This window comes from Cellvibrio mixtus subsp. mixtus J3-8 (assembly GCF_000766945.1).
Lineage (GTDB): Bacteria > Pseudomonadota > Gammaproteobacteria > Pseudomonadales > Cellvibrionaceae > Cellvibrio > Cellvibrio mixtus_A.
In genome coordinates this window covers 535,615-589,176 of the sequence record NZ_KN266208.1, presented here as the reverse complement: position 1 = coordinate 589,176, position 53,562 = coordinate 535,615, and the positions used below count along the sequence as shown (strand labels likewise).

46 protein-coding genes and 1 tRNA gene are annotated in these 53,562 nt (G+C 47.4%); 38 read left to right on the top strand and 9 right to left on the bottom strand.

The features are described 5' to 3' along the window. From A596_RS13025 to A596_RS13010, 4 genes are all read left to right on the top strand, one after another. Nucleotides 1–1,983 (top strand): type IV pilus secretin PilQ (locus A596_RS13025; RefSeq protein ID WP_039915313.1); only part of this gene is annotated, 1,983 nt, incomplete at its 5' end. Further along, nucleotides 1,983–2,498: a shikimate kinase AroK gene (gene aroK / locus A596_RS13020; protein WP_039915311.1), complete on the top strand. Its 516-nt coding sequence runs from the start codon at nt 1,983–1,985 to the stop codon at nt 2,496–2,498. The genes A596_RS13025 and aroK, both read left to right, overlap by 1 nt. Nucleotides 2,499–2,613: 115 nt before the next feature. Then, nucleotides 2,614–3,696, top strand: a complete 1,083-nt coding sequence (aroB, locus tag A596_RS13015) for a 3-dehydroquinate synthase (RefSeq protein ID WP_039915309.1) — start codon at nt 2,614–2,616, stop codon at nt 3,694–3,696. A 23-nt stretch (nt 3,697–3,719) separates the two neighbouring features. Beyond that, nucleotides 3,720–5,501 carry an AAA family ATPase gene (locus tag A596_RS13010; protein ID WP_235425720.1) on the top strand — a complete coding sequence of 594 codons (1,782 nt, stop codon included), beginning with the start codon at nt 3,720–3,722 and terminating at the stop codon, nt 5,499–5,501. A gap of 95 nt (nt 5,502–5,596) precedes the next feature. Here the strand turns inward: A596_RS13010 and gcvH are convergent, their stop codons facing one another. The 5 genes from gcvH to A596_RS12985 all read right to left on the bottom strand — a co-directional run bounded on the left by gcvH (nt 5,597) and on the right by A596_RS12985 (nt 10,595). Beyond that, the gene (gcvH, locus tag A596_RS13005; protein WP_039915306.1) at nt 5,597–5,989 is read right to left on the bottom strand and encodes a glycine cleavage system protein GcvH; all 393 of its coding nucleotides are present in this window, start codon (nt 5,987–5,989) and stop codon (nt 5,597–5,599) included. Between the two features lie 83 nt (nt 5,990–6,072). Then, the gene (gene gcvT / locus A596_RS13000; protein ID WP_039915304.1) at nt 6,073–7,161 is read right to left on the bottom strand and encodes a glycine cleavage system aminomethyltransferase GcvT; all 1,089 of its coding nucleotides are present in this window, start codon (nt 7,159–7,161) and stop codon (nt 6,073–6,075) included. A gap of 123 nt (nt 7,162–7,284) precedes the next feature. After that, complete coding sequence (locus A596_RS12995; protein WP_039915302.1) at nt 7,285–8,352, bottom strand: FHA domain-containing protein; 1,068 nt, start codon at nt 8,350–8,352, stop codon at nt 7,285–7,287. Next, complete coding sequence (locus tag A596_RS12990; protein WP_084128297.1) at nt 8,349–9,773, bottom strand: S1 family peptidase; 1,425 nt, start codon at nt 9,771–9,773, stop codon at nt 8,349–8,351. The genes A596_RS12995 and A596_RS12990 overlap by 4 nt, the downstream gene beginning before the upstream one ends. Before the next feature lie 120 nt (nt 9,774–9,893). Beyond that, nucleotides 9,894–10,595, bottom strand: coding sequence for a ComF family protein (locus tag A596_RS12985; protein ID WP_235425719.1), 702 nt, complete (start codon nt 10,593–10,595; stop codon nt 9,894–9,896). A gap of 167 nt (nt 10,596–10,762) precedes the next feature. On the opposite strand from A596_RS12985, the gene bioB reads away from it, so the two are divergent. The 15 genes from bioB to pnp all read left to right on the top strand — a co-directional run bounded on the left by bioB (nt 10,763) and on the right by pnp (nt 27,222). Then, nucleotides 10,763–11,839 (top strand): biotin synthase BioB, encoded by a 1,077-nt coding sequence (gene bioB, locus A596_RS12980; protein WP_084128295.1) that lies wholly within the window; start codon nt 10,763–10,765, stop codon nt 11,837–11,839. Between the two features lie 61 nt (nt 11,840–11,900). Then, nucleotides 11,901–13,082, top strand: a complete 1,182-nt coding sequence (bioF, locus tag A596_RS12975) for an 8-amino-7-oxononanoate synthase (RefSeq protein ID WP_039915665.1) — start codon at nt 11,901–11,903, stop codon at nt 13,080–13,082. Further along, entirely contained in the window at nt 13,075–14,616 is a 1,542-nt protein-coding gene (gene bioC / locus A596_RS12970) for a malonyl-ACP O-methyltransferase BioC (protein ID WP_235425718.1), read from the top strand. Before bioF ends, bioC begins: the two co-directional genes overlap by 8 nt. 19 nt (nt 14,617–14,635) lie before the next feature. Beyond that, nucleotides 14,636–15,334 carry a dethiobiotin synthase gene (bioD, locus tag A596_RS12965; protein WP_039915300.1) on the top strand — a complete coding sequence of 233 codons (699 nt, stop codon included), beginning with the start codon at nt 14,636–14,638 and terminating at the stop codon, nt 15,332–15,334. Further along, a complete protein-coding gene (locus A596_RS12960) occupies nt 15,331–16,008 on the top strand; it encodes a DUF2459 domain-containing protein (RefSeq protein ID WP_235425717.1) in 678 nt (225 codons plus the stop codon). The genes bioD and A596_RS12960 overlap by 4 nt, the downstream gene beginning before the upstream one ends. Nucleotides 16,009–16,201: 193 nt before the next feature. Beyond that, entirely contained in the window at nt 16,202–16,459 is a 258-nt protein-coding gene (locus tag A596_RS12955) for a hypothetical protein (protein WP_039915298.1), read from the top strand. A 20-nt stretch (nt 16,460–16,479) separates the two neighbouring features. Then, a complete protein-coding gene (locus A596_RS12950) occupies nt 16,480–17,391 on the top strand; it encodes a putative metalloprotease CJM1_0395 family protein (RefSeq protein ID WP_039915296.1) in 912 nt (303 codons plus the stop codon). Nucleotides 17,392–17,540: 149 nt separating this feature from the next. Next, nucleotides 17,541–17,617, top strand: a tRNA-Met gene (locus A596_RS12945). Nucleotides 17,618–17,923: 306 nt separating this feature from the next. Next, on the top strand, nt 17,924–18,421 hold the full coding sequence (gene rimP / locus A596_RS12940) for a ribosome maturation factor RimP (protein WP_039915294.1): 498 nt from the start codon (nt 17,924–17,926) through the stop codon (nt 18,419–18,421). Between the two features lie 125 nt (nt 18,422–18,546). Further along, on the top strand, nt 18,547–20,028 hold the full coding sequence (gene nusA, locus A596_RS12935) for a transcription termination factor NusA (protein WP_039915293.1): 1,482 nt from the start codon (nt 18,547–18,549) through the stop codon (nt 20,026–20,028). A 54-nt stretch (nt 20,029–20,082) separates the two neighbouring features. Beyond that, on the top strand, nt 20,083–22,887 hold the full coding sequence (gene infB, locus A596_RS12930) for a translation initiation factor IF-2 (RefSeq protein WP_039915290.1): 2,805 nt from the start codon (nt 20,083–20,085) through the stop codon (nt 22,885–22,887). Nucleotides 22,888–22,960: 73 nt separating this feature from the next. Next, nucleotides 22,961–23,380 carry a 30S ribosome-binding factor RbfA gene (gene rbfA / locus A596_RS12925; protein WP_039915288.1) on the top strand — a complete coding sequence of 140 codons (420 nt, stop codon included), beginning with the start codon at nt 22,961–22,963 and terminating at the stop codon, nt 23,378–23,380. Next, nucleotides 23,380–24,369, top strand: coding sequence for a tRNA pseudouridine(55) synthase TruB (gene truB, locus A596_RS12920; RefSeq protein ID WP_039915287.1), 990 nt, complete (start codon nt 23,380–23,382; stop codon nt 24,367–24,369). Before rbfA ends, truB begins: the two co-directional genes overlap by 1 nt. Before the next feature lie 149 nt (nt 24,370–24,518). Then, nucleotides 24,519–24,788 (top strand): 30S ribosomal protein S15, encoded by a 270-nt coding sequence (gene rpsO / locus A596_RS12915; RefSeq protein WP_039915285.1) that lies wholly within the window; start codon nt 24,519–24,521, stop codon nt 24,786–24,788. A 298-nt stretch (nt 24,789–25,086) separates the two neighbouring features. Continuing rightward, nucleotides 25,087–27,222, top strand: coding sequence for a polyribonucleotide nucleotidyltransferase (gene pnp / locus A596_RS12910; RefSeq protein ID WP_039915283.1), 2,136 nt, complete (start codon nt 25,087–25,089; stop codon nt 27,220–27,222). Between the two features lie 155 nt (nt 27,223–27,377). Here pnp and A596_RS22140 read toward each other — a convergent pair whose 3' ends face one another. Beyond that, complete coding sequence (locus A596_RS22140; protein ID WP_052417479.1) at nt 27,378–28,655, bottom strand: CAP domain-containing protein; 1,278 nt, start codon at nt 28,653–28,655, stop codon at nt 27,378–27,380. Between the two features lie 346 nt (nt 28,656–29,001). Here A596_RS22140 and A596_RS12900 point away from each other — a divergent pair, with 346 nt between their 5' ends. From A596_RS12900 to A596_RS12860, 9 genes are all read left to right on the top strand, one after another. Further along, nucleotides 29,002–29,880 (top strand): TraB/GumN family protein, encoded by an 879-nt coding sequence (locus A596_RS12900; RefSeq protein ID WP_039915282.1) that lies wholly within the window; start codon nt 29,002–29,004, stop codon nt 29,878–29,880. Nucleotides 29,881–29,951: 71 nt separating this feature from the next. Continuing rightward, nucleotides 29,952–30,827 carry an ABC transporter ATP-binding protein gene (locus tag A596_RS12895; RefSeq protein WP_039915280.1) on the top strand — a complete coding sequence of 292 codons (876 nt, stop codon included), beginning with the start codon at nt 29,952–29,954 and terminating at the stop codon, nt 30,825–30,827. Nucleotides 30,828–30,907: 80 nt separating this feature from the next. Continuing rightward, nucleotides 30,908–32,302 (top strand): hypothetical protein, encoded by a 1,395-nt coding sequence (locus tag A596_RS12890; RefSeq protein ID WP_235425716.1) that lies wholly within the window; start codon nt 30,908–30,910, stop codon nt 32,300–32,302. After that, complete coding sequence (locus A596_RS12885; protein WP_039915275.1) at nt 32,299–33,699, top strand: hypothetical protein; 1,401 nt, start codon at nt 32,299–32,301, stop codon at nt 33,697–33,699. Before A596_RS12890 ends, A596_RS12885 begins: the two co-directional genes overlap by 4 nt. 72 nt (nt 33,700–33,771) lie before the next feature. Further along, a complete protein-coding gene (locus A596_RS12880; protein WP_039915274.1) occupies nt 33,772–34,146 on the top strand; it encodes a GntR family transcriptional regulator in 375 nt (124 codons plus the stop codon). A gap of 31 nt (nt 34,147–34,177) precedes the next feature. Then, nucleotides 34,178–35,719: an alpha/beta hydrolase gene (locus tag A596_RS12875; RefSeq protein WP_152600172.1), complete on the top strand. Its 1,542-nt coding sequence runs from the start codon at nt 34,178–34,180 to the stop codon at nt 35,717–35,719. Then, entirely contained in the window at nt 35,716–36,564 is an 849-nt protein-coding gene (locus tag A596_RS12870; RefSeq protein ID WP_052417478.1) for an ABC transporter ATP-binding protein, read from the top strand. The genes A596_RS12875 and A596_RS12870 overlap by 4 nt, the downstream gene beginning before the upstream one ends. Beyond that, nucleotides 36,557–37,741 (top strand): ABC transporter permease, encoded by a 1,185-nt coding sequence (locus A596_RS12865; protein ID WP_039915273.1) that lies wholly within the window; start codon nt 36,557–36,559, stop codon nt 37,739–37,741. Before A596_RS12870 ends, A596_RS12865 begins: the two co-directional genes overlap by 8 nt. A gap of 42 nt (nt 37,742–37,783) precedes the next feature. Next, the gene (locus tag A596_RS12860; protein WP_039915271.1) at nt 37,784–38,500 is read left to right on the top strand and encodes a hypothetical protein; all 717 of its coding nucleotides are present in this window, start codon (nt 37,784–37,786) and stop codon (nt 38,498–38,500) included. Between the two features lie 69 nt (nt 38,501–38,569). On the opposite strand, the gene A596_RS12855 is transcribed toward A596_RS12860, so the two are convergent. Together A596_RS12855 and A596_RS12850 are read right to left on the bottom strand one after the other, a co-directional pair. Next, nucleotides 38,570–39,130: a glutathione S-transferase family protein gene (locus tag A596_RS12855; RefSeq protein ID WP_039915270.1), complete on the bottom strand. Its 561-nt coding sequence runs from the start codon at nt 39,128–39,130 to the stop codon at nt 38,570–38,572. Between the two features lie 15 nt (nt 39,131–39,145). Next, nucleotides 39,146–39,610, bottom strand: a complete 465-nt coding sequence (locus A596_RS12850; RefSeq protein WP_039915268.1) for a nuclear transport factor 2 family protein — start codon at nt 39,608–39,610, stop codon at nt 39,146–39,148. Nucleotides 39,611–39,876: 266 nt separating this feature from the next. Here A596_RS12850 and A596_RS12845 point away from each other — a divergent pair, with 266 nt between their 5' ends. The 4 genes from A596_RS12845 to A596_RS12830 all read left to right on the top strand — a co-directional run bounded on the left by A596_RS12845 (nt 39,877) and on the right by A596_RS12830 (nt 42,335). Further along, nucleotides 39,877–40,197 (top strand): hypothetical protein, encoded by a 321-nt coding sequence (locus tag A596_RS12845; protein WP_052417477.1) that lies wholly within the window; start codon nt 39,877–39,879, stop codon nt 40,195–40,197. An 81-nt stretch (nt 40,198–40,278) separates the two neighbouring features. Further along, the gene (locus A596_RS12840) at nt 40,279–40,803 is read left to right on the top strand and encodes a hypothetical protein (RefSeq protein ID WP_052417476.1); all 525 of its coding nucleotides are present in this window, start codon (nt 40,279–40,281) and stop codon (nt 40,801–40,803) included. A 120-nt stretch (nt 40,804–40,923) separates the two neighbouring features. Next, nucleotides 40,924–41,688, top strand: coding sequence for a sulfite exporter TauE/SafE family protein (locus A596_RS12835; protein WP_039915267.1), 765 nt, complete (start codon nt 40,924–40,926; stop codon nt 41,686–41,688). 119 nt (nt 41,689–41,807) lie between these two features. Continuing rightward, entirely contained in the window at nt 41,808–42,335 is a 528-nt protein-coding gene (locus A596_RS12830; RefSeq protein WP_039915264.1) for a porin family protein, read from the top strand. Between the two features lie 196 nt (nt 42,336–42,531). Here the strand turns inward: A596_RS12830 and A596_RS12825 are convergent, their stop codons facing one another. Then, nucleotides 42,532–44,877: a Tex family protein gene (locus A596_RS12825; RefSeq protein WP_039915261.1), complete on the bottom strand. Its 2,346-nt coding sequence runs from the start codon at nt 44,875–44,877 to the stop codon at nt 42,532–42,534. A 236-nt stretch (nt 44,878–45,113) separates the two neighbouring features. Here A596_RS12825 and A596_RS12820 point away from each other — a divergent pair, with 236 nt between their 5' ends. From A596_RS12820 to A596_RS12795, 6 genes are all read left to right on the top strand, one after another. After that, nucleotides 45,114–45,905, top strand: a complete 792-nt coding sequence (locus tag A596_RS12820) for a DUF2884 family protein (protein ID WP_039915259.1) — start codon at nt 45,114–45,116, stop codon at nt 45,903–45,905. A gap of 25 nt (nt 45,906–45,930) precedes the next feature. Further along, complete coding sequence (locus tag A596_RS12815) at nt 45,931–46,710, top strand: GIN domain-containing protein (RefSeq protein ID WP_160280136.1); 780 nt, start codon at nt 45,931–45,933, stop codon at nt 46,708–46,710. A 95-nt stretch (nt 46,711–46,805) separates the two neighbouring features. Next, nucleotides 46,806–47,612 carry a hypothetical protein gene (locus A596_RS12810; protein ID WP_039915255.1) on the top strand — a complete coding sequence of 269 codons (807 nt, stop codon included), beginning with the start codon at nt 46,806–46,808 and terminating at the stop codon, nt 47,610–47,612. 184 nt (nt 47,613–47,796) lie between these two features. After that, a complete protein-coding gene (locus tag A596_RS12805) occupies nt 47,797–50,655 on the top strand; it encodes an insulinase family protein (RefSeq protein WP_039915251.1) in 2,859 nt (952 codons plus the stop codon). A gap of 90 nt (nt 50,656–50,745) precedes the next feature. Beyond that, entirely contained in the window at nt 50,746–51,066 is a 321-nt protein-coding gene (locus tag A596_RS12800; RefSeq protein ID WP_039915250.1) for a DUF3144 domain-containing protein, read from the top strand. Nucleotides 51,067–51,232: 166 nt separating this feature from the next. Then, on the top strand, nt 51,233–53,260 hold the full coding sequence (locus tag A596_RS12795; RefSeq protein ID WP_200882918.1) for a sialate O-acetylesterase: 2,028 nt from the start codon (nt 51,233–51,235) through the stop codon (nt 53,258–53,260). The last annotated feature ends 302 nt before the right edge of the window (nt 53,261–53,562 follow it).

The window sequence follows — 53,562 nt, the reverse complement described above, 5'->3', positions numbered from 1 at the left end:
CCTGCTCGTATCGTTTTTGACTTTCCCGACGTTGTTAGTGGTTTGAAAGAGCGCCGTTTTCCATTGGCAGTTGATAATGGTCAAAGTGCGATGGTGCTTACCAGTGAAGGCCGCACCCGCTTGATTTTGAATCTTAATGATTTGGCCTCTTACACTACTCGCGTCGATGGGAATAATTTTGTCGTTGAGGTTGGTGCAGTGAAAGGCGGGGAGAAGGCCCAGGTTGCTCGTCCGTCTGTTGATGTGGCGACAACCGGATCATTAAAAGAAAAAGATGCCCTCGGTAATCAGACTCGTATCACTAATATTGACTTCAGGAGAGGAGCTGTTGGAGAGGGTCGTATTATTGTGACTTTATCTAATCCCAAAGTCAGTGCTGATATGGTTGGTACAGGCGCTGGCGTGAGGCTTTCATTTAAGGATGTATGGCTGCCGCCAGAATTGCGTCGTCGCCTGGATGTAGTGGATTTTGCAACGCCGGTCTCTTTGGTTGCCTCTACGCAAGAGGGGGAATCTTCTGTACTGAATATTAGTGCGGGTGGTGATTTTGATTACCTGGCTTATCAAACTGACAATGAATATGTAGTTAGTATCAAGCCTTTAACTGAGCAAGAGAAACAAGAAAAGAAAAAGGATTTTGAATATACCGGTGAAAAGCTCTCTCTGGATTTCCAGGATATTGAGGTGCGTGCGGTATTGCAGATCATTGCTGATTTTACCGAGTTGAATCTGGTGGCTAGCGATACTGTACAAGGGCGTATCACCTTACGTTTGCAAAATGTACCCTGGGATCAGGCTCTTGAAATGGTCCTGAAAAATAAGGGGCTGGATAAACGTCAGGTTGGAAATGTGTTGATGGTTGCTCCTGCTGCAGAAATTGCAGAGCGTGAGCGTCAGGAAATTACCACCAAGAAGCAACTTGAAGAACTGGCACCTTTGCGCACTGAATACATTCGTGTCCGTTATGCTAACGCGAAGGAAATGTTTGAGCTCTTCCGTGGGGATAATAACGGGGGTGGATCAAGAGGTGGTAGTGGTCAGGGTGGTAATCGTGCGACAGGTAGCGTTCTTTCCGAACGTGGACAGGGTGTAGTCGATGAACGTACTAACTCTATCATTATTACCGATACCGCTGAGCGTATAGAAGCATTCAAGCGTTTGGTTGATCAAATCGATATCCCTATACGTCAAGTGATGATTGAGGCTCGCATAGTTATTGCGAATACCGATTTCCAGCGTGAGTTAGGCGTGCGTTGGGGGGGGATTGGCTATAACGAAAATAAAAACCGTATTATTGATTTTGCTGGATCCCGCGAAGGTTTGGATGATACGGGTGGCACAAGCCCGCGCGATTGGTTTGTATCTGATTCGGCAGATGGAAAATCATTTGATATGAATGAAGCTGATGCTGTTAATCTGGCTGTTACTAATCCTTATGCAAGTGCAGCTATCGGTGTGCTAACCGATAATACGTATTTGGATTTGGAATTGAGTGCTCTTGAAAACTCCGGCTTTGCAGAAATCGTTTCTCAACCCAAGGTAATTACCAGCGATAAGCAACTGGCCATTATCAAGTCAGGTAAAGAGATTGGCTTCCTGGAAACAGCGCCTAGCGGTGGTACTACTACCGGTTTTAGAGAAGCTGTATTAAAACTGGAAGTAACTCCACAAATAACCCCTGATAACCGAATCATAATGGATTTAAATGTATGGAAAGATTCGGTTGCCAGCGTAGAAGTATCCGGTAGACCCACTTTGGATATTACCCGCTTGCAAACAAAGGTATTGGTTAACAATGCTCAAACCGTAGTGCTTGGTGGTGTGTTCTCTGTTGAAGGTAATAAAACGGAGAATAAGGTTCCTGTATTAGGCGACATTCCTTATTTAGGGCGTCTGTTCAAGAAAACCATTGATAATCAATTCAAAACTGAATTGCTGATTTTTGTAACTCCCAAGCTGATATCGGAAAATTTGTCAAACTAATGCGTAAGTCCCTTATCTTTCTTGTCGGCCCCATGGGGGCCGGCAAATCTACCATAGGCCGTTTATTGGCTAGCGAATTAGGTTTTAATTTCCGCGATAGTGATCGGGTGATAGAAGAGCGCACGGGTGCTGATATTCCCTGGATATTTGATATGGAAGGGGAAGAGGGGTTTCGTGAGCGTGAAACTGCAGTATTGCAGGAGCTGGCTACAGACCATGATACGGTCGTAGCTACTGGTGGTGGAATTGTTTTGCGAGAGCAAAATCGTTTACTGATGAAGTCCGCTGGTTTTGTCTGTTATCTGACGGCATCAATTGATCAGTTGGTTGAGCGTACTGCTCGCGATAAAAAGCGCCCGTTATTACAAGTCGAGAATCCGCGCCAGAAAATTATTGATTTGTTAGCATTGCGCGATCCTCTCTACCAGAATGCAGCTGATTTCATTGTTAATACTGATCGGCGCTCACCCAAAACCGTTGCCCAGGAAATTGCATCTTTGGTTCTTAATACCTGATTAATCCTTTAGTTCATTGGCATAAGTACTTCACTCTTGTTCCTCTTTTCTAAAATCCCGGTGCACTTTGTGATAAAGTGCCCGCTGATTTCCTGTCTCCAAAAGGTTTCTCGCTATGCAGGTTTTAACCGTTAATCTGGATGATCGTAGTTATCCAATCTATATCGGTGAGCAACTCTTAACCCATCCTGACCTGATTACTCGCCATATAACGGGTAAACAGGTGTGCATTGTTACTAACGAAACCATCGCGCCTCTATACCTGGATGAGCTGACACGGCGTTTAGCTGGTCTTCAAGTTGATGCGGTGATTTTACCTGACGGTGAGAGTTATAAAACGCTTGAGGTTTGGGCAACGATTTTTGATAAATTGCTCAGCGCGCGCCATAACCGCACTACAACATTAATTGCATTAGGTGGTGGTGTTGTTGGTGACATGACAGGTTTTGCAGCGGCGTGTTATCAACGCGGTGTCGATTTTATCCAGATTCCTACCACGTTGTTGTCGATGGTGGATTCTTCTGTCGGTGGTAAAACCGGGGTTAATCATCCGCTGGGTAAAAACATGGTTGGCGCTTTTTATCAGCCGCAGTGTGTGTTGGCTGATATTTCATTGTTGGCCAGTTTACCGCCGCGTGAATTGTCAGCGGGTATTGCTGAAATTATTAAATACGGTTTGATTTCCGATTACGATTTTTTTGTCTGGCTGGAAAATAATATTGCTGCGCTGATGTCGGGTGATAAAGAGGCATTGGCATACGCTGTAAAACGTTCTTGTGAAAATAAAGCAAATGTTGTTGCACAGGATGAGCGGGAAGGTGGCTTGCGCGCAATATTAAACCTTGGTCATACCTTCGGCCACGCTATTGAAACTGCCCAGGGTTATGGTAATTGGTTACATGGTGAAGCAGTTGCTGCAGGTATGGTAATGGCGGCAGATTTGTCCTGGCGTCGCGGTGCTATTAGTGAACAAGATTTAATTCGCATTGTTAATTTGCTTGAGCATGCCAATTTACCCACTAAAGCGCCGGCAGATATGTCCCCGGATACATTCAAATCCTTAATGGGTGTTGATAAAAAAGTATTGGATGGCCGCTTGCGGCTCGTACTTTTGGAATCCATGGGAAAAGCCATTATCACCAGTGACATAGATGCTAATTTATTGCAGCAAACATTTGATGCTTGTAAAGCCGATTAATCTGCTTGTAAGAGATTGAGATAATGACGGACGAATCACCACTGCGCGCCCAGCCGGATAACCGAATTCTGGATCAGGATTCACAACAAGGTTATTTATTTGATGAATTGGATGAGCAAAAAGAAGATCAATTGCTTGCCGATTATCGTCAGCGTTATGGGCTGTCTGAAGATCCTTTTGCGCACGATTATTCCTTTCCATTATTTACCGGCGCCGGGCGTCGCCAGTTACTGGATCAACTGCTCCATTTGTGTCAATTCAGTAATAGTGTTTTGGTGGTGCTGGGTGAGAGTGGTGTAGGTAAAACACGTGTTGCCCATGCATTTATGGATTCATTGTCAGACCAGGATCAGATCTGTTTTATTGCGGTGCGCAACTCTCATTCGCTTGAGCAAATACTGCTTTCAATTAATCAAGCGTTCGGTATTCATACTGGTGATATTCCTTCGACGGAAACGTTACTCAGTGCATTGGAAGCATTTATTGCTGAAGAAGCTGTGTCGGAAGACGATGGTTTAGCGGTAGTGGTGCTAGACAACGCCCACCTTCTTGATGACCAATCGATCTCTGTTCTTACATCGCTACTTAATAATTTCCCACAGCAAAATCGTTTACACCTGGCATTATTTGGTGAGCCGTCATTAATGCGGCGCCTGGAACGATTAAGCCCGGAAAATTTATTGTGCAATGATTTTTATCTGCAAGCATTCACATTGCTTGAAACCGTTGATTATTTAAATTTTCGAATGGAAATGGCTGATTACCTTGGGCCTGAAATTTTTTCTGAATCCAAAGTGGATTCCTGGTGGCATCAGGCGCAAGGGCAATTAAATGTATTGCACGGCCTTGCTGAGGAGCATTTACTGGAATCAGTAACACCCGCCAGAACCATAAGCAAAAGAGCCCTGCCTGTGGTTCATATTGTCGCGATATCTTTATTGATTGCGGTGGTGGGGGTTGCCTTCTTGTATATGGAGGATGATGAACCCGAATCTGCGCCACCTGTTGCAGTGAATCCTGTTTCTGCACCGGCAGCATCCGTTGCTAATTCCACTGCGGCCAGCGCAACTGAATTAACGTCGACGCAAACCCCGGTGCAACCGTTGATGCAAAGTTTGCCGCAACCTCAGCAGCCGAATCAGCAAGTGCAGCCACAAACTGCGCCAATACAACCTGAACCAGCACCAACCGGTACGACAGCTTCAGAGCCTGTGGCTACCCCCGCTATTGCGCAATCAGGAGCAGCCAATGTTGCGACGGTAGAGACCACTGCAAGTGAAATTGCAAAAGAACAAGTTGTTCCATTAGCGCAATTACCGACTGCACCGCCAAAACAGGTGAGCCAACCATCCAGTGAATCGGCAGTAGTAAATACTGCAAAACCTGAGCGGGCTCCTGCGCAAACGGCTACGCCGGTAGCGAGCACCCAAGCGGCGGCCACTACTATAAAACCGGAACCGGTTGCGCCCCCAAAACCTGCGAGCAAACCAACACAGCAAAGTGGTAGCGCGCAGGAGCGTAATATTCTGGGATGGAAGCCCACTGAATATACAATTCAGTTGGTCGGCGTCAGTAATCAAAAAGCGGCGCTCGATTTCATTGCATCGCAACCCAACAAAAGTGAATTGCTGATGTTTAAGAGCAAGCGCGCCGGGAAGGATTGGTTTGTAGTGATTACCGGTCGCTTTGCTAATTCTGCGCAAGCGCGGCAGGCAATTAAAACATTACCTTCAGCGCAACGCGATGCAGGTCCGTGGCCGCGTGACATTAAAACTATTCAGTCAGAAATTAAAACAGCGATGTGATCTGGATAAGAATGAGCAATAAAAAACGCGGCAATTGCCGCGTTTTTTTTACACTTTTATATTTTGTTGTTATCAAAATAAAAAAGTGATGGAAATTATTCTTCGCTTTCTAATAAATCGCGATAGTCTTCTGCATCCAGTGCCTCATCCAGCTCAGACAAATCATCCGGCTTCACGCGAAAGAACCAGCCGTCGTCGTAGGGTGAGCTGTTTACCGTTTCCGGTGCATCTTGCAGAGCTTCATTAACGGCGATAACTTCGCCGGATACCAGTGTGTAAATATCAGATGCGGCTTTAACGGATTCCACTACGCCAGCTTCTTCACCCACTGCCACGCGTGAGCCAACTTCCGGGGTTTCAACATACACAACATCGCCCAGCGCGTCTTGAGCATGGTCTGTGATACCGATGGTGACAGTGCCATCTTCTTCGACACGGGCCCATTCGTGGCTGCTTAAATATTTCAGTTCTTTGCGAATATCGCTCATGATCTTTTTCCTGTAAAAATTTTTAACGAATGTTCTTAATAAAAACGCATCAAGTTTTCAATGTTGCTCTATATCGGGTTTTATTAAATCAGGGCCTTACCATTGCGCACAAAATTGGGAGCGACAACATCAACGATAATTTGCTTGCCGCGCATTTCCACCTGGCAATGGCTGCCGATAGCAACGGGAACGCGCGCTAAGGCAATAGAATAGCCCAAGCTGGGGGAAAATGTCCCACTGGTGATAACGCCTTTTTCATCGCTGCCTTCAACGCTGACAATTTGTTCTGCGCGTAGTACCCCGCGTTCACGCAATACCAGCCCAACCAGCTTGTGGAGTTGGCCTTCGGCTTTTTGTTTTTCCAGCGCAGCGCGACCAATAAAGTCACGCTCCGCTGGTTGCCAGGCGATGGTCCAGCCCATATTGGCAACCAGTGGCGAGACGGATTCATTCATCTCATGCCCATACAAATTCATGCCTGCTTCCAGGCGCAAGGTATCGCGAGCACCCAGGCCACTTGGTGCCACGCCTGCATTGGCGAGTGCATTCCAGAGCCCGGCAGCTTGCTCATTAGGCAACATAATTTCCAGGCCATCTTCGCCGGTGTAACCAGTGCGGCCAATAAACCAGTCGCCTGCGGGCAGCCCCTGGAATATTTTCAATTGGTCGATAATCCCCGCCTTATCGCTACCAACCAGGGATTTGGTAATGGCGATTGCTTGTGGACCTTGCACCGCAATCATGGCGAGTTCTGCTCGCTCTGTGAGAGTCACAGTGTAGTTAGCTGCGATTTTATTCATCCAGGCCAGATCTTTCTCGCGGGTGCTGCAATTCACCACAACGCGATACCAGTCACCCAGGTTGTAAACAATCAGGTCATCAATAACGCCGCCTTCGGGATTGAGCATACCGCTGTACAGGGCTTTGCCAAATACTGAATCCAGCTTGGCGACGTCATTGGCGAGCAGGTATTGGAGATAGGCTTTTGCATCTTTACCGGTCACATCCACGACGGTCATGTGTGATACATCAAACATGCCGGCATGCTGGCGCACCTTGTGGTGCTCTTCGATTTGCGAGCCGTAATGCAATGGCATGTCCCAGCCACCAAAGTCCACGAGTTTGCCGCCCATGGCTTGATGGGTGGCGTAAAGAGCGGTTTTATTGCCCATGGGATTACCTGCTGGAGTGAGGGTGAACAAAAAGGGGCGCCATTCTAGGCGGGCGCCCCTGCGCTGTCCAATCGTATGGCCGGTTTGATGGAACCGGCGCTTGGATTAATTGGAGACGCCGGATTATGTCGATGGCACTGCCGGTATAGCCGAGCTTGATGATGAGGATTCAGTGCTTGTTGCTGCATCTTCCTCTTCACTATCATCAATGATTTTCTCGATGACATTTTTGTCGGCACCTTTTTCCGGGTTTTCCTTGCGCTCATCGTCCACTTTGGTTTTGAGTGCATTGATATTTGTAGTAAAGCTTTCAAGCGATTTATCGCTGCTAATACGTAACGCTGGCGGATAGAGATTGCTGAGGTAGAGCTCATCTGCGAGATGATTACTGGCCTGGTATTGTTTCGCCATGGTGATGCCAATACCCAGAATCGCCAAACCAGCCAGATAATATTTCAATCGTTGCGGGCGTTTATTGCCCGTGGTGAGTAAATGGAAATACAACACGAATGCGCAAATCACTACAACGGGAGGCGATGTAAAGGTGGCGAGTGACTCCAGGCTAAACGCATAGGCAATAGCACCGCTGAAAAACTCCCACAGCTCCAGCACGGTTAAACCGCTACTGACAATTAACAAATGGCGACCAAAGCGAGCGTGGCCATTAAACAATCGGCTAAACAATGCCCACACACCGGCCCAGCCAATCGCGAAACCAATAACGCTGACCAGCTCCAATAAATATTTACTAAGCGTGCCTTGCTGCAAATCGCTCAGCCAGGTACTTAATAAGCCAATCGTCACCAATAATACGCCACCTAGCAGCGCGGGACGCCAACCTTCCCAGCCATGATTGGTGGAATCAGATACTTCGTCTGCAACTGCATAGGCAGCCGTACGCACTCGCAGCCGGGTATGGCCGAGGCGATAAACCGCATCACCATTAACCACAAAAAAATCATTGCGCTGGTTATCTTGTGCAATGCCATTGCGGCTACCCAAATCATTGATTACCAGCTCATCCAACTGGTTCAATTCGATTTGTGCATGGTGCGCCGCTGTGTGCGGATCATCCAGAATAATATCGTTGTCGTATGCGCGGCCAATACGAATAGGCAGTTGGATGAATTTATTGCGATGAATAACTTCGCCATCCGGCGTCAGGAGCTCAACAAAAACAGGCAGGCTCATTGTGCGGCCTCCGTTGGGTTGGCTGAACTGGTTGGTAATGAAGTTGGAACGTCTTTAGGCGATGTATCGTTAACCGCTGTGCGATCAATGCCCTGCAAAAATTCGGTAATCAGTTTTACTCCATTAGCGTAAGAGACGCCTTGAATATTAATCATGCTTTGCAAACTCTTTTCGCTATCGTCGGTGCTGGCGGTAATCAGGGTGAAATCGTAGAGCTCTTTAAATTTGTGATAAGCCTCGGTACACACCAGTGCGCGCAGTGAAATATTTTTATGCGCGATAAAATCCTCTGTGCAGTAGGCCGGTGTAATAGTTTCACTTTTTGCGGTGCTGTATACTTGGCCGTTGTATAAATTAGTGGCGAGCTTTGCAAACTGCATAGTGTTTAATTTTTTATTCTGTGCAAATTTGTGATGCATGCTCAAATGGCCGGTTTGCAATTCGCCGGAAACAAAAATCGCCGATTCCATTGAGCAATTAATGCTGTCGATGGAATAGGCTTTTTTCTCGCTATTATCCGTATTGCCCCAGCAGCGAACCTGTTCTGATTCGCGCACGGGCACCTGGTAAGGCCCGAGCTGTTTAATGCTAAACGGCTTTTCCAACAGTTTGTCGACCATGACCGTTTGATGCTGCAATAACTGCTCACCAATGGTGGGATTGAAATCTTTTGGCGGCTTCATGTCCGGGCTGACTTTGGCGAGCAATTGCTGAACATACATTGCCGGCACTAAAAAGCTGACTAATTCACCATCGCGCCTGTGGGCAACATTAACCCCGGCGAGATGGCCACTGGCAGTCACATTAGGTCCACCGCTCATACCGGGGTTAACCGGACCGGTAAACATTAATTGTGCGGAAAAACCGCGATGGCTTTCACCATTGTAGGTCCCTTCGGAAATGGTAAAACCCAGGTCCAGCGGATTACCCAATGAATATAAATGTTGCCCTTGTTGCAGGGGGGCTAATGCCGGTTGTGGTTGATCGCCAGCGGTAAATGGCACATTAAAAAAACCGGTGCCGTTTATATTCACACGCACTACCGCCAAATCATGAAGCACATCCACCGCGAGCAACTCGATAGCACCACTTTTGCCCTTGGTGTCTTTGTACTCACCGAAATAAATATCCGGCTCCAATGCAATCTGGGAAACCACATGGTAATTAGTCACCACCAGGTTAGATGTGCCAATCAAAAAACCGGACCCGACCGAGCTTTGGCTGTTGCCGCTTTTAGTCAGTACACGCAGTTGCAACAAATCTTGCTGGGCATTGGCATAAAGCTGTTGTGCTGTAGACGAAGGGGCTTGAACGGGCGCAGGGGGTTGCTCGGTTTTTCCCTGTTGGGGTTTGAGCGCCTGCGCATTGCTGCCAAGGGAAAAACTGATCGCCAGGGGCAGCAAAAGAGAGCGAAATTTCATGAAAGTCCTTGCGGCTGGTTAATAAAAGCTGTGCATGGATATTAGCGGCAATTGCGAGGCTTAGGTAGGCGGAATTGCTAATGTTTGTAGCAAAACGCTCAGGGGTGCCGGCTTGAGGCTTCAATGGTCGGGTGTGCGTGCCAGGGCCCAAATATCCACCTGTTGGGCGCCCGCTTTTATTAATAGTTCACTTAACGCGCGCACTGTGGCGGTAGTGGTGACTACATCGTCAACCAGGGCAATATGGGCACCGCGAATTTGCGATAAATAATGCGAGTTAATTGCCAGCGACGCGCGCAGGTTTTTCTGCCGTTGCAGCCTCCCCAGGTCTTTCTGGGATGTGTGGTAACGTGTCTGGCGTAATGCATTAACCACGGGCAGGCGCAGCGATTTTCCCAGCAGGCGAGCCAGCAACTCAGTGTGATTAAATCCGCGCTGCCAGCGCTTGCGCCAATGGATCGGGGCAGGCACTAAAAAATCTGGCCGCGCGACCTGGCGGCAGTGTTCTACCAACATTTCACCCAATAACTTGCCACCGGTTAATTGCCGTCGATATTTAAACTGATGGATCAGGTAATCCAGCGGATGCTCGTAACTGAACGCAATGTAACTCTGCGCAAATGCCGGTTTGTGCTCCAGGCAATGGCCGCATAGCGGTGCTGGCATTGTTAGTGGAAGGGCGCAGCAACCGCATCGATGTGGATGTTGTTCTAAATGGGGGAGCGAGGGGCGGCAGTCAGCGCAGAGCAGATTGGCGCCGCTGGTGGTGCCGCAAAGCAAGCAATAATTGGGCAATATCTGGTTGAGTAGCGCTTTAAACATAACGGATCCTTGTTTGTTGGTCGGCTTTGGGGGGATTGTTGAGCTTTGGGAAAGAATTGTCAAAGTTCAGTTGTCAACTTTCCTGGCTTCAAAAAGTTGACAACTTTATCCTCTGGGGTAAGATGCGGCTAACCCCATAATTTCCCCACTTTCTTCAGGGATTTGTTATGAATGCCAGTTTTGCCCCTGCCCCAATGCTTTTGAATGAAGTGCGCCACGATTGGACCCGCGCTGAAATTACCGCGCTCTTCGCACTGCCATTTAGCGACCTGATGTTCCAGGCCCAATCTGTACATCGTGCTTATTTCAATCCCAATGAAGTACAAGTCAGTACCTTGTGTTCAATCAAAACCGGCGCTTGCCCGGAAGATTGCGCGTATTGCCCGCAATCGGCCCGTTACGACACTGGCCTTGAGCGCGAAAAGCTAATGGCGGTGGAAAAAGTAATCGAAGAAGCGCGTGCTGCCAAAGCATCGGGCGCCACCCGTTTTTGCATGGGGGCTGCATGGCGTTCACCCAAAGGCAAAGATATGCCTTATGTCACCCATATGGTGAAAGGTGTAAAAGCGCTGGGGATGGAAACCTGTATGACCCTGGGGATGCTCGATGAGCAACAGGCACAGGATTTGGCGGATGCCGGCCTCGATTACTACAACCATAACCTGGACACTTCGCCTGAGTATTACGGCGAAATCATCACGACCCGCACCTATCAGGACCGCCTGCAAACCCTCGCGAATGTGCGTAAGGCCGGCATGAAAGTGTGCTGTGGCGGTATTGTGGGAATGGGCGAAGAAGAAAATGATCGCGCCGGTTTATTGCAGCAATTGGCCAACATGCCTGAGCATCCGGAATCGGTACCTATCAATATGCTGGTTAAGGTAGGCGGAACGCCTTTGGCTGACCAGGCGGATCTCGACCCTTTCGATTTTATTCGTACTATCGCTGTGGCCCGCATATTGATGCCTAAGTCCCATGTGCGCTTATCGGCTGGACGTGAGCAAATGAATGAGCAAACCCAGGCGATGGCGTTTCTCGCTGGTGCTAATTCTATTTTCTACGGCGAAAAATTGTTGACGACACCAAACCCTGAAGCCAACAAAGATATGCAATTGTTCAACAAACTCGGCATTAAACCCGAAGCTTATGAAGTGCATGAAGATGAGGGCGAGCAAGAGGCGATGATCGTGAACAAATTGCAGGAAGCACAACTGGATTCAATGTTCTATAACGCAGCAAAATAAATTGTTGTGAATTATTCATGTGGCGGTATTGGTTACGATGCCGCCCTATAAATTTTCTCCCATGTCATCTCATCTTGATCAAATCCTCGCACCACAATTAGCCGAGCGCCGGGCAGCACATTTGTATCGCACCCGGAAAACTTTGCAATCACCGCAAGCACCGGAAGTAATCGTGGATGGAAAAAAATATCTCGCATTCTGCAGTAACGACTATCTCGGCCTTGCCAATCATCCGGACGTAATTGCCGCACTCATGGAGGCTGCAAAAAAACTGGGGGTTGGCAGCGGCGCATCCCATTTGGTGGCGGGACATTCCCGTGAGCATCACGCATTGGAAGAAGAATTAGCCGCGTTTACCGGGCGTGAGCGGGCCTTATTATTTTCTACCGGTTATATGGCCAACATGGGCGCAATTACTGCGTTGGTTGGGCAGGGAGATGCCGTGTTTGAGGACCGTCTTAATCATGCCAGTTTGCTGGATGCCGGTTTGTTGAGCGGTGCGCGCTTCCAGCGTTTTTTGCACAACGATTTAACCAACCTGCAAACGCGGTTGGAAAAAACTGAAGCCGCGCGCAAATTGATTGTGGTGGATGGTGTGTTCAGTATGGATGGCGATTGCGCGCCTTTACCGCAGCTTGCTGAACTTGCGCAAAAAAATAATGCCTGGTTAATGGTGGATGATGCCCACGGTTTTGGTTGTCTGGGAACAACCGGTGCAGGTAGTGCAGAACACTTCGGTTTAACGCAAACACAATTGCCGATCCTGATGGGAACACTTGGAAAAGCTGCCGGAAGTTTTGGTGCATTTATCGCCGGTAGCGAAACATTAATTGAAACCCTGATCCAGTTCGCTCGACCTTACATTTATACCACCGCAATGCCGCCTGCTGTGGCAGCAGCAACGCGTGCGAGTTTGCGATTAATCCAGGCGGAGCACTGGCGCCGCGAGCATTTGCAGAAACTGATTACCCATTTTCGCCAGGGGGCGCGGCAATTGGGTTTGCAATTGATGGAATCTTTTTCGCCAATCCAGCCCATCGTTATTGGTAGCGAAACTAAAACATTGGCGATTGCCGATAAGTTGGCAGCGCGGGGAATTTTAATTATCGCGATACGTCCTCCCACAGTACCTGTTGGCAGTTCGCGTTTGCGCATAACTTTTTCTGCGCAACATAGCATTGCGCAAGTCGATCAACTTCTTGAAGCAATGAGCGATGTAATGGGTGAGTTGTCCAATGAGTAATTCAAAATCAATGGTTAACCTGATACTGCTTCATGGTTGGGGTTGCGATAGCCGCACTTGGCAGCCTGTTTTGCCGGCGTTGGAAAAAATCGCGCATGTAACTGCGCTGGATTTGCCGGGCTTTGGTGAGTCACCTGCGCTCAATGATTTCTCGTTAGCTGCATTGTTGGAAAATCTCGTCGCAAGAATTCCTGACAATTCGGTAATTGCAGGTTGGTCACTAGGGGGCATGCTGGGGGTTCAATTAGCGAATAAATACCCGCAAAAAGTTCGCGCGTTAATTACACTCGCCGCCAATGCAAAATTTGTTGTTAGTGATGATTATCCGAGCGCAATGCCTGTTGCTGTAAATCGCGAATTTAACCAGTCGTTTGCGCAGGAGCCGCAAGCAACGTTGAAATTATTTTCCGGTTTGCTGGTGCAAGGCGATACTAATGGGCGCCAGTTATTAAAGTCTTTGCGCCAGCAAGCCCCTGTCGGGTTTTCTCCGCAATGGCTTCAAGTGCTGGAATTGTTGGCTGAACTGGATAATCGTCAGTCGCTCGCTCAATTAATGCAACCATGTTTACATTTGCTCGCAGAACAAGATGCGCTGGTGCCAGTTACCACTGCGGCTGAATTGAAAAAAATTAATCCTGCACATAAGGTCGTAATCATCGCGCAAGCTGCCCATGCAGTGCATTGGAGCCAGCCAGCCGCGGTAATCGAAAATATTTCCGGTTTTTTGAATGCTCAAATAATTGCACCGGCAGGGTTGGATAAGAAAAAAGTAGCGCAGTCTTTTGGGCGTGCAGCATTCACTTACGATACGGTTGCGCAATTGCAACGCGATGTGGGCAAGCATTTATTACAATATGCTCCGGTGCAGCTTGAATCCGGTGCGACGGTAATAGATTTGGGCTCGGGCACGGGATTTTTCTCGCGGCAGCTGGCGGCGCGATTTGATTCTGCCTCCATAATCGGGCTGGATATTGCTGAGGGGATGTTGCATTTTTCTCAACAGCAAACACACGCCCATCAAATTAAGTGGTTGTGTGGAGATGCAGAATCACTGCCGCTTGCCGATCAAAGTGTTGATTTGATTTTTTCCAGCCTGGTAATCCAGTGGTGTTCCAATTTATTACAATTGTTGCGAGAGCTTGCACGAGTGTTAAAACCGGGTGGACAATTAGTGGTTGCGACACTTGGGCCAAACACGTTGCACGAATTAAAATCAGCCTGGCAGCAAGCAGATAACTATGTACATGTGAATCAATTCCAGCCGCAAGACAGTTTGCGTTTTGCGGCAGTTGCCGCCAATCTGGCAATTGATCATTTTGCGGTTGAGCAACGTGTTATTTATTTTGATCGGTTGACGGAGCTGACGCGCGAATTGAAAGCCTTGGGTGCACACAATATCAACTCCGGAAAGCCGGAAGGGTTGACCGGGCGCAGTCGCATCGCTGCATTTAAAAATGCCTATGAGCAATATCGGGAAGAGCGCGGCTTGCCTGCTACCTATGAAGTATTTTATTTGTCAGTGCACAAACGATAAACGGGTGTAAGTGATTGCTATGAGCAGAAAACAATTTTTTGTAACCGGCACGGATACCAATGTTGGCAAAACCCTGGTAGCTGCCGGGCTGTTATTGGTAGCAAAAAAACAGGGAGTGCGCACTGCTGCGTTAAAGCCGGTTGCCGCTGGTTGCGAAAAAACGTGTGCAGGCTTACGCAATGATGATGCTCTGCTTTTGCAGTCAGTGATGACTGAATCCCTTGCGTATGAGCAAATTAATCCTATTGCATTGCAATCTGCAATTGCGCCACATATCGCCGCCGCGCAGGAAAAGCGTGTGCTCTCGGCGGATCGTATCGCCGGTTTTTGCCGCGGAAGTTTGCAACAAGCGGAGTTCACATTAATCGAAGGTGCGGGTGGTTGGCGAGTACCGTTAAATCCGCGCGAAACCATGGCGGATCTTGCAATGATTTTGCAGTTGCCAGTGTTATTGGTTGTGGGGGTGCGTTTGGGATGCATCAATCATGCATTATTAACTGCAGAGGCAATTCGCAATGACGGTTTGCAACTGGCGGGATGGGTTGCGAATTGTGTGGATGCTGATATGCCGGTGCTGCAAGAAAATATTGAAAGCCTTGCAGCACGTATTCCTGCGCCATGCATGGGTGTTGTGCCCAGGCTGGATTTACCGGATCCAGAGCAAGTCGCGGCAATGATTGATGAGCAGGTGTTTGTCAGGGCACTTTTGCAATCATGATCATCGGTTGGTTGCGATTGGCGGGTTGTATATTTTTTGCGGCATTGGCTGGCTGCTCGTCCTTGCCGGATAAAACAAAAATTCCCACAGCGAATACATCGCAACAAATTTATTTTATTTACCGGGAGTGGCATACCAGTATTTTATTGCCTGCGAATATGGTGCGCTCACACAGTAAGGTCATAGGACATGAAGCAGCCGGCCAGCAATTTGTTCGTATTGGCTGGGGCGACGGCGATTACTTTACCGGTAAAAGCAAAAGCTTTGGTACAGCAACCAGGGCATTGTTTATTTCCCGATATTCGGCATTGCAAGTGCTTACCTATACGCAGGCGCCTTTCAATGAAATTCCCGCTGAAACCCGTGTGCCAATAGCGATTACGGACAAAGGTTTGCGGCAGCTCATTCGCTATATAGATAATTCTTTTGTGCGCGATGACAAAGGGCAATTGATCCCATTGCCAGCTTACGGCGAAGGGGTTGGGCATTTTTACCTGGCGGAAGGTGAATATGGCCTGTTTAGCAATTGCAATACCTGGAGTAGTCGCGCCTTGCAAGCTGCTGGATTGCCGGTTCGTAGCCGCTTGCAACTAACGGCACAAAGTGTTTTTGAGCAGGCAAGGGCAATTTCAGACTATCAGATTTCCCAGGGGCGCATACCCGCTTCGCAATAATCCTCCGGTTATATGTTTTCCTTTTTTAAATCTAACTTGTCTTAGAAATCCGGCCCCAGGCGGCAAGTTCGCCTGTTTTTTGTGCTTTTGACGGCGTAAACTGTTATCAGTATTGGGGAATTGTTTATTCTGCTCGTGCGTTTGATGATTCCCTCTCCGGTTTGCCCATTGAATATGAAAAGGGGGTGACATAATGGATGTAGGTTCAGTTGTTAACCAAGGCTTGATTGGCATGCAAAAAAGCCAGGTTTCGATGGCGCAGTCTGCCCAGCAGATTGCCCAGGCAGGCACTACCCAGCGAGCGGATTCTCCGCAGGCTTCGTCCCAATCCCAGGATTTGGCGGAGTCATTGGTGAATCTCCGTGCGCAAAGCCAGGTATTCGATAGTTCGGCGCGGGTAGTGAAATCGGCGGATGAAACTATCGGTACTTTGCTTGATATCAAGGCTTAGCCTTTGTCGAGGTGATTTGAGTGATTAACGCCATTCCCTCCAACTATGCCAACACCATCGCGCCTTACGCGCCGATGGGGCGGTCAGCTGTGGGTCAGGAAAGCACCGAACTCAAATCTTCCACATTCAAGCCGACTGAACAGTTGGCTGATTCGGTGCGCTCCCAAAATCGTCGCTTGCCGGATGAGCGCCCGAATGATGAGGTTGAGCAGGATCGGCAAGCGACATTGACGCAAGAGCGCCGGGCTAACGGTGGTCGCACTGAAGAGGAATTAAAGTTAGAGCAAGAACAAATTCAAGAGCTCGCTGCGCGGGACCGTGAAGTGCGGTCCCACGAGCAAGCGCATGCGGCGGCGGCCGGTCAGTACGGTAGCAGCCCTACTTATAGCTTTGTGCGTGGCCCTGACGGGGTGAGTTATGCCGTTGGCGGATCTGTTGATGTGGATACCAGCCCGATTCCGGGAGACCCTGAAGCAACCCTCCGCAAAGCACAATTACTGCGGCGTGCAGCTAATGCACCGGCAGAGCCTTCTTCACAAGATGGTCGCGTGGCTGCCCAGGCAGCAGCAATGGAGATTGATGCGCGAGCAGAATTGCGCGCCAAAGAGGCTGCTGAAGCGGAAGAGCGAGACGCTGCGATTCGTGGTGAAGATACCCGGGCAAGCGCAGACAATGAAAGTGTTGCTTTTACTGTGAGCGCAGAAGAGGCGCGCCAGCAACGCGAAGAAGAAATTCGCGAGCAGGAAGAGCAGTTGTTGCGCGAACAGGAACAATTTGAAAGTGAGCAGCGTTTGCTGGATCAGCGTCAGGCTCGTGCAGAATTATTTAATGAATCCACGAAACGTAATATTGATATCAATCGTCGCCTGATTGAGATTGGCGTGTTTGCTGACAATAACGCAGTTGGCAGTTTCCTGAATAAAACCGTTTAATGGTTTTGTCATAAGAGCTCAATAATATGCTTCCTGTGTAAGTGGAATTATCTATTTGATGATTCAGGGAAATTTATGCTTGACCAGTGTGTATTGCCTCCCTATAATGCGCGACCTCACTTGAGCAGTTAGCAAGTTTGAGTTTCAGTCGCGGGGTGGAGCAGCTTGGTAGCTCGTCGGGCTCATAACCCGAAGGTCGTTGGTTCAAATCCAGCCCCCGCAACCAAAATTCTTTGCCTCTTGTGCATTTTTAATGTGGCAAGAGCAGGTAGAGATAAAGGGAATTCCCGGTTCTCGCCAGACAGCTGTGGTGAACCTGCATTAATACGATGCGGGTTCAGGTCGAGAAGCCCCTTTATGGGGCTTTTTTGTATTCGCTGTTCAGGGTTTCGGCCCACGCCACGCAGGCCTGTGTGGTGAATGTAGTATTCGTTTAAATGGGCCTTGTGCCCATTTTTGTTTTTTAGGTCTCTGATTTTGTAAGAATTACGAGGCTGCAGCCGTTTTTATTGATTAAGGTCCCGGATAAAGCATGGCTTCCAAGCAAGAAATTCTGGAGCAACTGGTTGAGCCAGTGGCGACGTCCCTGGGGTGCGAACTCTGGGGGCTGGAGTATTTAACCCAGGGGCGTTACACCACCGTGCGCATTTATATTGATGGGCCTGATGGTGCGTCATTGGAAGATTGCGAGCGGGTGAGTCGCCAGGTGAGCGCGGTCTTCGATGTGGAAGATCCTATTGACGGAGAATACACCCTTGAGGTGTCGTCCCCCGGATTGGATCGTCCTCTCTATAAAGAATCTCATTATGCGCGCTTTATCGGGGAAACCATTAGCGCGCGTCTACGCATTGCGCGCGATGGCCGCCGTCGCTTTAAAGGTGTTATCACCAAGGTAGAAAACGGTGAAGTCTTTGTGCAGGTTGATAATCAGGAAATCCAATTGCCTATCGATGTAATCGATAAGGCAAATGTTGAACCGCGTTACGATGAAATCTTGCGGCAACATAATTTGCACAACGAAAAAAACTAGTTTTTAAATCACACGCTGTAGTGAGCGAAAATTAAATTCGCAGACCCGCAGTATCGCAATGGAAAATTACTAACCCGGTGTGTTGATTTTCAACGCCGGCTAGAGGAGTTAACAGAGGCAAACCAATGAACAAAGAAATTTTGCTGGTCGCTGATGCGGTATCTAATGAAAAAGGCGTTGATAAAGAATTAATTTTCCAAGCGATTGAAACTGCACTCGCTACCGCCACCAAAAAACGCTTCGATGAAGACTCTGCTGTTGAAGTAAAAATTAATCGTATTAACGGCGATTACGAAACCTGGCGTAGTTGGGATGTCGTTGCCGATGATGTTATGGCTGAATTGGGTACTCAACTGTATCTGGATGAAGCACGCGAGAAAGACTCATCGTTAAAAGTGGGCGATGTTTATCGCGAAAAAATTGAAAATGCGGATTTTGGCCGTATCGCTGCGCAAACTGCCAAACAGGTTATCGTACAAAAAGTACGTGAAGCCGAGCGCGCGCAAATGGTTGATGAATACCGCGATCGCATGGGTGAATTGATTAGCGGTACGGTTAAAAAAGTAACGCGTGACAGCATTATTGTTGACCTTGGCAATAATGCCGAAGGTGTGTTGCCGCGCGATCAATTAATTGGTCGCGAAATTTTCCGTATGGGCGATCGCATCCGTACCTTATTGTTGGAAGTGCGCAGTGAAGCGCGCGGCCCGCAATTGTTGTTGAGCCGTTCCAATCCAAAGATGTTGGTAGAACTATTCAAAATTGAAGTGCCGGAAATTGCGGAAGAAATTATTGAAATTAAAGGCGCTGCGCGCGATCCGGGGCTGCGTGCAAAAATCGCGGTAAAAACTAACGATGGTCGTATTGATCCGGTTGGTGCTTGCGTTGGTATGCGCGGTTCGCGTGTACAAGCGGTATCCAATGAACTGGGGGGTGAGCGTGTTGATATTGTGTTGTGGGACGATAACCCGGCGCAATTTGTTATCAACGCTATGTCCCCTGCTGAAATTGAATCCATTGTGGTTGATGAAGATGCCGCGTCAATGGATCTTGCCGTAAATGAAGAAAACCTTGCGATGGCAATTGGCCGTGGCGGCCAGAATGTGCGTCTTGCTTGTGAGCTGACGGGTTGGAATATTAACGTGATGAGTGTTGCTGATTGGCAATCCAAGCAACAAGCGGAATCCGGTAGCTACATCAATATGTTTATGAGTGCACTCGATGTTGATGAAGATATCGCCGGTGTATTAGTGGAAGAAGGTTTCACCACGCTTGAGGAGGTGGCTTACGTTCCGCTCGAAGAAATGCTGGCGATTGATGGTTTTGATGAAGACATCGCCGAAGAGTTGCGCGCGCGTGCGAAAGACGCCTTGTTGACCCAGGCATTAGCTTCAGAAGAGCGTATTGAAGGCGTAGCACCAGCAGAAGATTTATTAACAATGGATGGTATGGATGAAGCACTGGCGGCCGAGCTCGCGCGCCGTGGCATAGTGACCATGGAAGATTTGGCAGAACAATCCATTGATGAGCTGGTGGATATTAAAGGTGTTGATGCGACTCGTGCAGCCGCACTGATTATGAAAGCGCGTGAGCCCTGGTTTGCCTAAGTGTGAGCCATCGAGCGAAACCTAGGCAACGAACAGAATCCCTGAGGAAAAACAATGGCAGAAGTAACTGTTAATGAACTCGCCAAATCGATAGGTGCGCCGGTTGAGCGTTTGCTCAAGCAAATGCAGGAAGCCGGTTTGCAGCACAAAAACGCCGAGGCGAAAGTGTCTGATGATGAGAAGCAGCGTTTGCTGGCCTTCCTGAAAAACAGCCACGGTGAGGCTGTGTTGGAACCCAAAAAGATTACGTTACAGCGTAAAACTACTACTACCATCAAAACCGGTACGGGTAATGCTAAGAAAACCGTGAATGTTGAAGTGCGCAAAAAGCGTACTTACATCAAACGCGAGGATGAAGTGGCTGAATCCGCTGTTGTTGAACAGCATGAACAGGAAGATGAGCAAGTTGTCGAGTTGGTGGCACCCGAGCCGGTAGCCGCCCCGGTAGAGCCTGCCTCGGAGCCTGTAGTGGTGGAGCCGGAGCCTGTGGTTGTAGCTGAGCCGGAGCCGGTGGTTGTTGAGCAACCCGAACCTGCGCCAGAAGAGCCAGCCGCTCCCGAAGTTCCTTCCCATCGCATCTCGTTTACAGATGGTATTGAAGAAAAACGTCGTGCTGCCATTGAGCGTCGCCAGGCTGAAGAAGCTGCGCGCCAGGCTGAGCTGAAAGCACGCGATGAAGCCAAGCGTGCTGCTGAAGAAGCGCGCCGTCAGCCGCGCAACGACAAGCCTGCTGAGAAGCCTGCGGCCCAACAACCTGCTAGCAAGGGTGCCAAGCCGGATGCGCGCCCGCCAGCTAAAGGCAAACCTGCTGTGGCTGTTGTTGCACCACCCGCAGAGAAAGAAGATACCCGCCATGGCCACGGTCATAAAAAACATCACAATCGCAATGAGGATGATGATGAAGAAAGTGGTGATCGCGGTGGCAAGCGTGGCGCTGGTAAAGCCGTTAAGAAAGGCGCTGCTGGCCCGAAAAAAGCCGCCAAGATTGATTTGCTTGATTTTGTTGCGGAAGACGGTGAAGACAGCGATGTATTAGCGCGTCGCAGCCACATTCGTGCTCACCACAAGAAAACCAACAAACACGCCTTTAAGAAACCAACGAGCCAAATCGTGCATGAAGTTGATGTTCCGGAAACTATCGCTGTTACCGAGCTGGCGCAGCGCCTCACTATCAAAGTGAATGAGTTGATCAAGCGCTTGATGAAAATGGGCGTGATGGCTTCCATGAACGAGTCTATCGATCAGGATACTGCAGTATTGATCGTGGAAGAGCTGGGCCATAAAGCTAACCTTGTAAGCGAGAACGACATTGAACACGCGTTGGAGCGTTCTCTTGAAACCGAAGGTGAGTTGACCACCCGTGCGCCAGTGGTAACCGTCATGGGCCACGTTGACCATGGTAAAACCTCTCTGCTCGATTACATCCGTGAAGCCAAAGTGGCTGCGGGTGAAGCGGGCGGTATTACCCAGCATATCGGCGCTTATCGTGTGTCGACATCTCGTGGTGAAATCACCTTCCTGGACACCCCCGGCCACGCCGCGTTTACTGCGATGCGTGCTCGCGGTGCCAAGGCGACCGACGTAGTAATTCTGGTTGTGGCTGCCGACGATGGTGTAATGCCGCAAACGGAAGAAGCGATTCTCCATGCTCGCGCTGCAAATGTGCCGATCGTAGTAGCGATCAACAAGTGTGATAAGCCATCTGCGGACCCGGATCGCGTAACCAACGAACTGGTTGTTAAAGGGGTTATCCCTGAAAACTACGGTGGCGATACCCAGTTTATCCAGGTATCTGCTCACACCGGTCAAGGCATTGATGAGCTTTTGGAAGCTATCTCCTTGCAAGCTGAAGTATTGGAACTGACCGCAGTGACCAATGCGGCAGCGAAAGGTGTGGTGATTGAATCGCGTGTTGATAAGGGCCGCGGTACTGTTGCGACCGTTCTGGTACAGCAAGGTACTTTGAAGCAGGGTGATTTGCTGCTTGCAGGCCAAAGCTACGGCCGCGTGCGTGCCATGTCGAACGAGCGCGGCGAGCAAGTGAAAGAAGCTGGCCCATCTACACCAGTGGAAATCCTTGGTCTGGATACTCCACCTAGCGCAGGCGATGATTTTGTAGTGTTGGACGACGAGCGTAAAGCCCGTGAAGTTGCAGCATTCCGTGCCGAGAAAGAACGTAAAGAAAAACTTGCGCGTTTCCAGGCGGCCAAGCTGGAGAATATGTTCTCCAACATGGAAGCTGGCCAGAAGAAGACACTTACTGTTGTTGTTAAAGCGGATGTGCGTGGCTCGCTTGAGGCGATCCAGGCTTCATTGGCCGATATCGGCAACGATGAAGTACAAGTGAATGTAATTTCTTCCGGTATCGGTGGAATCACTGAAAACGATGTGAACCTGGCGATTACCTCCGGCGCGATCATCGTTGGTTTCAACGTACGTGCCGATGGTGCAACCCGTCGTTTGGCTGAATCTGAAGGCGTTGATATTCGCTACTACAGCATCATTTACCAATTGCTGGACGAAGTGAAAGCTGCATTAAGCGGCATGCTGGATCCGGAGCGCGTAGAAACCATCGTTGGTATTGCCAACGTGCGCGAAGTGTTCAACTCGCCCAAGTTTGGTCAGGTTGCCGGTTGTATGGTGGTTGAAGGTACTGTGTACCGCAACAAACCAATCCGTGTTCTGCGTGACAACGTGGTGATATTCACTGGCGAACTGGAGTCCCTGCGTCGCTTTAAAGACGACGTTGCTGAAGTTCGCAACGGCTTTGAGTGCGGCATCGGCGTGAAGAACTACGACGTGAAGGTCGGCGACCAGATCGAAGTTTACGAAGTGAAAGAGGTCGCACGCCAGCTCTAAGCCGGTCGTGTCACCTGTGCCCCACCCCTGTCATGGGGGTGGGGTTTTGTATTTTTAAAGAGGTTAATGGCTAATGCCAAGAGAATTTACCCGTTCAGACCGGGTTTCCGATGCGATCCAGCGTTTGTTGGCGCAAGTTATTCCCGCTGAAATTCGCGATCCGCGCATCGGCATGGTTAACATTAATGATGTAACCGTCACCCGCGATATGGCTTTTGCCAAGGTGTATATCACCTTTGTTGGCGTGGATGATGAAAAGCAAAGCCTTGAGGCCGCTTCAATCCTTAATAAAGCGAGCGGTTTTTTGCGTACTTTTTTGGCGAAAGAGTTGAGCATGCGTACTGTGCCCAAGCTGCAATTTATTTATGACAAAACCTCTGTGAAAGGTCAGGCATTGTCATCGCTGATTGATCGCGCTATTGCTGAAGATCGTTTGCATCCGCAAGATGAGGATGCGGAAGCTGATGATGATTCCAAGGGTGAGCAACACTGATGGCGCGTAGAAAAGGCCGTCCTGTTGATGGTGTATTACTGTTGAATAAACCTGCAGGCATGACCTCAAACCATGCCTTGCAACGTGCAAAACGGTTGTTCTTTGTCGAAAAAGCCGGTCACACCGGTGCGCTTGATCCCCTGGCGACAGGTGTGCTGCCGCTTTGTTTTGGTGAAGCCACCAAGTTCTCCCAATTTTTACTTGATGCTGATAAGGGCTACCGTACCTGCATTCAATTGGGCATTGCGACCGATACCTGCGATGCGGATGGCGAAATTATTGCGCAGGTTTCTGCGGCATCAATTACCCGTGCTCAGGTAGAAGCTGCGCTTGAGCCGTTACTGGGTGATATTTTGCAAGTGCCGCCTATGTATTCAGCACTTAAACTCAATGGCCAGCCGCTCTATAAAATGGCGCGCCAGGGGGTTGAAGTGGAGCGCGAGCCGCGCCCGGTGACCATCCATAAAATCGATATTCTCGCGTTTCGCCCGGGTGAAAAAGCGGAAGTTGAACTGGATATCCTGTGTAGCAAAGGCACCTATATCCGTTCCATTGCTGTAGATCTTGGCAATGCATTGGGATGTGGTGCCCATGTGAAAACCTTGCATCGCTCATTGGCCGGGGTGTTTGATGAAAATCAATGCATCAGCCTGGATGAGCTACAAGCTGAATTTGAGCAAAAGCAGGCGGAGCAGGGCGATGATGTAGCCTATACTGCTCTGGATCGCCACCTGCTGGGTGCCGATGCACCGGTAGCCAGCTTGCCTAAAGTGGATCTGGCTGCCAACAGCGCATATTACTTTCGCCTGGGTAACCCGGTGATGCATCCGCAGATCTACCGGATCGCCCCGCAAGCTGCTATTGTGCGCGTCTTTTGTGCAGAAACCGATCAATCGCCCCGCGTATTTCTGGGGCTGGGCGAAATTACCGACGATGGTCGTGTTGCCCCGAAACGAATTATTGCCAATCGCTCGGCTAACGAAGCTTGATTGGCGCAAGCTTTACCTCACCGAGTGATCGGCAGGGTAAAAAGGCCGCGTTGAAATCCCCTTTAGTGGCGATAATCAGCGCAACAACCCACCTGTAAATATGCACGGGCGGGCTGTAAATTTTCGGCATATTAATTGAGGAAAATATCATGGCACTGAGTGCTTCTGAAAAAGCTGCAATCGTTAAAGAGTATCAACAAGCGGAAGGCGACACTGGTTCGCCAGAAGTTCAGGTAGCGCTGTTGACTATCAACATCAACAAGCTGCAAGGCCACTTCGCTGACCACAAGGCTGACCATCACTCACGTCGCGGTTTGATCCGCATGGTTAACTCCCGTCGTAAGTTGCTGGACTACCTGAAAGGTAAAGACTCTTCACGCTACGTTGCTCTGATCCAAAAACTGGGTCTGCGTCGCTAAGTGTGTACTGTGCCCGCCAACTGGCGGGCACTTTTATTTCCAGCCAAAAAAAGGCGGGTGTTAAAACCGGAAATAAAAATTGAGCGACTGAAATTTTTTAGCAAGATTTTTTAATGGAGCTTGCGGTAGTGAGAGTATGTAAAACATTACCGTGCTGACAGGATGTATTTACCGCATTGATGATTGATCCAAATTTGTTGTATATAAATTCAAAGCTGTAAATGAAATGTATGAAGAAGGCGCGTTCATGTAATGAAAAGCCGAACGCAATTTAAATTGAAAAAGAAAGGATAAAAGAGTGAATCCGATTATTAAGAAATTCCAATACGGCGAACAAACCGTAACCCTCGAAACTGGCCGCATTGCCCGTCAGGCAACCGGTGCAGTATTGGCAACTATGGGTGAAGTATCTGTACTTTGTACTGTTGTTGGTGCAAAAGAAGCAAAAGCAGGCCAGGACTTCTTTCCATTGTCTGTGCATTACCAGGAAAAAGCTTACGCTGCTGGCCGTATCCCGGGCGGCTACTTCAAGCGTGAAGGCCGTCCGTCAGAAAAAGAAACGTTAACGTCGCGTTTGATTGACCGTCCAATCCGTCCATTATTCCCCGAAGGTTTTTTCAACGAAGTACAAGTGATTTGTACTGTTGTGTCTACCGATAAAAAACAAGATCCCGATATCATTTCCATGATCGGTACTTCCGCTGCGCTGGCGATTTCCGGTATTCCATTTAACGGTCCGATTGGCGGCGCGCGCGTTGGTTACACGCAAGAAGCAGGTTATATCCTCAACCCAAGTTACAAGCAACTCGAAACGTCCGAGTTGGACATGGTGGTTGCCGGTACTAAAGACGCAGTATTGATGGTTGAATCCGAAGCGAAAGAATTGCCGGAAGATATCATGCTCGGTGCTGTTTTGTTTGCTCACCAGGAATTGCAAGCTGTTGTACAAGCCTGTGCTGAACTTGCTCGCGATGCAGGCAAACCGCGTTGGGAATGGCAGGCACCTGCAGTAAATCAACCATTGAAAGATGCTATTGCCAGTAGCTTTGGTGATTCAATCGGCATGGCTTATCGCATCACTGATAAAGCCAAGCGTTATGATCGCCTGGACGAATTACGCAGCCAGGCTGTTGCCGAGTTGGTAACAGAAACCTCAGGTTTTACTGCTGACGAAGTAAAAGGCGAATTTGGTAACTACGAATATCGTTTAGTGCGTTCACGTATTGTTGCCAACGAACCACGTATCGATGGCCGTGACAACAAAACTGTGCGTCCAATTTCTGTAGAAGTGGGTGTATTACCAAAAGCACACGGTTCTGCATTATTTACTCGCGGTGAAACACAAGCGTTGGTTGTTGCCACTCTGGGCAACGCGCGCGATGTACAAATTATCGATTTCCTCGAAGGCGAGAAAAAAGAAGCCTTCATGTTGCACTATAACTTCCCTCCATTCTCTGTTGGTGAATGTGGCCGTATGGGTGCAACCGGTCGTCGCGAAATCGGTCACGGCCGCTTGGCAAAACGCGGTGTGCAATCTGTCCTGCCAACACAGGAAGATTTCCCGTACACCCTGCGTGTTGTGAGTGAGATTACAGAATCCAACGGCTCAAGCTCCATGGCTTCCGTGTGTGGTTCTTCATTGGCATTGATGGATGCCGGTGTTCCGTTGAAAGCGCCAGTGGCCGGTATCGCAATGGGCTTGGTAAAAGAAGCGGAAGGTTTTGCGGTTCTTACCGACATCCTCGGCGATGAAGATCACCTCGGCGATATGGACTTTAAAGTAGCGGGTACTACTGCCGGTGTTACTGCGCTGCAAATGGATATCAAAATCGAAGGCATCACCGAAGAGATTATGGAAATCGCACTGGAGCAGGCTCTGGCTGCGCGTTTGCACATTCTCGCCGAGATGAACAAAGTGCTTGCCAAATCGCGTACTGCGGTGAGCGAAAATGCACCTCGTTTTGAAACTATCAAAATTCATCCGGACAAAATCCGCGACATCATCGGTAAAGGTGGCGCAACTATTCGTTCCATTACTGAAGAGACTCAATCTTCAATCGACATTGATGATGACGGCACTGTAAAAATTTACGCGGATAACAACGAAGCCCTGCAAGCGGCAATTCTGCGCGTGCAAGGTATTGTTGCTGAAGCGGAAATCGGTGCGATCTACGAAGGTACTGTAGTGCGTATCGTAGACTTCGGTGCATTCGTTAACTTCCTGCCGGGCAAAGATGGCCTGGTGCACATCTCTCAAATCGCTGAAGAGCGTGTGAATAGCGTGAGTGATTATTTGAAAGAAGGTCAGGTTGTTAAAGTGAAATGCCTGGACGTAGACCAGCGCGGCCGCATCAAGCTTTCTATTAAAGAAGCGGTAGCGGAAGAGTCTGGTGCTGCACCGGCAACTCCTGCTGCGGAACCTGCTGAAGAATAATTTTTCACGGCTTCCGTAACAAAAACGCCCGCATTTGCGGGCGTTTTTGTTGAACCTTCTAAAAGGAATTAAATGAATGAAAATAACAATCCCGGATAGGGCTCCTCCCATATTGCAAGCATCGAGATAATGCTGGTGAAGTGATATTTGCCAGGTTATTTCCAACTAACCACATCAATCGCATTACCGCTTTTAATTAAATCAACCTTCACATTTCCGCCGTTAACCTGGACGTTATATATCGTATCAAATTGCAAGCTGTCGGCTGATATCACCAGTTCATAATTGCCATTGCTAACGGGAATACTGTAGGCGCCGGTTGAATATGCGCTATAGGCCTTGCCATTAACGCGTACTGTGGCTCCGGAAATACCTTCTCCTGGATTATAAAATTCATTGCCATTAAGGTCGTTGTAAATCACGCCGGTAATAAAATAATTGCTACCGGTACTCGCAAAATTTTGTGTAAGCATTGACGATAAATAATTGGTGCCATTGTTAAAAAAGTATCCTTGCTTTTGGCCTACACCTAGCTCGCGGAAATTGGTGCTTAGAATATTTTGGCGATGCCCCGGTGATTTAAAAAGCCCTTCGTGGTGCCTGGCTGCATATTCAGTTAAATCGATACCGGATGCTGTTGTTCCTGCTTGCGCGATATTTTCGCCATTCGCCCACTGGCCCGTAAATACATATCCAGCTGCTGCCATACGATCTCCCGGCGTGCTGTTGTTTGCACCGGTGTGGGAAAAAGTATCTACATCCAACATCCATTGCGAATGCGTACGCGCAGAATCCGTTAATAATAAATTGGGTGCGAGTGGAGATTTTCTAGCGGCTGAAATAGTGGAGCCACTGATTCCATCATTTAAACCTATACCGTATCGCGCCGCTTCAGCGGCCGGATCAAAACGGGCTCGATTAACTAACTCAAGAACATATACTTCTTGTGCGGTCGGCTGCGTGCTTAAATCTACTGAGGTGGGTGTGGTAATTAACTCAATACTTTGCGGACTTTCTTGATTGTCATTTATCGCTGTGACAACAAAATAATAGGTTTCGCCATTTTGCAAATTAGCAATGACGTAAGGTGATGAGACATTTTTAACCCAAGTCCCATTTTTAAATGCGCTGATGTTGCTGGCAATGATATTGGCCTGGGTTGCGTAATAAATGTGATATCCACTGGCATTAGCGACAGGGCTCCAACTGAGTGTTGCGGAAGCATTTCCCGGAATAACCTTAACGTTTTGTGGTTGCGCCAATTGTGTTGTGGAAGAGCTATTCGTGCTGGTTATAGAACTGGTTACTGCGCTAGATAATATTGAATTTGATGATTGGAAGGGGGTTGGTGAGCCGCCACCAGAGCTGCCACCACAGGAGGCTATTATTAGTGTTAATACGATTATCAGGGGCATGCGCCAGATATGCGACATGATAAGTACCTCCGCATCATTGGGTAAGGCTGAATAACAACCGCAAGTATTGGCAAGAAAGTCTACCAATTTGACTCCCTTCAGATGACGATCATTAGCACATTTCAGATCGATAACACTCTCGTGTTAGACAGGCGCAAAAGATGAGTGTGCGCCTATATAAATAGAAACTATCAGCACGCTATTTAATGGATTGGAATCATTCAACGGTTGTTATAGGTCAGGGGCTATCCAGGAGAACCAATGTGTATTAGTATATTAATACACATTGGGTGGTTGGAATGAATCCAAAGTAGCCAATGCTGATTTATATAAAAACCAATTTTACACATAAAGGGATATCACTATGTCGCATCCTGGCCGTCTGATAATTGCGGTTATATTGTTATGTTCCGCATCGGTATTTGCCGAAACCAGTCTTTATGAAGTTTCCAAAGGTGGCCAGAAAATTTATCTTGGCGGCACCATCCATGTTTTGCGCAATAGTGATTATCCACTCCCTGCGGAATTTGAGCAGGCGTATGAAAAATCACAGGTTCTGGTATTGGAAACTGATCCAAAAAAATCCAACTCACCGGAATTCGGGCAACAATTTGCGCAAACGTTTATGTACAGCGGCGGAAAAAACCTGGCGCAGGACCTGCAACCAGAACTTTGGCAAGAGTTGCAATCCTATGCCGCTAAAAACCAATTTCCGCTCGACCAAATGAGCACGTTCAAAGCGATGTTTGTCAGCCTCACTATTTCAATTGCTGAGATGCAAAAACGCGGTTATGGACTGGGGCAAGGTGTGGATATGTATTTTTTCCAAAAAGCTAATCTCCACCAAAAGCCGATCCAGGAATTGGAATCGATAGGTGATGTTTTACAGCATATGAAAGCGCTCACTGACCTGGATGCGAACCAGGTGATTTCATCGGCGTTGCGCGACGTAAAAAAAATGGATAAAGCCTTAAACGTAGCACTGAAATATTGGCGCGTGGGTGAATTGGAAAAGTTGGATAAAGAATTGGCTACTGATATGCGCAAGGAAACACCGGAGGTTTATCAGCGGTTACTAGTCGATCGCAATCAGGAGTGGCTACCCAAAATTGAAACATTGATCACCACGAAAGAAACTGAATTAGTGTTAGTGGGCGCACTGCACTTATCGGGCGACCAGGGTTTACTTGCGCGGCTAAAAGCACGTGGCTATCACATTAAGCCATATCAATTAACAAAATAATTTTTTCTCGTATCATTCCAGGGCACTGTCATTCGCTGTGCTCGCAGTATGTCTTTATCCAGGGAATTTTTATGCAAACTTTTATTTCACTGAATGGCTTGCAGCGCAAGCTGGGTGGCGTAAGTATTTTAAATGGCATTACTGCAGTGGTAACTCCCGGTCAGGTAATTGCACTGCTCGGTAAAAATGGTGCAGGTAAAACTACTTTGCTGGAAACCATGTTGGGGTTTGGTTTTCCCTCGGCGGGTGAAGCAAAATTGTGGAATATCAACGCAACCAATATTGATAGCGATATAAAACAGCGCCTGGGTTTTGTTCCTCAACAAGATGAATTGCTGGCAGGCTTAAATGGTCGCGACCATCTGGAGTTGTTTAAATCCTTTCGCAAAAACTGGAACCAGGCGTTGGCTGATCGTTTAATTGCGGAATGGTTAATTCCGATGGATGTTAGTGTCGGCAAAATGTCGATTGGCCAGCGGCAAAAATTATCCATTCTGTTGGCAATGGCCCACGAACCGGCATTATTAATTCTGGACGAGCCGGTAGCGAGTCTCGATCCTATTGCCCGCCGTCAGTTTTTGCAGCAGCTCATTGAAATTGCCGCTGATGAAAATCGGGCCGTTATTTTTTCCACGCATATCGTCAGCGACGTGGAGCGCGTTGCCAATCAAGTGTGGATGCTGCGCGATGGTTCGTTAGCTTATCAAGGTGGGCTCGATGAGCTTAAGGAATCTTTCGTTCGTGTTACGCTCAGTTTTAGCCAACCGGTTAGTCTAAAAATTAATTGGCCAAATTTAATCAGGCAAAAAAATAGCGGTCACCAAACCCAACTTACGTTTGATCATTGGAAAGAGGAGATGGTGCAGCAGCTCGAGCAGGAATTTGATGCGCAGGTTCAGGTGGAATATTTGGGGTTAGAAGATATTTTTCTGGAACTGAATCAATGAGTAAAGTCCTGCATGGATCGGAGCATCTGTGTGTTAACCGATTTATTTGGCGATTGAAAAAAATAAATCTGGTGCACGAGGTGTTATTAAAATTTTTTAAGGACATTCTGTTAGGGGCTGAGTCAATGAGTGGATTTGGTGTATATGCCAGCAAGGGCAGGGTATTGTTCAGATTGTTATTCCCGTCAACCATTCTGCGTTGCATTGTGTTAGCGCTGTTAGTGATTGCATGTGCGGCATCTGCAATAACAGCGAATGCCAGATCAGAACTGGCAGCAATTATAGCGGTGATTACATTTATCAATCTGGCATTGCTTTGTGCATTAACAATTCCAATGCAGATGGTCGCTCTGGCCTCTAGCCGCACCACTATTTTTCTGGGAAATGCGCGTAACTTATTATTGGTTTTTTTATTGATGTTCAGCCTTGGTACTAGCCTGATGATGTGCTGGTTGTGGGATTTGTCCACATTAAATCGCTATTCCCCACTAATGTTGCTGGGTGTCTGGCTGACAACTTCTTTGTTTTTACAAGCCAGTGTGTGGTTCTCTTATCGCTGGTCGGGAGCTCATCTGTTCCTGCTGGTATTTTATTTAATCCTGGATGATGTGGTTTCCCTGCTTGAATTATGGAATCCTTTACTATTGGCAAGTGTGTTGCTGTTAAGTTGGATGGCGTTTGCGTATTGGTGGATCAATTGGATGCCGGAAAAATATAAAGTAAATATATTTTTTATCGGCTTGGCGGCGCACCAAAAAATATCATTAACACAGCGCGGCAATTCCTGGTTTCATACGGGTACTGCGCACAGCTGGTTAGGTTCTCGCTTGCTAGGCGCTGCCGATGGTTGGGGTGTCCGTGGTCGGCGTATGCTCTCGGTTCTTATCTTTACTCCTTTGGGGTTTATTCCCGCCTTTTTGATTATGGATGATGCACAGTTTAAAGGTCTGGTGCATACGATATTGTTAATTTCAAGTGCGACGGTTGCGCTTGGCGTGTTGGCAAATCAAGCGTTTAATCTCCGTCGCATATGGTTGTATAGCGCGGGTGACCGGAGCGAATTTTATTCGTTGTTGCAAAAAAAATTCTGGCTGGATGTGGTGCCGTTTACGCTCTTTTTCAGTGCGGTGGCATTCAATTTGGATTGGCTCTGGGAGGCGCAGCGCGGCGCTGAATCCTGGCTTTATTTCTTGGTTTCGGTTTTCCTCCTGCAATCGCTCGCCTTTCACGTTTATTGGTGGGTTTATCAGCGTACCTCCGCCAGTCTTTTCTGGTGCAATCTGGTGTGTTTCGGAATGGTGCTATGTTGGCTGTTCATGTCTTTTGCCACTGGCTTTTTAGCAACATTACCTTTTGGTTGGCAGAACGTTTCTCCCTTATGGATTGTGGTACCAGAGTTAATCTTGCTGGTATTTCTTCAAGAGCGGGTACGTTCGGGTTTTTGTCGGGTGAATTTTGCGGGAGGCAGTAGATGAATAATTTGCCGCTTAATAATCAAGGCCCCCGATTGCTAGTGTTATCGCTGCTAGCTGGTTTTCGCTATGCGTTACTTTTTTTTAAATTGCTTTTCCCGCTCAGGATTTTGCGCTGGACGGTGGTTTTAATTGTTGTCCTCTGGGGAACTGGTTGGATACTGGAGCAATTGTATGCATGGGATTTTTTGATTGTGCTCGCTATTGCGATCACAGTGTTAATGACTTTTATTTTTTTGACGCTAATACCGAATCAGTTCATTGCTTTAGCGAGTAGTCGCCCTGTGGGTTTATTAGGCAATACTCGCCATACATTACTTATTTGTTTGTTGGTACTTGCCTCATTGATTAATGGCGTACTGTATGGGGTGTTGAGTTTTAGCCAGGAATTAAGTGCTATCCAATCCTTGCCTTTGGTGATTTGGCTGCTGGTATCACTATTGCTCCAGTTGTGTGTTTTGGTCTGTAGTCGTTGGCCAAATGGGCAGGGGGTTATTTTCATATTGGCTTGGGTGTGGTTGCAGTTTGGTTACTGGCTGGCAATGCAAAATCCTTTGTTGCTGTTATTGGGTTGGTTGGCGAGCTGGTTTTTATTTTCGCGTTGGTGGTTGGTGTGGCAGCCAAAAAAATACCTGCCCAACTCAATGGTTGCGGTTATTAATGATGCGCAACAGCTTGCCGTTGCAAAACAAGCAGGCTTTCTTTTCCGCTCCGGCAAGGCGGACACCTGGTTAGGTTCACGATTTTTCGGTGCTCCTGACGGTTGGCATTCTCGCCGGCAAAGGCTGCTGGTTGCGAGCGCCTTTTTTTTGGTTGCACCCATTCCAGCACATTTGTTGATGGGGGAGAAAGATTTTGCTGCTTTCATGCAGTACGCGCTGATTTTATTTGTGATGTTTATGGCGGCTACAGTCGCACACGGAATGGCAATTAATTTTGCGCTTAATCTGCGCAATGTTTGGCTTTGTTGTCCGGGCGGGCGCCAGCATTTATTAAGTGTTGCATGGAAACTTTATGCGCGCGAAATAGGTATCTGGACGCTAGTCAATATTAGCCTCGCATTAGCGATTGAATTCATTTGGGGGCAATGGCACGGGGTTGAAATTTGGCTGTATGCAGTGGTGTTTATTCTGCTAATTAATGCCGTCAGTTTTTTTCTGGTGTTGTGGATTTACCAGCGAACCCAAGGCAGCTTGCCGTGGTGCAATTGGGTTTGCGGGTTTACCGTATTGCTCTGGATGGTCTTGTTTATTGCAACCGGGCTTTTATTTCCACTGCCGTTTAATTGGGCGGGGATCACAGCCGCCTGGATCTGGCTTCCACCATTAATGTTGTTAGTACTGCTTTATTCGTCTGTGCGTGCGGACTTTTCCCGCATGGATTTAGTGAGGATGGTGTAATGGGTAGCACACAACAACAGTATTGGCATGTTGCGAGTGTGTTCAGTCTTCGCTTCATCAACGGAGCCGCGAATGTTCACCCTTAATCCCAATTCAGGCATACCTATTTATCGGCAATTAGCTGAGCAAATTCGCCGGATGGTTGCAGGAGGGCAATTGCAAGCGGGTGACGAATTACCTTCCGTGCGTGAGCTTGCGCTTGAGCATGCGGTTAATCCAATGACTATTTCAAAAGCGTACAGTTTGCTAGAGGTTGAAGGTTTATTAATTCGCCAGCGCGGCAAACCTATGCAAATTGCCCAACAAAAAAAATCGCAACTGTCTGAACAGGCGCGTTTACTCCACCTGCAACCTCATCTGGAGCAGTTGGTAGTGGCAGCGCGCCAATTGGAAATTACCGATGAACAATTGCTGGAGAATTTGCGCAAATTATTAGGCAATCGCTAATTGGTCGAAAAAATTATTAAGGATTTGAGCAATGAAAAAAAGCTTATCAATTATTAGTTGCCTGTTCGCGCTGGCGGGATGTGGCGAACAACGAGAAACAGTTGCGACACCGCAATCTTTTTTGCAGGCTTGCCCGGGATTTGTAGAGACGGGTAAGCCGCCACTTGTTTCTGGTGCGCAGTGTGGACGTTTAACCGTAAAAGAAGACAGTGCCGATCCGGCGAGCAAAGATATCGATATTGAAATCCTGCGCTTACCTGCTATTAGTCCCGCTGCCCAACAAGATCCTTTATTTTTAGTTCAGGGCGGGCCGGGCGGGTCATCAATTGAAATGGCCAGTTTTATTCATGGCTTTTTTGCTGATGTACGCAAAAACCGCGATTTAATTTTTGTGGACCAACGCGGTACCGGGAAATCCAATCCATTGCGCTGTGAACAGCTAAGTGGTACAGATTTGCAATTGCCGGAATCTGTCCAAATGGAAAAATATTTACAATTTATGGTGCAGTGTGCGGAGAAATATAAAGCAAGTTTGCCTTTTTACACAACGCTGCATGCCGTGCAGGATCTGGATGCTGTACGCGTAGCTTTAGGATATAAAACGATAAACCTGTGGGGTGTTTCCTACGGTACCCGCGTTGCACTTGAATATGCCAAGCGTTATCCGCAATCCACGCGCAGTATTATTCTTGATGGTCTTGCTCCCAAAGAAATTGCATTGTCAAAATTTTCAGCGCGGGATTCGTTGGCAGCGTTAACCTCCGTTAACCATGAATGCCAGATCCAGCCGGAATGTGAAAGTGCGTTTGGCAATATTTTACAAAAGACGGAAAATATTTATGCCCGTTTACAGTTGTTGGATCAACGTGGTGTTCCGTTGGTGGTTCATTATGAGCATCCGGTTTATCAGCAGCAGGAGCAACTCACCTTAACCGCTAAAAATTTTTCCATGCTCATATTTAATGCGCTGTATTCACGCGATTTAACTGTGTTGCTGCCCCAGGCTATTAGCGAAGCAGAGCAGGAAAATTATCGTTTGTTAGCGGCTCTATTTTCATTGGCCATGGAGCAATCGCAAAAGATGAATATTGCAGATGCGATGCATTTCAGTGTGTTATGTAATGAAGATTGGCATTTTATTTCTGCTACCGACGTGGAGACTACGCCACCATTTTTTGGTTTGAATGCAATTAAAGACCGCGATACCGTTTGCGGTTTCTGGCCCAAGGCAAGTTTGCCGGAAGATTATTGGCAGCCCGTTCACAGCGAAGTGCCTGCACTGTTGTTATCGGGAAAACATGATCCGGTGACCCCGGGCGTTTGGGCAGAACAGGTTGCCAAAGGGCTGCCCAATTCAGTTCGTTTAATGGCCGCTGGTGGAAATCACGGCGTTTCATATGAGGGATGTGTGCCGCAAATTATCGCCCAGTTTATTGAGCGCGGTTCAATGAAGGATGTAAAAACAGAGTGTGTTACCAATATCAAACCCTTGCCATTGGTGTTGGGTGCGAACCGGAAAAAGTCATCGTCATCTGTTGCAAGTAGTGCCGCAGCTGAAGGAGTTGAGCCATGATTCGTGTTGAGCAACTGAGTAAGGTTTTTGCGGCAAGGCAAACCAAAAAAGTACAACTACCTTTTGCGTCCAAAACGAATGATAGTAGCGATATTGTGGCATTGAATAATGTCAGTTTTACATTAAATGATGGCGAGATTACCGGCTTGTTAGGTTTGAATGGTGCGGGTAAATCTACACTGATGCGATTGATTTACGGATTATTGCAGCCCACTTCCGGTGAAGTCTGGGTTGATAATTTTTCAGTGAGCCAACATGCCAACCAGGCCCGCCAGCAATTAGGCGTCCTGCCCGATGATACCGGTCTGTATAAACGGTTAACGGCGCGCGAAAATATTCGTTATTTTGGCGAGTTGCAAGGCTTGGCTGGTGTTGCGCTGGAGCAAAGTATTGAGCAACTTATTCGCTGGTTAGGAATGGAATCTATTGCAGATCGTCGTGCCGAAGGTTTTTCATTAGGAGAGCGAATGAAAACAGCATTGGCGCGTTCTATTGTGCATCAACCTCGCCATGTTTTACTGGATGAACCAACGAATGGCTTGGATGTAATTACAACGCGCGCGGTACGTCGTTTGCTGCATGAATTAAAATCCGATGGGCGTTGCGTTATTTTTTCCAGTCATTTGATGCATGAAGTCAGCGGTTTGTGTGATCGTATTATTGTGATTGCCCATGGGGAGATTTTAGTGGATGGCAATTTGGCGGCAATTAACGATGCAGGGCAGGCAAACAACCTGGAAGATGCCTTTGTGAATCTGGTGACGCAAGCGATGAGCAGACAGGAGCCACCCCATGAATACAAGAAGGCGTTAGCCAATGGACAAAAGGGAGTAAGCCATGAATAAACTTATGGTGGTTTTTGCTAAAGAATGGCGCGATGCCTGGCGCGATAAAAAAAGCCTGCGCATGATGTTATTAATGCCGGTATATTTTGTGACAGTATTTGTTGCTTCATCTTTATTTGCAATTCACATGAGCAACCAATCGCGCGCGACTAATGCTGAGCCGATTAAATTATCCGTCGTCGGCGCTGATGAATTGCCATCGCTAATTGATTGGTTGCAGGAACGTGGATTAAAGGTTGAACCAGTGGGTGATGATGCTTATCAACGAGTTGAGCAAGCCAAACTGGATTATGCATTAATTATCCCTAAAGACGCGGCAGAAAAATTTGCCACCGGTGAGAGTATTGAGCTGGCACTGGTGTTTGATGTGACCAATAACAAATTGCATGGCAGTTTGAATTTTGTGCGGCAACAAATCTGGAGCTGGAACGCGCGTATGGGCGCTTTGCGATTGCTGTCACGCGGTATAGCGCCGGCCATTGTAAATCCGGTTGTGATTCGCGATTTGAATATCGCCAGTGATGAGAAAATGGGTTTCTTTGTCATGATGGGCTTGCCTTTGATACTGATCTTGACGGCTTTTATGAGCGGTGCTGGTTTTGCCGCGGATATGGTGGCAGGTGAGCGGGAGCGGCGTTCATTGGAATCGCTATTGATTACGCCGGTTAAATCCTCGGTCTTTATTGCGGGCAAGTGGCTGAATACATTTTTATTGACCTTGTTGGTATTGGTAGTGGAAATTATTCTATTGGCAGTCGCTTTTGCGTATGTGCCTTTTAATGACTTGGGATTGCGCGTGAATGTTACCCTGCTGGATTGGGTCGCTATCTTTTTGGTACTGGTATCAGTCGCATTTATGGCAACGGGTCTGCAATTTTTGATTTCAATATTTGCGCGCAGTTTTAAGGATGCCCAGACTTATATGGGGTTGATGATCTTTATCCCTATGGTGCCGCTGTTTTACACCATGTTTAATTCTGGTGCCTATGCTGACTGGTTTCGGTGGGTGCCCATACTGGGGCATCAAGTATTAATTAAAGATTTATTATTGGGAGGGGATGTATATTTTTTGCAATTTGCGCAGATTTGGTTTGTTTCGTTACTATCAGGTATAGGCGTGTTGTGGTTAACTGCGCAACAATTGCGTAAGCCTTCAATTGTTTACAACGCAGGTTAGGCGCAGGTCATAAAGTATATTAATAAGCGGAGGCAACAGGAATTGATAAAAATATTTGCAACGGCAGTGGTTTCCTTTGGATTAGGCGTAGCAATCACCTATTCAGTTTTATCTGAGAATAGCCAGGATATTGTTGCGGCAGATTTTCCGCAGGCCGTGGAAAGTCCTCAGAAGAGTAACCTGCCACCACCAACGAATGTGCATGCTGATTACATTCGTCAATTGGAAGAATTAAATCGACAATTAACCAAAGATTTGCAAGCAGCCCGTGGCGGACAACCACAAAAAACGGGTAAATCGACAGATGAGCTTCCACCTCCGGTAGCCGATGCTGCGAGTTTCGAGGAATATTATAAGGCGCGTAAAAACTCGGAGGATTTCAATCAATACTTACAATCCGTTTCTTCAGGTAACGGTGGCGGCTATGTAAAAGATATGGCTGCAAAATTTGAAACTGAAGCGGTGGATGGTCAATGGGCTTCCGATTATGAGTCCCGGCTTTATAATTTGTTTGATAGCGATGCCCTGGCAGGCAAAGTTGTGCCGCAATCAGTGGTGTGTAAATCCCGCCGCTGCCAGATTAAAGTGGCGGTAGCAAATATTGATGAGGCTAATCAGGCAATGGAATCATTTTCGGAAGCGATTAATAGCAACAAGTTGTCTATTGATAAAAGCATGGTGGTTTCAGCTCCGGATCTGGATGCCGGCGTTGTGAGTTTGTATGTGGCCCGTGATGGGAATGTAAAAATCCACGAATAACTTTTGCCTGGCTACTGCAAAAAATCCTTGAGCCGGAGGCCGGCCCAAGGATTTTTTTTGAGTGTGAATTTAACTTTGTGGCGGCTGGGTCGCCTGGAAGTGAGGATAATTGAGTGCACCGGCATAGAAGTTTTCCAGGTTTGGAAATTTGGAAAAATCAACCTGGTTGCGAAGCTTGCACCAACCGATATAACACGCTAAACGCAATTGCGTCTCTGTATAGGGTGCTGCGTGCGATAGTGGAAGTTTATTTAATTCCGCGAGCGTGGAATCAATCCTGGCGGCCTGGCGTTGCAGGTAAGGGCTGATATTGATATCCACGCCATCGCGTTTGATAAAAAATAAATTCGTCGTCACTTCCAACGCGGTATTCACCAGACAAAGCTCATCGAGTTCTTTAGCAGTTTTACAAAAATTCTGACCCGCCTTTTCACGCAAATATTTAATAATCGAATTGGAATCGGTTAAGAAAATAGCGTCATCTTCTAAAAAAGGAACGCGTTTGGTGGGCGATTTAATCGCACTGCTCGCCTGATCGGTTTCAATAAACTCGCAGGGTAGTCCCGTTTCCAATAATACGATGCGCACATGTCGCACAAAGGGCGAGGTAAAACTGCCATAGAGTTTCATAATAATTCCTGCATATTAAATTGCCTGTGATGGAAATTTGAATGCCTGGCGTGCGAGCAATTTCCAGTCGCCGCCTTGCTTTTGCCACACCAGCAATACACCAAGTTTGATAGTGTTAGGCACTCCACCATCTTTGATGTCTGCAGTGAGGGTATGGCGCACAATAGCGGTATCCCCTGAAACACTAATAGTTTGGTCATTCACATTAATGGTGACAAAGTCAGATTTGCCGCTAATGATTTTTTCAATAAATTCGGCCTGGTTTTCAATATGTCCACCGGAATGCCCATAACTGAGTGCTGGTGACGATAATGCGTTAAGTGCTTTGCCATCGGCGTCAATCATGGCTTTGGACAATGCCGTTACCTTTTTACCAAGTGTTTCAATGTCCGCATCATTGGCAAATGATGCCTGACTGAATACACAAACCCAAAAACTGGCGGCGACAAATATGGATTTGGTTAACCCGGATATGTTCATTGGATGAAACTCCTGAAATGTGAGTGTACGGAAAAAAGGCACGACCGAAATCCATCTTATTGATTTGGGTTAGATTCTAGCGAGTTCGCCAGCGTGGCGACAGAATAATTATGTAAAACCATGCTGATAGGAATTCTGGATATTCCAAGACGGTTTTTGACAAAAATGATTATTTTAACGACACTTGATAGCAGGCCTATCACAGTTTTTGCGGGCAATTGTTAATGCAGGGTAGGCTGGTATTAAACAACTAAGGGAGTTGGGGTATGCCGGAACTACGCAAATCAGTGGCAAGCGGGTTCACACCCGCAGGCAAGTCCAGTCTGGCCGAACGGTTGCAACATGTTGTTGATGATCGTCGCGGTATCCAAAAAGCGGTGCCTATTGACCTTGGCCGCTACCTTAACGAACTACAGCTAGTCGCATTACACAGCCTGGAAAGCTTTGGCTGGCATTTATGGTTTGTGCGGCGGCCGCTATTCATGCAGCCGATTGTGGTAGTTATTAATCCCGAGTCGACCCAGCATGCCGTGTTGGAAGAGGATGGATCAGTAAATTTAAAATCGCAATTGCACATTCGCCCGTAATATTGCTGCGGCAGAATTATTCAGGCGCGATTCAGTAGCAAAATCCTAGCATCAATACCGTATCCAACTGGAGTTGATGCTATGAAAAAAATATTGTCGATCGCAGTGCTTGCTCTTTCGTTCCTGGCCCTTGCGGGTTGTGGGGGAGGTTCCTCTGCTGTTGATGATCCGCATCACGATGACTATGTTCCCGAGTTGCGCGTATTCGATATTATCGATAGTTACGATACTGATACCGCTATTCCCAAGCATGCTCCACTGGCATTAACACCTTATCGTTACGATGGCCTTTACGAAGTGTTTTGGAAAGTGAATAGCCTGGAGGATTACAGAGTAACCTTGCGCATTAATGATCGTCCGGTACTTGCCGGCAGTTTGGCAATTCATTCACAGGTGTGTGGTGCCGGCCGACGTTGTGATCAGGATGGTAGCTGGATTTGTGAGTACACCAATGACTTTTATATGTCATGTGATGGTTCGACGTTAGAAAAAGATATTTATCCTCTGATCGCCAAAGTACCGCAGCTGGTGTATTTATTTTTGGAAGTTTGCGATTCGAATTCCGGTTACTGTGAATACGATTATTATCCCGTTACCCTTGAATAAAAACCTGGGTAAAAGTTTGCAATAAAAACATCGCGTAAATTTTTATCGCAGCGCAAGGATTGCGCTAGCTAAAAACAACTCTTCTCGTCATGCTAGTCTTTTTTGCAAAAGATGTAGCCCATGATTTCTGATCCCCTCTTTTATTGCCTGGCTATTCCTGTGGTTATCCTGGTTGGTATGTCTAAAGGCGGCTTTGGTGGTGGTTTTGGCACGCTCGCCGTTCCATTGTTGGCTTTGATGATTGATCCGCGTCTCGCCGCCGCTATTTTATTGCCTATTTTATGTAGTATGGATGCCGTGAGCCTATGGAGCTTTCGCGGTACCTGGGACAAACTCAACCTAAAAATATTGTTGCCTGGCGCTTTGTTGGGAACGGTGGCCGGTGCTCTCACATTTGAAGTGACTAATGCGAATTGGATTCGGTTGATTATCGGAGTTTTATCGATTTATTTTGTAGCCCACTATTTGTGGGGTAAACGTTTCCTTGAGCAATTGCAGGAACGCAGCCCCAATAAAATTGCCGGCAGTATTTGGGGAAGTATTGCGGGTTATGTCAGCTACATCGCCCATGCAGGTGGCCCGCCGGTAGCTATTTATTTGTTACCGCAGCATCTTTCCAAATCGGTACTGGCGGGAACGACAATCTTATTTTTTGCCATTATTAATTTTATTAAATTAATTCCTTATGTATGGCTGGGCCAAATCAGCGGTGAATCTTTTTATACCTCCCTGGTGTTATTACCCTTGGCTCCCCTTGGGGTGATGCTGGGGGTGTATTTGCATCACCGCGTTTCGGATAAAGTATTTTATTGGTTGAGTTATGGCTTTTTATTGCTGGCGGGCATCAAGTTAACCTATGAAGGGACTATGGGATTAATTCATTAGGAAAATATTCCCGGCTGGAAATTATGGATTGATTGGCTATTATGTCCACGCAGGTTTTAGCGGATCAGTTATTTAACTCCCGTTAAGCCATAACAACAATGATGTTAAAGGAATTGAAAATGAAAAATTGGTTAGTTGCGTTAATCTTGGGGAGCACTTCTTTTTCTGTTATCGCGGGTGATAATTCGACAGGCGGATTTTATGCCGGTGGCGGATTGGCGACCATTGACGTCGAAGAAGAAGGCCGTAATGTTGATGTCGATTGGAATGCGGTAGAAGTGGTTGGTGGTTACAAGCTGAATCCGTTTGTGGGTGGCGAGGCGCGTCTGGGGTATGCTTCCGATGACCTTGATATTCTATACTCGTCAATTTATTACCGTACCGAAAGTTCGAATGATACCGCCAAAACCTATTTGCTGTTTGGCTATACCTTTGGGCAAATTAGTTTTGATGGAGAACCTGGAGTGGATGACAGTTTGGATATCAATGGTTTTTCTTATGGAGCGGGTGTAGGTTTTCCTGTGACGCCACATCTGAATGTCAATCTGGAATACAGAATGATTATGGATGGAAAAGTAAAAGGGGATGGTGGTAGTTCGGATGTGGAATTAACCGGCCTGTCTCTTAATATCGACTATCGGTTTTAATTTCTTTTGATGTGAGAGCGTACAGGTTCTTTTGTCTGTACGCTGTTCGGTTTAATTTTGCGTAATTTTTCCAGGCATTTCGCTTCGGCCTTACCCCTCATGCGTGCATTCAGATTTACAGGCAGTGGGGAAACCATTCATAAAAACGTCCGGCAAATTCGCCCCCGGGGAATAATCCAGGGGCGATTATCAGCAACTATTTATTTTTCTTAAGCGCTTGTTGCAGCAATGCGCCCATGCTTCCCATTGCGGCGGGAGCAGGATTGTTCTTCTGTGCTGCGCGTTGCTGGTTTTGTGATGGGGCTCGTGAGCCTTTATTGCCCTCTACTTTTTCACCGGGAGTGTCATCCAAACGCAAAGACAGTGCGATACGTTTGCGCGGGACATCCACTTCCATCACTTTTGCTTTCACAATATCGCCTGCTTTAACTGCTTCGCGCGGGTCTTTAATAAAGTTATGCGAAAGTGCGGAAATATGCACAAGGCCGTCCTGATGCACACCTATATCTACAAACGCGCCGAAGTTGGTTACATTGGTTACTGTGCCTTCCAGGATCATCCCGGGAACCAGATCGGTAATTTCTTCCACACCTTCCTGGAATTGCGCTGTCTTGAATTCAGGGCGAGGGTCGCGGCCAGGTTTATCCAATTCTTTGATGATGTCAGTTACGGTGGGAACACCAAACTTTTCATCGGTGTAATCCGCTGCTTTTAATCCGCGCAAGAATGAAGAGTCGCCAATGAGGCCTTTAATTTCTCGTGCATTTTTCTGCGCGATTTTTTCTACGACTGAATAAGATTCGGGGTGAACGGCGGATGCATCCAATGGGTTATCTCCGCCTGCCACACGCAAAAATCCTGCCGCTTGTTCAAACGTTTTTTCACCGAAGCGCGGGACTTTTTTCAGCGCTGCACGTGATGCAAATGCGCCGTTTTGATTGCGGAACTCTACAATATTATTGGCGAGTGTATTGTTCAGGCCAGACACGCGCGCCAGCAATGCAGCTGATGCGGTATTCACTTCCACGCCAACCGCGTTCACGCAGTCCTCAACTACCGCATCGAGCGAACGCGCCAGTTGTGATTGGGAAACGTCGTGTTGGTATTGGCCTACGCCAATCGATTTTGGATCGATTTTTACCAATTCCGCGAGTGGATCTTGCAAACGGCGTGCAATCGAAATGGCGCCGCGAATGGTTACATCCAGATCCGGAAATTCTTTAGCGGCAAATTCAGATGCTGAATAAACCGATGCCCCGGCTTCACTGACGATCACAGTGCTGGCTTTAATATCGCTGTGTCTTTTCAATACATCTTTTGCAAATTTTTCAGTTTCGCGCGATGCGGTGCCGTTGCCGATCGCAATCAAACCGACATTATGTTTGTTGCACAGGTGAACCAGGATTGCTTCGGATTCGGCAATTTTATTCAGTGGAGGGGTCGGGTACATAACGCAGTGATCCAACACCTTGCCGGTCGCATCCACTACCGCTACCTTTACACCGGTGCGCATGCCAGGGTCCAAACCGATTGTTGCCTTTTGGCCCGCGGGTGCAGCGAGTAACAAATCTTTTAAGTTGGATGCGAACACTTTAATTGCTTCTTCTTCCGCTTTTTCACGCAACTCGCCGAGCAAATCAGTTTCCAGGTGGGTGAGTAGTTTTACTCGCCAGGTCCAGCGCACCACTTCAGCGAGCCAGCCATCGGCAGCGCGACCACTATCTTTCACTTGCCAATGTTCAGCAATCATTGTTTCGCAGGGGTGGCCCTTGCTTGCAGATGATGCGGTAGCACCTTCATCGCCCACTTTAATGGTAATACTCAGCACGCCTTCATTGCGGCCGCGGAACATAGCGAGTGCGCGATGCGATGGAACCGATTTAAGCGGTTCGTCGTGTTCAAAATAATCGCGGAATTTTTGTACCTCTTGCGATGTGTCGGTGAGCTTTTCCGGCACTGCGCGCGCGCTAAAGGTAGCTTCGTGTTGCAGGAAGTGGCGCAGACGACCGAGGAGTTCTGCATCTTCACTGAATTTTTCCATCAGGATGTATTTGGCCCCGTCGAGCGCGGATTTCACATCATTAATATTGTGCTCGGCGTTGAAATATTTTGCCGCTTCCACTTCCGGGGCGAGTGTCGGATCTGCCAATAGTGCTTCTGCCAAGGGCTCCAAACCGGCTTCCTTGGCGATCTGGCCTTTAGTGCGGCGCTTGGGTTTGTAGGGCAGGTAAAGGTCTTCCAGGCGGTTTTTGGTATCGGCGATGGATACTTCGTGCTCCAGCTCTGGTGTCAGTTTGCCTTGTTCACCAATGGATTTAAGGATCGCGGCACGGCGTTCTTCCAATTCGCGCAGGTAACGCAGGCGCTCTTCCAGTGTACGCATTTGCGAATCGTCCAGGCCGCCGGTGACTTCCTTTCGGTAACGGGAGATAAAGGGTACGGTTGCACCTTCATCCAATAGCCCTACGGCGGCGCTAACTTGTTGTTCCTGAACATTTAATTCATCGGCAATACGCTTGGCAATACTGGGTAAGCTGGTCATAGATCGGACTCATGTTACGGCGAAATCGAAAGGATTCCATTATCGCCAAAATCCTCGCCCCTGCCAGACTTGAATTTGCCTCTTATTTATGAACGACAAAAGGGAATCCACTGAAAAGCAAGGATAAAAAATGAGCATTAAAAAAATTGCGCCTGGTGAATCCATGTGGTGGTGATCTGCATCTTAATCATCAGTAATCGCAGCAATGGTTGCTGTGCATAACCCAGGGAGTTTGTATGAAATCGCTACTCTTGCTCGCATTGGTATTGATGACCAGTTCAGTGGTTGCAGGGGAGAACTGCAACCTGCACATAGACGTCGGCTTGCGCATTTCGCCCGATGCTCTGGAATTTTATGACAACAGCACGACTGTCTATCAAATTAAAGACCATCGTTATTTGATGGTTGATGGCAAGCAACTGGATCTTGATCGCGACCAACAGCGTCTGATTGCGCAATATGACCAGCAGATACGCGCTTTGTTACCTGAAGTTCGTGGCATGGCTTTGGTGGTAATCGATTTGGCAAATGCTGGCACCACCACCGCAATTGATAACTTTTTAGGTGAAAGCAATAAAATTTCAACCCAGCTGGCCAGTGAATTAAATCACTTGAAAGGCGATGTACGTCGCTATTTTGATAGTGAAACCATCGACTTTAAACGCGAGCAGGATGGAATGCCTGGATTGTTTGGGCAATATTTTGAAACCCGTATTGAACGTATTGTTGAAACTTCGGTAAAAGATTCGATTGGTGAAATCCTGTTCGCAGCGGGTAGGGAGATTTTCAGTTCGGATGACAATGCGGAGACATTTGAGGCGCGCATGAAGCGATTTGGCAATGAGGTGGATGCGAAAATCCAATCAGTAGGGGCAGAACTGGAAACGCGTGGTGCCAGCTTATGTCGTGCCGCTTCCGCAATTAATGTCACTGAAGACCAACTGCGCAACCAGATTCCGGCTATTCGTGAGCTCGATCTGATTCGTATAAATACTTCCGATGCTGAAACACCGGCCGTTGAAATTTAAATGTGAATTTTTTTTGGAGAAAATTATGTTGATCAAAACATTCATACCAACACTGGTGCTGTCGTTATTGGCTCCCTTCGCATTGGCGGAAACTGTAGCAAAAACCTATCCGGTAAAAGATTTCACCGAGTTTGTTGCCGGTGGCGATACCACCATTGAAATTACCCAGGATGGGACTGAGTATTTGCGTGTGGAAGCCGATGCTGAAGTGATGAAGCGCGTTAAAGTTGATCAGACCGGAAAACGCGTTAGTGTTTGGATAAAAAGCGATAGCAATTTTTTTAATTGGTTTGGCCACGGAGAAGGGCGCGTGCGCGTTGTATTGCGCGTGAAGCATTTGGAATATCTGGAATTATCCGGCGCGGCCCATGCAAAAGTAGGGGACTTGCAGGAAGATAAATTGGAAGTAAGTAATAGCGGTGCTGCCAATGCAGATTTTGCCGTGCTGAACGCCGCCAATTTCCGCCTGGATTTATCCGGCGCCTCCAATGTGCGCATCAACAGTATTAATAGCCAAACACAAGATTACGATCTGTCGGGCGCTGCGAATGTGGATGTTAAAGGTGGAAGCAACACCCAATCATTGAAAGCGGATGTGAGTGGTGCAAGTAACTTCCGCGCAAAAGCGCTTACCGCGAAAATAGCAAAAGTGGATGCAAGTGGTGCATCGCATATTGAATTAACCGTAACTGATGAGTTGGAGGCGGGAGCGAGCGGAGCATCCAGTGTGAATTATTTTGGCAACCCCAAGGCAAAAACCGATTCCAGTGGCGCCAGCCATATCAATGCGCGTTCCGGTAAGTAACGTCATTCCTGGTTGCCGGTAGCGGCGGGAATCTTTGCGGTAAGAATGGGTCTAGTATTAACGGATTCCCATTTTTTCTGCGCAATAGGATATTTATGATCAGGCACGGTTTCCTGCATAGTCGCCAATATATTTTTATTGTGTGTTGCCTTGCAGTTCTGGCTCCCTGGAGTCGGGCCGATGGTTTGACTGATTTACGTAAAACCCTGAAACAAATGCATGCTTCAAATCCTATTGGAATGGATGTGCAATTCAAACTCTTTGGGCATACCGGCGAAGACGATGAATTAATTGAACGGGAAGGCTTGATTAATGTCCGCCTGGAAGACGGGGCTCATGGGATGCATATTGCCTATCCGGCCGATGTGCTCGCTTTATTGCATCAGGAAGAGCTGGCCAAAATCGCTGATGAAAATGTTAGGAATTCAGCACTGAATGCAGTTGGGGAATTTGATTATTGGGAGTGGCGGGAGTTGATGTATCCCGCCGCGCAATTAGAGTTGGCGCTGGAGCGCTACACCTTTTTAGGTGAACAGGAAGACACCTATGATGGCAAGCCGGCCAGATCGCTGACATTCAGCTTGCCGATGGAAAAAATTGATAAAAAATATCGCAAATATGTAAAAAAATATCATCACCGTTTTACGTTGTGGATTGATGATAAAGGCACGCCGCTTGCCAGCGCATCTACCGAAACCGGTTCAGGGCGAGTCTTTCTGGTTATTGGTTTCCAGTTTCAAAATACGGTGAATATGACGTACCAGCAAGAACGTGCGCGCTTGATTGGAATCCGGCGCGAAGTGAAGGAAGAAACCTGGGGGGCAGCCATGCAAGCCCAGCGGCATTTTACTTCTACTGTAAGCCGTGTTGAGTTTCCAACTCCTGAAAAGATATCGCAATAAAGATTCAACAAAATATAACAGCGATAATCCGGGCCTGGATAAGGAACCCCATTCTTTTTAATTAGTCATAATCCCTCGTTGCGTCAACTACTCTATATGCACTTGCACGTGAGTGCGTACCACCGCAAACTCTGTTAGGCTTTGCCTGCTTTGAATGTCCGACCAATTCCACAAGGGATCTATTATGTCCAAACGTTATTCAGCGCTGGCGCTCGGTATTTTGTTGCTGGGCGGTGTCGCACTTACTGGCTGTGAAACCACGACTACTGCAGCGTCGACGTCAACCGTAACTGCTGTTCGCAATCTTGAAGATGTCACTATTATTAAAAGCCCTAATGATGATCGCCAATATGGCGCATTGCTGCTGCCAAATGGTTTGCAGGTTGTCCTGGTGTCTGACCCCAGCCTGGAAAATTCGGCGGCATCACTCGCAGTAGGTGTGGGTAGCGCACATAATCCAAAGGACCAATTAGGATTGGCTCATTATCTTGAACATATGTTGTTTTTAGGCACCGAAAAATTTCCCGAGCCTGATGGGTTTATGAAATATACCCAGGCTAATGGCGGCTCGACCAATGCGTTTACCGCTTACGATAAAACCAATTATTTATTTCAGATCAATGCCGGTAAATTTGACGATGCCTTGGACAGATTTAGCGATTACTTTAAAAAGCCAACGTTTGATCCACATTACAGCGATAAAGAGCGCAATGCGGTAAATAATGAATGGTCATTGCAAAAAGCCCAAGACCCATGGAACCTTTATGCGCTGCAAGGTTATACGGCTAATCCGGCTAACCCCAGTTCCAAATTTAATATCGGTAATCTGGATACGTTAAAAGATAAGCCAGGTTCTGTGCTTAATGATGAAATGAGAAAATTTTATGATGCGTATTACTCTGCAAACATCATGAAATTAACGTTGGTAGGTAAACAATCCCTGCCTGAATTAAAAGCACTGGCACAAAAGCATTTTTCCAGTATTCCTAATAAAAATATCCCTCTCCCTGACGTCGCTGAGGCGGGTTTGACCAAAGCTGAATGGGGTAAAAGTATTCATTACAAACCCATTAAGGATTTGAAATCCTTGTATGTGGATTTTCCGGTGAAATCCAATAAAGCGGAATGGCGATTAAAGCCCAACGAATTTATTCATAACCTGCTGACTTCCGAGGAACCGGGTACGCTGGGTGAGCAATTACGTAATCAAGGCCTGGTGAAAACACTCACGGCTTATTTTGACAGTGAGGCCTATGGCCCGGATGGAATTTTGCGTGTGCAGGCAGACTTAACCGATGCCGGTTTGCAAAAGCAGGATGAAATTATTGCGGCGATTTTTGCGTATGTAGATTTAATTAAAGCCAAAGGGTTGGACCAAAATTATTATCGCGAATTGCAAGCCATGCGCAGTAAGGATTTTGCCAACGCCCCCAAGCCGGACCCATTGCAGCAAGCAATCGCTTTAACCATGGCACAGTTTGATTTGCCCGTGGAAAACCTGCTGAATTCCGAATATGTCTATGATCGTTATGATGCGAAAGCGATCAAGCAAGTGTTGTCGCAGCTGGAAGAAAACCGTGCGCGCGTCTGGTATGTTAATCCCAATGAAAAAGTGGATACCCCAATTGCATTCTTTGATGGCAAATACGCTATTCGCGATATCACTGCTGAAGAATACAAACGCTGGAACTCATTGAAAGCAAATTATAAATTTAATTTGCCACCGTTGAATGATTTGTTTACCGATAAACAAGCGCCGATTGTAGAAAATACCTACTTGAAGCCGCACCAGGTTATTAGCCAGGCTGGTGTTGAAGCCTATCTTGTCCACCCGGAGTTTTATCGTGAAGATAAAGGCCAACTTTCACTGCAAATTAACGTAGATTTTGCTAAATCATCGCCACGCCAGGCGGTATTGGCGTCATTGTTAAATGATGTCTTTGCCAAACAAAACCTGACATTGATTGACCGTGCGGCGCGTGCCTCCCTGGGTGTAGATTTACAGCTCACAGTGACTAACTCGCAAGGAATTTTTATTACCGGGTATACCACTAAACATGAGTTGTTACTGACCCAGTTATTGAAAAATTTCGCGGCACTGCCAATTACTGACCAGTGGTTTGCTGAAGCCAAAGATAGCCTGGAGAAAAATCTTCTCAATGCCAAGAAGAACCATGTGTTCCGTCAACTGTTTGCCGACCTTGGCCGTGTAACCACTAAAAATGGTTACAACGAAGATGAGCAATTGGCGGCCCTGGCTTCAATTACCAAAGCGGATTTGCTTGCTTATCAGGATGCGGTGAAGAAAAATGCGCTGTTGCGTTTATTCGCCGTGGGCAATTACACAGAGGCGCAGGTAAAACATTTCGCTGAAACTGCTGCACAGATTTTACCGGGCAAACGCTTGCCGGAAGCGCGTGCAATAAATTCCTTCATTATTCCAGCGGCGGGAAAAGTTACCGAGTTTAAAGAAGATGTGGAATTGGCAGATAGCGCGGTATTGCAAACCTGGTTTGGCAGTAAAAAATCGGATGATGAGCAAGCGCAGCTCGCTGTGTTAAATGCGTTGTTTGGCAATGCGTTTTTTATGCAGCTGCGTACCCACGAGCAATTGGGTTATGTGGTGACCAGCTTTGAATATCCGGTAGATGATGTTCCCGGTTTTGTAATGCTGGTGCAAAGCTCCAATACCGATTTGCCTGGTATCAAGGCACGGATGGACAAATTCCGTAAGGATTATCTGGCAACGCTGAAATCCACGGACGAAAAAGAAATCGAGCAAGCAAAACAAGCGTTAATTGCCAACGTATTGGAAAAGCCTACGGATTTCTACGCAGAAGCATCGCGTTACACAAAGGAGTTCTGGCAGGGGAAATATGCATTTGATGCGCGAGACCGCAATTTGGCCGCTTTGCAAAAGGTAACCAAGGCCGATTTAATTCGCATCTACGAGAATTTATTGCTGAATGAAAAATCGGGCAAAGCCTTGTTGCAATTACGTGGTACCAATTTCAAAACCAAGCCATTTGCACCGATAAAATAAACACGGTGTTAACAAAGCCCCCGTTGTCGCCTGACAGCGGGGGCTTTGCCATTTATAATTTGCCAAAATTCTATGATGAGTGAGGTTGCTATGTCCGATGTAAACGATGGTTCAACGGTGAATGATGAAGATATTTACTGGGGGCAGGTAGAAGCGTTTATCAGCCAGGCGAACGATGCGTGTGATGCAGCCGATCCCGGTATTGTGGCCGCCGCTTTACTCAATGCGGCCGCACGTTTTAATGCTTTTGTGGTGGCCCATTCCTCACTGGATAAAAGTGAATTTGCGGAAGATGTAGAAGGCACCACCAATTACCTCACGGGCCGTTTTCGCGATCATTTAAAAGAACATATGGAAGATTACCGCGAGAATTACACGGCGTTGATTGGTAATCGCGACGCTACAGAGTAGCGCATTCGAGGCATATTTTTTTTTTAAAAGGCAGCTTGGCTGCCTTTTTTATTGGGCGAATCAATTTCTGTAAAAGTCGCCGCAAACAGTAAAACTTGGTTTATGCTTTTATCTGGTATACAAGTGCCTCACCCTACTGCTTATAACCAATAATGAAAATATGCCTATGAATTTTACAATTATGAAGCAATCAACATTATCCAAATTTGCTGCCCTGGCCATATTCACGCTGGCCGCCACCCAAGCCTTTGCCGATGTACAACTTCCGCGCCTGTTAAGTGATGGCGCCATCCTGCAACGCGATAAACCTTTGACCGTATGGGGATGGGCAGATGACGGTGAACAGGTTACCGTTAATTTCGCAGGGAAGGCGTTATCGACAGTAGCTAATGCAGGGCGCTGGTCGGTGACTTTTCCTGCATTTAAAGCCGGTGGTCCCCATGAGTTAAAAGTCAGTGGCAAAAACCGGCTGACACGGAAAAATATTTTGCTGGGCGATTTATGGATTGCTGCAGGGCAATCCAATATGGAGCTGCCGCTGAGTCGTGTGAAATATAAATATCCGGGATTGATTGAATCTACGAATCAACCAAACATTCGCGAATTCAATGTACCTGTTGCTTATGCCTTTAACGGTCCCCTGCAGGATTACACGCAAGGTCAATGGAAAACCGCAACACCGGACAATATGGCCACGTTTTCGGCAGTTGGTTTTTTCTTTATGCAAAAGCTTCATGCCGAAAATAATGTGCCGATTGGCCTGATCACTATCCCTGTCGGTGGCTCACCCGCTGAAGCCTGGGTGAGTGAATCGGTACTGGATAAATATCCGCACTACCAGCAAAAATTACAGCCATTTAAAGATGATGCTTATGTGCAGGCAACCATCGCAAAAGATAAAGCTAATAGCGATAAATGGTTTGCTGATTTGGGTGCAGCGGATATCGGTTTGAAAAATAATTGGCAGCAGGAAAAATTAAATACTGCCGACTGGAAAAGCGTTCAGGTGCCCGGACTTTTAAAAGAACAGGGCAGCGATTTTACGAATGGTGCGGTATGGGTTCGCAAAACCATTGAGTTGACGGCAGCGCAGGCTGCGAAAAAAGCAACGCTGTGGTTGGGTTGTATTGTCGATGGTGATCAGGTGTACATAAATGGGCAATTGGTGGGGCAAACCGGTTATCAATATCCTCCGCGCATTTATTCTGTGCCAGCCGGTGTGTTAAAGGCAGGCACCAATAGTATTAGCATTCGCATTACCAGTTATTCGGCGAATGCCGGTTTTGTGAAAGATAAACGCTACGCATTGTTGTTGGGCGAAGGTATTTTTGGTGATGAATCAATTGATCTGAGAGGTGAATGGAAATATCAAATTGCCGCGCGTGCCGGTTCCATGCAACCAACCACCACCTTGCATTATTTGCCCTCGTCATTGTTTAACGCGAAGCTAGCGCCGGCATTGCCGTTAAAAATTAAAGGAGTGATTTGGTATCAGGGCGAATCCAATGTGGAACGGGCGGATGCGCAGGGGGTTCATCGCCAACCGGCGGGGCAGTGTGCTGATGAAAGTTGTGCGGCAAGCACGTCGGAATATCGCTATTTATTTGCCGATTTAATTCGCGATTGGCGCGCGCAATTCAAGCAAGGTGATTTCCCGTTTTTGTTTGTGCAGTTGGCGAATTTTCTGCCGGCAAATACACAGCCGGCAGAAAGTAAATGGGCACAATTGCGTGAGGCGCAACGCCAGACATTGGAATTAAAAAATACTGCTATGGCTGTCGCTATTGATGTGGGTGAATGGAATGATATTCATCCGTTGGATAAGCAAACTGTCGGTGAGCGTTTGGCGTTGGGTGCAAGCAAAATCGCATACGGTAAAAGATCATTGCTGGCATCCGGACCCAGCCTGAAAAAAGTGAAAGCCAACGGCAGCAAATTGGTATTGAGCTTTGCGGATGTGGGTAAGGGACTGGATGTGCGCGGCGGAGAATTAAAGCAGATCGCTGTTGCGGGCGCTGATAAAAGGTTTGTGTGGGCGAAGGCGGAAGTAAAGAAGGACCAGGTAATTGTTTCCTCGGAATCAGTTGCTGAGCCGAAATGGGTGCGTTATGCATGGGCAGATAACCCGGAAGGCGCAAATCTGTATAATAGCGCGGGTCTGCCTGCATCGCCGTTTGAGGCCAGTGTGAAATAGTTTTTCTATTAGCCCCGCGATTTGGGTTCCGGTGTATTTTCCAATACACGCCGTGAACCCATCCGTGGGGGCTCGCCGTCCGCATCCCTGCGGCCCACGGTCTTGGAAAATACACCGGAACCCAAATCGCTACCTATGTAGTTCTAAAGGAAAGCCGATGCAGAATTAATTTTCTCATCGGCGTTTTTATTGTGAATCAACTCGATATTTTTGATATTGCCCCTGCAAAAACAGTAGTAATTATCGGCGGCGGTCCGGCGGGATTAATGGCGGCGGAAGTGATTGCTTCGGCGGGGCATAAT

Bases quoted from the DNA above. Each gene is read 5' to 3' on its own strand.
- A596_RS12845 (WP_052417477.1), top strand. From the start codon at position 39,877: ATGCCGGAACTACGCAAATCAGTGGCAAGCGGGTTCACACCCGCAGGC.
- truB (WP_039915287.1), top strand. From the start codon at position 23,380: ATGGCGCGTAGAAAAGGCCGTCCTGTTGATGGTGTATTACTGTTGAAT.
- gcvH (WP_039915306.1), bottom strand. From the start codon at position 5,989: ATGAGCGATATTCGCAAAGAACTGAAATATTTAAGCAGCCACGAATGG.
- A596_RS12825 (WP_039915261.1), bottom strand. From the start codon at position 44,877: ATGACCAGCTTACCCAGTATTGCCAAGCGTATTGCCGATGAATTAAAT.
- A596_RS12955 (WP_039915298.1), top strand. From the start codon at position 16,202: ATGGATGTAGGTTCAGTTGTTAACCAAGGCTTGATTGGCATGCAAAAA.
- A596_RS12960 (WP_235425717.1), top strand. From the start codon at position 15,331: ATGATCATCGGTTGGTTGCGATTGGCGGGTTGTATATTTTTTGCGGCA.
- bioB (WP_084128295.1), top strand. From the start codon at position 10,763: ATGAATGCCAGTTTTGCCCCTGCCCCAATGCTTTTGAATGAAGTGCGC.
- A596_RS12830 (WP_039915264.1), top strand. From the start codon at position 41,808: ATGAAAAATTGGTTAGTTGCGTTAATCTTGGGGAGCACTTCTTTTTCT.
- aroK (WP_039915311.1), top strand. From the start codon at position 1,983: ATGCGTAAGTCCCTTATCTTTCTTGTCGGCCCCATGGGGGCCGGCAAA.
- gcvT (WP_039915304.1), bottom strand. From the start codon at position 7,161: ATGGGCAATAAAACCGCTCTTTACGCCACCCATCAAGCCATGGGCGGC.
- bioC (WP_235425718.1), top strand. From the start codon at position 13,075: ATGAGTAATTCAAAATCAATGGTTAACCTGATACTGCTTCATGGTTGG.
- A596_RS12800 (WP_039915250.1), top strand. From the start codon at position 50,746: ATGTCCGATGTAAACGATGGTTCAACGGTGAATGATGAAGATATTTAC.
- A596_RS12895 (WP_039915280.1), top strand. From the start codon at position 29,952: ATGCAAACTTTTATTTCACTGAATGGCTTGCAGCGCAAGCTGGGTGGC.
- A596_RS12850 (WP_039915268.1), bottom strand. From the start codon at position 39,610: ATGAACATATCCGGGTTAACCAAATCCATATTTGTCGCCGCCAGTTTT.
- A596_RS22140 (WP_052417479.1), bottom strand. From the start codon at position 28,655: ATGTCGCATATCTGGCGCATGCCCCTGATAATCGTATTAACACTAATA.
- A596_RS12805 (WP_039915251.1), top strand. From the start codon at position 47,797: ATGTCCAAACGTTATTCAGCGCTGGCGCTCGGTATTTTGTTGCTGGGC.
- infB (WP_039915290.1), top strand. From the start codon at position 20,083: ATGGCAGAAGTAACTGTTAATGAACTCGCCAAATCGATAGGTGCGCCG.
- nusA (WP_039915293.1), top strand. From the start codon at position 18,547: ATGAACAAAGAAATTTTGCTGGTCGCTGATGCGGTATCTAATGAAAAA.
- A596_RS12990 (WP_084128297.1), bottom strand. From the start codon at position 9,773: ATGAAATTTCGCTCTCTTTTGCTGCCCCTGGCGATCAGTTTTTCCCTT.
- A596_RS12835 (WP_039915267.1), top strand. From the start codon at position 40,924: ATGATTTCTGATCCCCTCTTTTATTGCCTGGCTATTCCTGTGGTTATC.
- A596_RS12795 (WP_200882918.1), top strand. From the start codon at position 51,233: ATGAATTTTACAATTATGAAGCAATCAACATTATCCAAATTTGCTGCC.
- aroB (WP_039915309.1), top strand. From the start codon at position 2,614: ATGCAGGTTTTAACCGTTAATCTGGATGATCGTAGTTATCCAATCTAT.
- rpsO (WP_039915285.1), top strand. From the start codon at position 24,519: ATGGCACTGAGTGCTTCTGAAAAAGCTGCAATCGTTAAAGAGTATCAA.
- A596_RS12875 (WP_152600172.1), top strand. From the start codon at position 34,178: ATGAAAAAAAGCTTATCAATTATTAGTTGCCTGTTCGCGCTGGCGGGA.
- A596_RS12820 (WP_039915259.1), top strand. From the start codon at position 45,114: ATGAAATCGCTACTCTTGCTCGCATTGGTATTGATGACCAGTTCAGTG.
- A596_RS12880 (WP_039915274.1), top strand. From the start codon at position 33,772: ATGTTCACCCTTAATCCCAATTCAGGCATACCTATTTATCGGCAATTA.
- A596_RS12815 (WP_160280136.1), top strand. From the start codon at position 45,931: ATGTTGATCAAAACATTCATACCAACACTGGTGCTGTCGTTATTGGCT.
- A596_RS12995 (WP_039915302.1), bottom strand. From the start codon at position 8,352: ATGAGCCTGCCTGTTTTTGTTGAGCTCCTGACGCCGGATGGCGAAGTT.
- A596_RS12885 (WP_039915275.1), top strand. From the start codon at position 32,299: ATGAATAATTTGCCGCTTAATAATCAAGGCCCCCGATTGCTAGTGTTA.
- A596_RS12870 (WP_052417478.1), top strand. From the start codon at position 35,716: ATGATTCGTGTTGAGCAACTGAGTAAGGTTTTTGCGGCAAGGCAAACC.
- A596_RS12900 (WP_039915282.1), top strand. From the start codon at position 29,002: ATGTCGCATCCTGGCCGTCTGATAATTGCGGTTATATTGTTATGTTCC.
- A596_RS13010 (WP_235425720.1), top strand. From the start codon at position 3,720: ATGACGGACGAATCACCACTGCGCGCCCAGCCGGATAACCGAATTCTG.
- rimP (WP_039915294.1), top strand. From the start codon at position 17,924: ATGGCTTCCAAGCAAGAAATTCTGGAGCAACTGGTTGAGCCAGTGGCG.
- bioD (WP_039915300.1), top strand. From the start codon at position 14,636: ATGAGCAGAAAACAATTTTTTGTAACCGGCACGGATACCAATGTTGGC.
- A596_RS12840 (WP_052417476.1), top strand. From the start codon at position 40,279: ATGAAAAAAATATTGTCGATCGCAGTGCTTGCTCTTTCGTTCCTGGCC.
- A596_RS12985 (WP_235425719.1), bottom strand. From the start codon at position 10,595: ATGTTTAAAGCGCTACTCAACCAGATATTGCCCAATTATTGCTTGCTT.
- rbfA (WP_039915288.1), top strand. From the start codon at position 22,961: ATGCCAAGAGAATTTACCCGTTCAGACCGGGTTTCCGATGCGATCCAG.
- A596_RS12855 (WP_039915270.1), bottom strand. From the start codon at position 39,130: ATGAAACTCTATGGCAGTTTTACCTCGCCCTTTGTGCGACATGTGCGC.
- A596_RS12865 (WP_039915273.1), top strand. From the start codon at position 36,557: ATGAATAAACTTATGGTGGTTTTTGCTAAAGAATGGCGCGATGCCTGG.
- bioF (WP_039915665.1), top strand. From the start codon at position 11,901: ATGTCATCTCATCTTGATCAAATCCTCGCACCACAATTAGCCGAGCGC.
- A596_RS12810 (WP_039915255.1), top strand. From the start codon at position 46,806: ATGATCAGGCACGGTTTCCTGCATAGTCGCCAATATATTTTTATTGTG.